General features: G+C 60.5%; 45 protein-coding genes (2 of these 45 running past the window's edge). 21 read left to right on the top strand and 24 right to left on the bottom strand.

Annotation, left to right across the window (positions count from 1 at the left end):
- The 4 genes from A0251_RS12200 to A0251_RS12215 all read left to right on the top strand — a co-directional run.
- Nucleotides 1-2,301, top strand: the 3' portion of a protein-coding gene (locus A0251_RS12200; RefSeq protein ID WP_062817127.1) for an acyl-CoA dehydrogenase. It extends 3 nt beyond the left edge of the window; only the last 2,301 of its 2,304 coding nucleotides appear in the window; the start codon falls outside the window, past its left edge; the stop codon is at nt 2,299-2,301.
- Between the two features lie 119 nt (nt 2,302-2,420).
- Complete coding sequence (locus A0251_RS12205; protein WP_062817128.1) at nt 2,421-3,623, top strand: CaiB/BaiF CoA-transferase family protein; 1,203 nt, start codon at nt 2,421-2,423, stop codon at nt 3,621-3,623.
- 82 nt (nt 3,624-3,705) lie between these two features.
- The gene (locus A0251_RS12210) at nt 3,706-4,596 is read left to right on the top strand and encodes an alpha/beta hydrolase (protein WP_062817129.1); all 891 of its coding nucleotides are present in this window, start codon (nt 3,706-3,708) and stop codon (nt 4,594-4,596) included.
- 67 nt (nt 4,597-4,663) lie between these two features.
- Entirely contained in the window at nt 4,664-5,893 is a 1,230-nt protein-coding gene (locus tag A0251_RS12215; RefSeq protein ID WP_062817130.1) for a S9 family peptidase, read from the top strand.
- A 496-nt stretch (nt 5,894-6,389) separates the two neighbouring features.
- Here the strand turns inward: A0251_RS12215 and A0251_RS12220 are convergent, their stop codons facing one another.
- The 3 genes from A0251_RS12220 to A0251_RS12230 are packed head-to-tail and all read right to left on the bottom strand — an operon-like array spanning nt 6,390 to nt 7,995.
- Nucleotides 6,390-7,016: a DUF502 domain-containing protein gene (locus A0251_RS12220; RefSeq protein WP_062817131.1), complete on the bottom strand. Its 627-nt coding sequence runs from the start codon at nt 7,014-7,016 to the stop codon at nt 6,390-6,392.
- 36 nt (nt 7,017-7,052) lie between these two features.
- Complete coding sequence (gene greB, locus A0251_RS12225; RefSeq protein ID WP_062817132.1) at nt 7,053-7,568, bottom strand: transcription elongation factor GreB; 516 nt, start codon at nt 7,566-7,568, stop codon at nt 7,053-7,055.
- Between the two features lie 4 nt (nt 7,569-7,572).
- Nucleotides 7,573-7,995, bottom strand: coding sequence for a VOC family protein (locus A0251_RS12230; RefSeq protein WP_062817133.1), 423 nt, complete (start codon nt 7,993-7,995; stop codon nt 7,573-7,575).
- Nucleotides 7,996-8,091: 96 nt separating this feature from the next.
- Here A0251_RS12230 and hemB point away from each other — a divergent pair, with 96 nt between their 5' ends.
- Complete coding sequence (gene hemB / locus A0251_RS12235) at nt 8,092-9,102, top strand: porphobilinogen synthase (RefSeq protein ID WP_062817134.1); 1,011 nt, start codon at nt 8,092-8,094, stop codon at nt 9,100-9,102.
- Nucleotides 9,103-9,238: 136 nt separating this feature from the next.
- Nucleotides 9,239-9,367: a hypothetical protein gene (locus tag A0251_RS17690; protein ID WP_255357634.1), complete on the top strand. Its 129-nt coding sequence runs from the start codon at nt 9,239-9,241 to the stop codon at nt 9,365-9,367.
- 61 nt (nt 9,368-9,428) lie between these two features.
- Here the strand turns inward: A0251_RS17690 and A0251_RS12240 are convergent, their stop codons facing one another.
- Nucleotides 9,429-11,555: a TonB-dependent siderophore receptor gene (locus A0251_RS12240; protein WP_062817135.1), complete on the bottom strand. Its 2,127-nt coding sequence runs from the start codon at nt 11,553-11,555 to the stop codon at nt 9,429-9,431.
- A 364-nt stretch (nt 11,556-11,919) separates the two neighbouring features.
- Between A0251_RS12240 and ppk1 the strand changes: the two genes are divergently transcribed.
- Nucleotides 11,920-14,007: a polyphosphate kinase 1 gene (gene ppk1, locus A0251_RS12245; protein WP_062817136.1), complete on the top strand. Its 2,088-nt coding sequence runs from the start codon at nt 11,920-11,922 to the stop codon at nt 14,005-14,007.
- A 142-nt stretch (nt 14,008-14,149) separates the two neighbouring features.
- On the opposite strand, the gene ppx is transcribed toward ppk1, so the two are convergent.
- On the bottom strand, nt 14,150-15,646 hold the full coding sequence (gene ppx, locus A0251_RS12250) for an exopolyphosphatase (RefSeq protein WP_062817137.1): 1,497 nt from the start codon (nt 15,644-15,646) through the stop codon (nt 14,150-14,152).
- Nucleotides 15,647-15,889: 243 nt separating this feature from the next.
- Between ppx and trxA the strand changes: the two genes are divergently transcribed.
- From trxA to A0251_RS12285, 7 genes are all read left to right on the top strand, one after another.
- Complete coding sequence (gene trxA / locus A0251_RS12255) at nt 15,890-16,216, top strand: thioredoxin TrxA (RefSeq protein ID WP_062817138.1); 327 nt, start codon at nt 15,890-15,892, stop codon at nt 16,214-16,216.
- A 302-nt stretch (nt 16,217-16,518) separates the two neighbouring features.
- A complete protein-coding gene (gene rho / locus A0251_RS12260; protein ID WP_062817139.1) occupies nt 16,519-17,778 on the top strand; it encodes a transcription termination factor Rho in 1,260 nt (419 codons plus the stop codon).
- A 290-nt stretch (nt 17,779-18,068) separates the two neighbouring features.
- Nucleotides 18,069-19,541, top strand: a complete 1,473-nt coding sequence (gene ubiD, locus A0251_RS12265) for a 4-hydroxy-3-polyprenylbenzoate decarboxylase (protein WP_062817140.1) — start codon at nt 18,069-18,071, stop codon at nt 19,539-19,541.
- 246 nt (nt 19,542-19,787) lie between these two features.
- On the top strand, nt 19,788-21,155 hold the full coding sequence (locus A0251_RS12270; RefSeq protein ID WP_062817141.1) for a D-arabinono-1,4-lactone oxidase: 1,368 nt from the start codon (nt 19,788-19,790) through the stop codon (nt 21,153-21,155).
- The gene (locus A0251_RS12275; RefSeq protein WP_062817142.1) at nt 21,152-22,426 is read left to right on the top strand and encodes a DSD1 family PLP-dependent enzyme; all 1,275 of its coding nucleotides are present in this window, start codon (nt 21,152-21,154) and stop codon (nt 22,424-22,426) included. Before A0251_RS12270 ends, A0251_RS12275 begins: the two co-directional genes overlap by 4 nt.
- Nucleotides 22,427-22,600: 174 nt before the next feature.
- The gene (locus A0251_RS12280) at nt 22,601-24,352 is read left to right on the top strand and encodes an SDR family oxidoreductase (protein ID WP_062817143.1); all 1,752 of its coding nucleotides are present in this window, start codon (nt 22,601-22,603) and stop codon (nt 24,350-24,352) included.
- 40 nt (nt 24,353-24,392) lie between these two features.
- Nucleotides 24,393-25,310: a metal-dependent hydrolase gene (locus A0251_RS12285; protein ID WP_062817144.1), complete on the top strand. Its 918-nt coding sequence runs from the start codon at nt 24,393-24,395 to the stop codon at nt 25,308-25,310.
- A 144-nt stretch (nt 25,311-25,454) separates the two neighbouring features.
- Here A0251_RS12285 and A0251_RS12290 read toward each other — a convergent pair whose 3' ends face one another.
- The gene (locus tag A0251_RS12290; RefSeq protein WP_062817145.1) at nt 25,455-26,951 is read right to left on the bottom strand and encodes an amidase; all 1,497 of its coding nucleotides are present in this window, start codon (nt 26,949-26,951) and stop codon (nt 25,455-25,457) included.
- 126 nt (nt 26,952-27,077) lie between these two features.
- Here A0251_RS12290 and A0251_RS12295 point away from each other — a divergent pair, with 126 nt between their 5' ends.
- A complete protein-coding gene (locus tag A0251_RS12295) occupies nt 27,078-28,094 on the top strand; it encodes a zinc-binding alcohol dehydrogenase family protein (RefSeq protein ID WP_062817146.1) in 1,017 nt (338 codons plus the stop codon).
- A gap of 136 nt (nt 28,095-28,230) precedes the next feature.
- Here A0251_RS12295 and A0251_RS12300 read toward each other — a convergent pair whose 3' ends face one another.
- The 3 genes from A0251_RS12300 to A0251_RS12310 form a co-directional block, all read right to left on the bottom strand.
- Nucleotides 28,231-30,195, bottom strand: a complete 1,965-nt coding sequence (locus A0251_RS12300; protein WP_062817147.1) for a PhoX family phosphatase — start codon at nt 30,193-30,195, stop codon at nt 28,231-28,233.
- A 6-nt stretch (nt 30,196-30,201) separates the two neighbouring features.
- Nucleotides 30,202-32,076, bottom strand: a complete 1,875-nt coding sequence (locus A0251_RS12305) for a phytase (RefSeq protein WP_062817148.1) — start codon at nt 32,074-32,076, stop codon at nt 30,202-30,204.
- 78 nt (nt 32,077-32,154) lie between these two features.
- Nucleotides 32,155-34,644: a TonB-dependent receptor gene (locus A0251_RS12310; protein WP_062817149.1), complete on the bottom strand. Its 2,490-nt coding sequence runs from the start codon at nt 34,642-34,644 to the stop codon at nt 32,155-32,157.
- 315 nt (nt 34,645-34,959) lie between these two features.
- On the opposite strand from A0251_RS12310, the gene A0251_RS12315 reads away from it, so the two are divergent.
- On the top strand, nt 34,960-35,862 hold the full coding sequence (locus A0251_RS12315; protein WP_231874231.1) for a diguanylate cyclase domain-containing protein: 903 nt from the start codon (nt 34,960-34,962) through the stop codon (nt 35,860-35,862).
- A gap of 2 nt (nt 35,863-35,864) precedes the next feature.
- Nucleotides 35,865-36,911, top strand: a complete 1,047-nt coding sequence (locus A0251_RS12320) for an AraC family transcriptional regulator (RefSeq protein ID WP_062817151.1) — start codon at nt 35,865-35,867, stop codon at nt 36,909-36,911.
- Nucleotides 36,912-36,921: 10 nt separating this feature from the next.
- On the opposite strand, the gene A0251_RS12325 is transcribed toward A0251_RS12320, so the two are convergent.
- The 6 genes from A0251_RS12325 to A0251_RS12350 all read right to left on the bottom strand — a co-directional run bounded on the left by A0251_RS12325 (nt 36,922) and on the right by A0251_RS12350 (nt 41,797).
- Nucleotides 36,922-37,965 (bottom strand): metal-dependent hydrolase, encoded by a 1,044-nt coding sequence (locus A0251_RS12325; protein WP_062817152.1) that lies wholly within the window; start codon nt 37,963-37,965, stop codon nt 36,922-36,924.
- Between the two features lie 70 nt (nt 37,966-38,035).
- The gene (locus tag A0251_RS12330; RefSeq protein WP_062817153.1) at nt 38,036-38,641 is read right to left on the bottom strand and encodes a DUF2780 domain-containing protein; all 606 of its coding nucleotides are present in this window, start codon (nt 38,639-38,641) and stop codon (nt 38,036-38,038) included.
- A gap of 149 nt (nt 38,642-38,790) precedes the next feature.
- Nucleotides 38,791-39,405: a trimeric intracellular cation channel family protein gene (locus tag A0251_RS12335; RefSeq protein ID WP_062817154.1), complete on the bottom strand. Its 615-nt coding sequence runs from the start codon at nt 39,403-39,405 to the stop codon at nt 38,791-38,793.
- 114 nt (nt 39,406-39,519) lie between these two features.
- Nucleotides 39,520-40,368 carry a S1 RNA-binding domain-containing protein gene (locus A0251_RS12340; RefSeq protein ID WP_062817155.1) on the bottom strand — a complete coding sequence of 283 codons (849 nt, stop codon included), beginning with the start codon at nt 40,366-40,368 and terminating at the stop codon, nt 39,520-39,522.
- Nucleotides 40,369-40,712: 344 nt separating this feature from the next.
- Nucleotides 40,713-41,252: a DUF2058 domain-containing protein gene (locus A0251_RS12345; protein WP_062817156.1), complete on the bottom strand. Its 540-nt coding sequence runs from the start codon at nt 41,250-41,252 to the stop codon at nt 40,713-40,715.
- 14 nt (nt 41,253-41,266) lie between these two features.
- Entirely contained in the window at nt 41,267-41,797 is a 531-nt protein-coding gene (locus A0251_RS12350; protein ID WP_062817157.1) for a DUF4262 domain-containing protein, read from the bottom strand.
- A 150-nt stretch (nt 41,798-41,947) separates the two neighbouring features.
- Here A0251_RS12350 and A0251_RS12355 point away from each other — a divergent pair, with 150 nt between their 5' ends.
- The gene (locus tag A0251_RS12355) at nt 41,948-42,688 is read left to right on the top strand and encodes a TIGR04219 family outer membrane beta-barrel protein (RefSeq protein WP_062817158.1); all 741 of its coding nucleotides are present in this window, start codon (nt 41,948-41,950) and stop codon (nt 42,686-42,688) included.
- 83 nt (nt 42,689-42,771) lie between these two features.
- Here A0251_RS12355 and A0251_RS12360 read toward each other — a convergent pair whose 3' ends face one another.
- The 8 genes from A0251_RS12360 to thiC form a co-directional block, all read right to left on the bottom strand.
- Nucleotides 42,772-43,698, bottom strand: coding sequence for an acyltransferase (locus A0251_RS12360; RefSeq protein ID WP_062817159.1), 927 nt, complete (start codon nt 43,696-43,698; stop codon nt 42,772-42,774).
- A gap of 177 nt (nt 43,699-43,875) precedes the next feature.
- Entirely contained in the window at nt 43,876-46,116 is a 2,241-nt protein-coding gene (parC, locus tag A0251_RS12365) for a DNA topoisomerase IV subunit A (protein ID WP_062817160.1), read from the bottom strand.
- A 114-nt stretch (nt 46,117-46,230) separates the two neighbouring features.
- Entirely contained in the window at nt 46,231-48,117 is a 1,887-nt protein-coding gene (gene parE / locus A0251_RS12370; protein WP_062817161.1) for a DNA topoisomerase IV subunit B, read from the bottom strand.
- A 62-nt stretch (nt 48,118-48,179) separates the two neighbouring features.
- On the bottom strand, nt 48,180-48,773 hold the full coding sequence (locus A0251_RS12375) for a YqiA/YcfP family alpha/beta fold hydrolase (RefSeq protein WP_062817162.1): 594 nt from the start codon (nt 48,771-48,773) through the stop codon (nt 48,180-48,182).
- Between the two features lie 274 nt (nt 48,774-49,047).
- Nucleotides 49,048-49,854: a 3',5'-cyclic-AMP phosphodiesterase gene (cpdA, locus tag A0251_RS12380; protein WP_062817163.1), complete on the bottom strand. Its 807-nt coding sequence runs from the start codon at nt 49,852-49,854 to the stop codon at nt 49,048-49,050.
- A gap of 180 nt (nt 49,855-50,034) precedes the next feature.
- Entirely contained in the window at nt 50,035-50,496 is a 462-nt protein-coding gene (locus A0251_RS12385; protein ID WP_062817164.1) for a DUF1249 domain-containing protein, read from the bottom strand.
- Nucleotides 50,493-51,122 (bottom strand): NUDIX domain-containing protein, encoded by a 630-nt coding sequence (locus A0251_RS12390; protein ID WP_062817165.1) that lies wholly within the window; start codon nt 51,120-51,122, stop codon nt 50,493-50,495. The genes A0251_RS12385 and A0251_RS12390 overlap by 4 nt, the downstream gene beginning before the upstream one ends.
- On the bottom strand, nt 51,115-52,992 hold the full coding sequence (gene thiC / locus A0251_RS12395; protein ID WP_062817166.1) for a phosphomethylpyrimidine synthase ThiC: 1,878 nt from the start codon (nt 52,990-52,992) through the stop codon (nt 51,115-51,117). Before thiC ends, A0251_RS12390 begins: the two co-directional genes overlap by 8 nt.
- Before the next feature lie 162 nt (nt 52,993-53,154).
- Between thiC and A0251_RS12400 the strand changes: the two genes are divergently transcribed.
- Nucleotides 53,155-54,561, top strand: a complete 1,407-nt coding sequence (locus A0251_RS12400) for a TolC family outer membrane protein (RefSeq protein ID WP_062817167.1) — start codon at nt 53,155-53,157, stop codon at nt 54,559-54,561.
- A gap of 145 nt (nt 54,562-54,706) precedes the next feature.
- Here A0251_RS12400 and waaA read toward each other — a convergent pair whose 3' ends face one another.
- Nucleotides 54,707-55,978, bottom strand: coding sequence for a lipid IV(A) 3-deoxy-D-manno-octulosonic acid transferase (waaA, locus tag A0251_RS12405; RefSeq protein WP_062817168.1), 1,272 nt, complete (start codon nt 55,976-55,978; stop codon nt 54,707-54,709).
- A gap of 90 nt (nt 55,979-56,068) precedes the next feature.
- Here waaA and A0251_RS12410 point away from each other — a divergent pair, with 90 nt between their 5' ends.
- A complete protein-coding gene (locus A0251_RS12410; RefSeq protein ID WP_062817169.1) occupies nt 56,069-57,262 on the top strand; it encodes an FAD-dependent oxidoreductase in 1,194 nt (397 codons plus the stop codon).
- Nucleotides 57,263-57,363: 101 nt separating this feature from the next.
- Nucleotides 57,364-57,671, top strand: the beginning of a protein-coding gene (locus tag A0251_RS12415) for an aldo/keto reductase (RefSeq protein ID WP_062817170.1). The gene runs 478 nt beyond the window's last position; only the first 308 of its 786 coding nucleotides appear in the window; it begins with the start codon at nt 57,364-57,366; the stop codon falls past the right edge of the window.

The following is a 57,671-nucleotide window of genomic DNA, read 5'->3' on the forward strand; positions in this document are numbered from 1 at the left end:
TTTCAACAAGTGATGAACTGGATGCGGGACAACAAGATTCTCCCGCAGATTTCCGACACCGAACGCCAGGCCCTGGAAGCCGGCGATGTATGGATTGATGGTCAATTCTTCGGCGGCAAGGTGGACTTTGAAAAAATCCTCGCCGAAAACTATGACCAGCTCCCCGCCCACGAACAGGCATTCCTGGACGGCCCGGTGGAAGAGCTGCTGAAGATGGCCGACAGCTATGAGCTGTCCCGTACCCGCAAGCTGCCGGACGATATCTTCAAGTTCATGGCCGACAATGGCTTCTTTGCCATGCAGATCGCCAAGGAATACGGCGGCATGCCCATGTCCACCCAGGCGAAATCCTGCATCATGGCCAAGGTCAGCTCCTACTCCGGCCTGCTCAGCGCCATGGTGGTGATTCCCAATTCCCTGGGCGCCGCAGAGCTGCTCGGTCACTACGGCACCGATGAGCAGAAGAACTACTATCTGCCCAAGCTGGCCAAGGGTGATTTCATTCCTTGCTTCGGCCTCACCGAACCCACTGCGGGTTCCGACGCGGCCTCCCTGAAAGCGGAAGGGGTAGTGTTCAAGGACGATGACGGCGAAGTGAAATTCAAGCTGAATTTCCGCAAGCGCTATATCACTCTGGCGCCGGTGGCCAACCTGATTTCCCTGGCCGTGCGCCTGCACGATCCGGAGAACCTGCTTGGCAAGGGTGAAGAGCCGGGCATCACTGTGGTATTGATTGAAAAAGGCGCCAAGGGCACTGAAGGCCTGCACATCGGCGACCACCACCAACCCATCGGTGAACACTTCCCCAACGGCCCCATTGTCGGCCGTGATGTGATCGTGCCGGCCGGCAATGTGCTGGGTGGCGTGGAATACACCGGCATGGGCTGGAAGATGCTCATGGAAGCCCTGGCGGGTGGACGCATGGTGTCCCTGCCGGCCACCGGTGTCTGCGGTGTACGCCACGGCGCCATGATTGCCGGCGCCTACTCCATGGTGCGCCAGCAGTTCGGGATTCCCGTGGGTCGCATGGAAGGGGTGGAACACAAGATCGGCAAGGCCGCGGGTATGACCTACGCCTTTGACGCTGCCCGGGTATTCGGTTGCTCCGCCGTCGACAACGGTATCCAGCCGCCGGTGATGTCCGCGGTGATGAAAGCCTACTCCACGGAAATGGGCCGCGAGATCGGCACCGATGCCATGGACGTGACTGCTGGCTACGGCGTCATGCAGGGCCCCAACAACACCATGGGTCGCCTGTACAACTCCGCCCCGGTGAGTGTCACCGTGGAAGGTGCCAATATCATGACCCGCACCCTGATGATCTTCGGTCAGGGCGCCACCCGCTGCCACCCCTACGCCTACAAGGTTGTCCAGGCCGTGGAAAACGAGGACGTGGCCAGCTTCCGCAAGAATCTCACTGGCTGGATGGTGCAGTTCCTGCTCGGCATGGTAATGACCCTGGTACGCGGCGTTACCCGCGGCTGGTTCACCGTGAAGGTGCCGAATGTGGAGCCGAAGACCAAGAGTATCTACCGTCGTCTGGGCTGGGCCGCCACCCGCTTTGGCCTGCTCACCAACCTGGCCATGTTCTTCGTGGGCGGCAAACTGAAAGCCCGTGGCAACCTGACCGGTCGTTATGCGGATGCGGTTGCCTGGTTGTACATCACCACCTCTGCCCTGCGTCGTTTTGAAGCCGAAGGCCGCAAGGCGGAAGACCTGGCGCTGGTGCAGTATGCCGGTGAATACGGTTTGACCCAGATCCAGAAAGCCTTCGAAGGCATCTATGAAAACTTCGGCGGCCCGGTGGGTGTGATCCTGAAAACCGTGGGCCGTATCTGGCTGGGTCTGAACCCGCTGGCCAAGCTGCCCGATGATCAGCTCAGCCACAAGGCCGCGCTGGCTCTGCAAAGCTACGGCGATCAGTACAAGCGCCTTGTCGGCGGTAACTACATGCCGGAAGAAAGCGATGAGGGTCTGGGTCGCCTGCTCAAGGCCTTCCGTCTGACCACCGAAGCCGAGCCGGTTCGCAACAAGATCCGCGCTGCCCAGAAAGCCCGCAAACTGGGCCGTGGCAAGGTGGAGGAGATCGCTGCCGAGGCGGCCCAGCAAGGTGTGATCAGCGATGCGGAACTGGCTCTGCTGAATGACGCCACCGCCGCCTGCATGCTGGCCATTGAGGTGGATGTGTTCACCAAGGATGAGTACTACGGCGCCGGCGGCATCCCCGCCATGAGCGCCACCGGTGACGGTGGTGTGGAACAGCCGCCGGAGTACGAGCTGGCCAAAGCCGTAGGCCAGTAACGTCCCCGATACCGAACGCCCGCTCCGGGCGTTCGGTTTTCTTTTGCCCGGTTCCATTCCTTTGCACTGCCACCCGGCAATGCAAAGGAATGCTGCCGCCACAACCCACAGGATAATCCATGAACCCACTACTGGACGGCCTGACGGTCCTTGACCTGTCCCGGCTGCTGCCCGGCCCCTTCTGCTCCCTGACCCTGGCCCAGCTGGGTGCCGAGGTAATCAAGATCGAGGAGCCGGATGGCGGCGATTATGCCCGGGAACTGTCCCCGGAATTGTTCGATATCGTCAACCGGGGCAAACAGTCCCTGACCCTGGATCTGCGCCAGCTCGACGACGTGGAACGATTCAAGGCACTGGTAAAAGACGCTGACGTGGTCCTGGAATCCTTTCGCCCTGGCGTCATGGATAAGCTGGGTTGTGGTTACGACACTCTCAAGGCCATCAACCCGCAACTGGTCTATGCCTCTCTCACCGGTTACGGCCAGACCGGCCCCTATGCAGACCGCCCCGGCCATGATCTGAATTACCTGGGCTATGCCGGCGTGCTGGACCAGACCGGCCTGCCCGGCAAACGCCCGGCCATGTCCAACGTGCAGATCGCCGACCTGGCCGGCGGCGCCCAGAACTGCGCCATCGGCATTCTTGCGGCGGTGATGGGCGCCCGTCAGAGTGGCGAAGGCTGCTGGGTGGATGTGGCCATGCTGGACGGTGCCCTGGCGCTGCAGAGCATGGCCCTGGCCACCCACCACCAGCACGGCAACAGCCAGCCCCGTGGCAAGGACATGCTCACTGGCGCCCTGGCCAACTACAACGTGTACCGCTGCCGGGACGGCAAGTACCTGGCGGTGGGCTCCCTGGAGCCCAAGTTCTTCATGGCATTCCTGAAGGAAATTACGCCGGGATTTCTCTGGAAGAAAAAAACCGGAAAGAAGAGAAAGACATCGGGGCATTCCAGTGAAAAACCACAATCTTCCAGCGGCGGCAACGATGCCCTGACCAAACTGGCCGCCGACCCGAAGAAACTGCGCCGCCTGATGGTGCCGGTGCGCTGGGCCATTCAACTGATTCTGCTTACCCGCACCCGGGATCAGTGGGATGCGCGCCTCGCCCACAAGGACACCTGCGTGTCCGGCATTCTCACGCTGGAAGAGGCCCTGGCCAATGAACAGGTGCAGGCCCGCGGTCTGGTCACTAACAACCACAAGGGCCCGGTATTGCGCTCACCCATCCGCTTTGTAGGCGCCCAGACCCGGGATGGCGACAGTCCCGCCCTGGGCGAGCATAACCCGCTGTTTGCGAATCAGGAAAAACGCCGGGCCTGAGCCCGGTTCTGACCCGATCAACCCTGCTACTGTCTGGCAAAACGTCATACCGTAGTGAAAAAAGAACAAATACGGAAAACCCATGAGCATTCAGGCCAAAATCATCAAGGCGGTGACCCGCCGCACCATCAAGCGCCACGGACTCAACCAGGAGCAATTGGTTCGTCACCTGCGCAAGGCATTTAACAACACGCCAACGATTACCCTGCTGCCCCGCAAGGTGACACTCAAGCAGATCCGCGAGCCCCAGTTCGAGGGTGACCACCTGGGTGTCAGCAATCCGTCCACCACCGTGCTTTACCTGCATGGTGGCGCCTATATCGGCGGGGTAACCCGGACTTATCACAACCTGGCCGGGCGCCTGGCCAAGCAGCTGCATGGCGAAGTCTATCTGCCGGTATACCCGTTTGCGCCGGAGCACCCGTTCCCGGAAGCCGTAAACCGGGTCATGGAGGCCTACGAATACCTGCTGGCCCTGGGCAAGAACCCCAGCGACATCGTCATCGCCGGGGATTCTGCCGGTGGCGGCCTGACCCTGGCCACCCTGCTGCACATCCGTGACAAGGGCCTGCCCCAGCCTCGCTGTGCGGTGCTGTTTTCTCCGGCCAGTAATGCGTCACCGGATGACAAGGTCATGGACGCCCTGGACCCCAGCGATGCCATGTTGTCCGCGGATATCATTCGCACCGTGATTGATATCTACATCCCCAACAAAGAGGACCGCACACACCCCTATGCCTCTCCTTGCCTGGGCGACTACCAGGGCGTCTGCCCCATGCTGATTACCGCCAGCACCGACGAGGTGCTCTATGCCGACGGCAAACAGGTTCGAAAGGCTGCGGAAAAAGCCGGGGTGCGGGTGAAATGGATCGAACGGTCGGGGCTGTTTCATGTCTGGCCGATCATGGTTCCCTTCCTGCCGGAGGCCAACCGGGACCTGAAACGCGTGGTCGAGTTTATCCGCACCGCCTGATTTTTTTGGTCATTGCCGCCACCTGAACACTGGCGTTAACTGATTATTCCAACAACAGGGAGGCGGCATGACCGAACTGCCCCGCATTCATCAGGACGATTATTGCGACGAGGACCTGCCCCGGCTTACCCAGCCCTGGTGGCAGACTTTGCCCACGGGTTTTCATGCCCTGCCGGATCACTTTCTGGCAGACAACGATACCCGCTGGCGGATCGACTACACCGCCGGCATCGACACAGTGGCGCGGACCGGGCTGGCCAGCATGGCCGGCGCCGCAGCCCTGCCCGCCACACTGAATCTCTCCCGGCAAAAGGAAGAACGGGCGCTGGTGGATTTTTACCGCCCCTTTCTCCAGGAAGACGATCCCAATACGTTCTTTAGCCGGCCCACACAGACGGCAAACATTGAACGTATTCCGGTGGCCCCCTATCACTTTCAGCCGGAGGATGGTGAGGCCCATACCCTGCGCTTTCGCTCACCCTTCGAGCCCAGAAACCCGGCGCTGCGTGACCGTTACCTGAGCCACCGTCGCAACCGCACCGCCTGGGCCCAGCACTGGCGTCACCATGGCGAACCGCGCCCGACACTGATCATGATCCACGGCTTTGTGGCCGACCCCTACTGGCTCAATACCCGCTGGCTGGCGCTACCCTGGTTTTACAAGCAGGGCTTCGATGTCTTGCTCTACACCCTGCCGTTCCATGGACGCCGCAAGGGCCGTCTTGCCCCGTTCAGCGGCGCCCAGTTTTTCAGCCAGGGCATGGCCCTACTCAACGAAACGTTCGCCCATGCCATCCATGACCTGCGTCTGTTCATGGATTATTTGCGTGCCCAGGGCACGCCGGCCATGGGCGCCACGGGGATCTCTCTCGGCGGTTACACCACCGGACTCCTGGCCGCACTGGAAGACGACCTGGCCTTTGCCATTCCCAATGTGCCACTGGTCAGCATCATGGACCTGATGCAGAGCTGGTTCCCGATCAACCTGCAGGTGGGCCTGATGAAAAAAGTCTACGGCACGGACCTGCAGGGCCTGCGCGAGATTACCGCCTTGCATTCCCCCCTGACCTGGCCATGCAAGGTGCCGTCCAAGGGGCGTATGGTCATCGGCGGTGCCGGCGATCGCTTCGCCCCGCCCAAACACAGTCACCTGCTGCACCAGCACTGGGGACATTGCGACCTGCACTGGTTCCCGGGCAACCATCTGCTGCATCTGGATCAGGGGCTTTATCTGAAAGCCATGCGGGATTTCATGAAGGCGGCGCTGGGGGAGACGTCAGCGGCGGTGAATGCCTGAATCCCCCTTCCCCGTTGTAGCCATGCTTGCCCCCAAGGGGATCTGCAACATGCGAATGGGGTTGGGGTAGCATCCTGGCGGAGTGCTTTAGGTAGACCTGTCGAGTTTTGAAATGCCTGATCACCCTGCGGGCGATTTCCGCGCAAGCACGGTTCGCCATGCAAGCATAGGTTATTCGCTTCGCTCACCCTTCGGGCCGCACGGAACTACGTGCGTTACTCCGCTGCGCTCCGTTCCTACAGCGGCTTCGTAGATATCTCGGAACCTGAGGAACTTTTGGCCTTGCCCCATCCAACCAGCGTAGCTTGTAGCTTGTAGCTTGTAGCTTGTAGCTTGTAGCTTGTAGCTTGTAGCTTGTAGCTTGTAGCTTGTAGCTTGTAGCTTGTAGCTTGTAGCTTGTAGCTTGTAGCTTGTAGCTTGTAGCTTGTAGCTTGTAGCTTGTAGCTTGTAGCTTGTAGCTTGTAGCTTGTAGCTTGTAGCTTGTAGCTTGTAGCTCCTACGACTTGTCGGTCTTGAACAACGCCGCCGTGCCCGCACCGCAGGACACCACGGTTTTCATCATGCTTTCCACGCCGATTTCCGGGTGCAGTTCCACCAGGCTCTCATGTACGTGGTAGATAAACCCGCTGGTGGGGTTGGGCCCCGTGGGCACGAACACCGTCACATGACCATCCCCATGTCGCGACGTGACCAGGGCCGTCACCGACACATCCGTGTCCCGGCCATACAGCCACACCCGCGCCACTTCTCCGCGACTGAACGGGCTGTCACTGCTGCTACCCATCAACTGGCCGATCACTTCCTTGACCGTCTTGTAACCCGGCAGCCGGGTCATCACATTCTCTTCCCACTGCTGCCACAGCCAGCTTCCCAGACGGGTGGCCACCAGGGTCCCCACCAAAAAGCACAGCACCAGCACCGCCAGCACTGACAACCAGTCGGCCACAAACTTGGGCAGATCGAAGGCGCGGATAAAGACCGTGGTAAAGGGAGCGATCATTTCCGTCACCGTCTGGTAAATCCAGCGGAAGAAAAACACGATGATGGAAATCGGCAGCAGGATGGTCAGACCACCCAACAGGGACTTGCGAATAAAAAACCAGATGCGGCGATTGGCGCTCATGGATTATGCCTTCCTTACCGGTTGTATGGGCGACGCTCAATCGCGGCTGCCAGGGGGCTCGTACCAGATGCGATTGATAAACAGACAACGCTCACCGGTGGGGGTTCGCACTTCCACCTCGTCATCCACCTGTTTCTTCAGCAAGGCCCGTGCCAGTGGCGCATCGATGCTGATGTAATGCTTCTTGGCATCCGTCTCGTCCGGGCCCACCAGGCGATAGGTTTCGGTCTCGCCCTCATCGTTTTCCAGTTCCACCCAGGCCCCGAAAAACACCCGGCTCTGGTCTTCCGGCAAGCGGTCCACCACGGTCATGTCATCCAGGCGCTTGCTGAGAAAGCGTACCCGCCGATCGATCTCACGCAGCTGCTTCTTGCCGTAGATGTATTCGGCATTCTCCGACCGGTCTCCCTGGGCAGCGGCTTCCTGCACCGCCTGGGTCACCGCCGGGCGCTTTTCCTTCCACAGATACTGCAACTCGTCGTTAAGCGTTTTATAACCTTCGGCGGTGATGTACTTGGAAGCCGGAATCCCTTTTGGTCGCCAGCGGCCCATGGGGTTATACCTCGAAAATTCGATCAATCTCGCGCAGCCCCTTGAACTCCAGCGTATTGCCGGTGGGGTCCTGCACGAAAAACGTGCCCTGCTCGGCGGGCTGGCCCACAAAACGTTCACGGGGCTTGAGCAGGAATGGCCAGTCATTGTCGTAAATGCGTTCCACCAGGGTTTCCCAGCGGGGGAAATCCAGCACCACGCCAAAATGAGGCATGGGCACCGGGTGGCCATCCACCTCACTGTAGCCCTGGATCGGAGTCAGGTCTTTGCCCTTGTGCAGAGACAATTGATGGCCATGCAGATCGATATCCACCCAATTGGGGGCATCCCGACCCCGTCGGCCACCCAACACACGGCAGTAAAAGTCTGCCGATTCTTCCAGGTCATTCACCATAAAGGCCAGATGAAAGGCCGGCTGTTTTTCCATCGTCTACCGCTCTTGCTAAACTCTCGTCATTCCGCCCGATACGGAACCTTTGTTCGCCTGCGTCGGGCGCCCCATGTTACTAGAGGACTCCGCCCCATGTCTGTCACCCGCGCTCCCTGGCCCGCCACCCGTCTGCGCCGCATGCGTCGCGACGACTTCTCCCGTCGGCTGATGCGCGAAAACACCCTCACGGTGGACGACCTGATCTATCCGGTGTTTGTGCTGGAGGGAAAAAACCAGACCGAGACAGTGGCGTCCATGCCCGGCGTGGAGCGCATGAGTGTGGATCTGCTGGTCCGGGAAGCCGAGGAACTGGCCAGGCTTGGCGTACCGGCCATGGCCCTGTTTCCAGTCACCCCGGCAGAGGTCAAAACCCTGGACGGTCAGGAGGCCTGGAATCCGGATGGCCTGGCCCAGCGGGCGGTGCGCGCCATCAAGGCGGCGGTACCGGAAATGGGGGTGATCACCGACGGCGCCCTGGACCCGTTCACCACCCACGGCCAGGACGGCATCATCGACGACAGCGGTTACGTGCTCAACGATGTCACTGTGGAAGCCCTGGTCAAACAGGCCCTGTCCCAGGCGGAAGCGGGTGCTGACGTGATAGCGCCCTCGGACATGATGGACGGCCGCATCGGCGCCATCCGCGACGCACTGGAAGCCAACGGACACATCCACACTCGCATCATGGCCTACTCCGCCAAGTACGCCAGCGCCTACTACGGCCCTTTCCGTGACGCCGTGGGCTCCGCCGGCAACCTGGGCAAGGCCGACAAGACCACCTACCAGATGGACCCGGCCAATAGTGACGAGGCCCTCCATGAAATCGCCCTGGACCTGGCCGAGGGCGCCGACATGGTGATGGTGAAACCGGGCATGCCCTACCTGGACGTGGTGCGCCGGGTGAAAGACGAGTTCAAGGTGCCGGTGTACGCCTATCAAGTGAGCGGCGAGTACGCCATGCACATGGCCGCCTTCCAGAATGGCTGGCTGGACCAGGACAAGGTAATGATGGAATCCCTGCTGGCCTTCAAACGGGCCGGCGCCGATGGCATTCTCACCTACTTCGCCAAGGCGGCGGCGCAAAAACTGGCCGGGGCTGGCTAGTCTCTGTTCACAAACTGACCAGCCGGGCAGGCACAGCAGCCAGCCCGGCCAATGTCTTCTTGCTGCCCTGGCATACACTTCCCGGGTTTTCTGCCGATTCTTTCTTTGTGTCGGGTCTCTGACCCCGGGAGTTGTTATGCGTACTCTGATCCTGATCGCCACCCTGAGCCTGTCGAGCCTGGCCAGCGCGGAAGGCCGCGCTCCCACTGACCAGGAGATGCAGGAGCTGGACATCATCCAGCAATCCTGGATTTTCCAGGGCTAGAAAATAGCCAGACACAAAAAAGCCGGCGCATGCGCCGGCTTTTTTATTGCCCTGAAATCGTTCAGAAACGATAACGGGCATTGGCGGTGACGGTACGGGTCTCACCGTAGCCACAGTCATAAACGGTTGTCGCGAACTGACCGCGACACCAGGACACGTATTCCTTGTCGGTCAGGTTCTGCACGTTGACGCTGAAGTCCCAGTCGTTGACAGCATAACCCAGCATGGCGTCGTAAAGGGTGACAGAAGGTACCTTGGGAGCAGCCCCGACACCATCCGCAGAACCGGCATAATCAAAGCCCACGTTGTCGCCCACGTAACGCACACCGGCACCAAAGCGCAGACCGTTTTCCAGTTCGTACTTGCCCCAGGCAGAGGCCAGTCGGTCTGCGATATAGGGCAGGCGCTCACCGGACTGGTCATCCACCACACGCAGGTCGGTATAGTTGGCCAGCAGCTCCAGGTTGCCCAGCTGCTTCTTCACTTCCACTTCCCAGCCTTCGGACTTGGCGCCCACCTGTTCAACGCTGTCTTGACCGGGAGAAGGCACCACACGATTGGTTTCTTCGATATAGAAATAGGCCGCCGAGGCAGACAGATCACCCGCGTCGTTCAGATACTTGAACCCGGCCTCCTGCTGCTCACCGGTGGTGGCCGCAAGGCTGCTGCCATCGTTCGTCCCCAGATTCGGCACAAACGCTTCGGAATAACTCACATAGGGAGACAGACCGAAATCGAACTGGTACATCAGGCCCAGGCGACCGGTGGTTTCGCTGTCATCACTTTCCCTATTGGCATTATCCACAACGAAAACCTTGTTGGTGGATTCGTCGTGGCGCAAGGCACCGGACACCACCACATTGCCGATTTCCATATGGTCAATCAGGTAAACCCCGGTCTGGCGAATGGCATTATCGTTACGATCTTCCGGGTCCAGGGCGCTGTAGACCACATTGCCATACTGGGGGTTGTAGAGGTTGATCGTGGATGTTGCCACAACATCAGAGAAATAGTTGCCCTCTTCCCACAGGGCATCCTGGTAATCAACACCCAGCGCCAGGGTATGGCGGGTCACCCCCAGGTCCATCTTGCCTTCCAGGCGCACATCGAAGTTGCTGACATCGGTGGCACGATCCGCCATGTGCATGGTGCGCTCAATCGTTCCATCGGCACTTATGGTGCCGCCAATGGCCGCCCAGTGCTCCCGGGTTTCCGTCTCGGAACTGGTGTGGCGGGCGGTAGCCGCCAGGTTCCAGTTGTCAGTCAGACGCTGGTCCACGAACAGGGTGACTTCGTTCTGGGTACGGTCATAACGGTCCCAGCTCGGCTCACCGACAAAGGTCTCCACCGGAATGTCGCCCTTGACGCCCGGCAGCAAGGTGCCTTCCGCCGGCAGGAACTGGGCGGAGATGCCGCCATTGTTTTCCTGGGCATTGAACAACAGGGTGACGGTGGTGCTGTCCGTGGGCAGCCAGGTAAAGGACGGAGCAAACACAAAGCCATTGTCGTCCACATGATCCACCTGGGTACCGCTTTCACGCTTGAGCGCAACCAGGCGGTACAGCAGCTTGCCATCTTCGGACATGGGGCCGGTCACATCGGCGGCCAGCTGTTTGCGGTCGTAGGAGCCCACCTGCGCCCAGATTTCGCCCTGCTTCTCCGGTTTGGGCAGCTTGGACACCGTATTCACGATCCCGCCCAATTCCGCCTGACCGTAGAGCACGGAAGACGGCCCCTTGAGCACTTCGATGCTTTCCAGGGCATAAACGTTGGGCCGGGCACTGTTGTAGGAACCATAAACAGAGCGCAGGCCATCCTTATAGACGGAGGCATCCAGGCCACGCACCTTCACCCAGTCACCGCGAGTATCGAAACCGAAAGCACCGGAATAGACGCCGGAGGAATACACCAGCGCGTCCTGAACATTCTTGGCGCCGGTATCCTTGATGAACTCTTCATTTACCACGGTAATGGCATAGGGGGTCTTTTCCACCGGCACATCCAGCTTGCCCGACTGGGCAGCCCGGTCCTCGGTGATATAGCCCTCACCCTCAGGGACGTCGGCATTTACCTGAACGGCAGGAATAACATGGCTGTCGGCCTCATCGGCCTGAACAGGAATGGTGGCAACCAGCAATAGGGTGCCGAGCATCGGCGTGCCCCAAAACACGCGATTTCGGTAATTCATCAGAAACTCCCAGAATAAGGCAAGCAATAACAAGAATGATTCGCATTATATTTCATTGCTTAACCCGCTGAAAAGCCCCGGACAACGCCAAAATCAACGCTTACGAACCTAATTCAACTCTGCAGCACCGGGTAACCCGGCAAAAAGGGGCGTCTGCAGGACGCACAGACTGGATGTGAACAGCCCCCGGGGGAGCCTTTGCATGAAGCCCTGCATGATCAGCGTGGACTGAAGTATGCTGGGCATAATTCAGGGGTCCCTTTCCCGGCCAGGTAACATAAAATCTTTTTTCGGCTGTCATTGCCGTGTCACATTAATGTCATGCAATAGGGAACCCCGAAAACGGTCCCGTCAGGACGACGCCATGAATGACATTGCCAGCGAACACAGCGCCATCGACCTCAATAACCCGGATTACTATTTCAACCGGGAGTTGAGCCTGCTGCAGTTCAACCTGCGGGTACTGGAGCAGGCCATGGATGACAGCCATCCGTTAATGGAACGGCTGAATTTTCTGCTGATTTTTTCCAGCAACATGGACGAATTTTTTGAAATTCGTGTGGCCGGGCTGAAGAACAAGCTGGAAACCCAGACCGGCCAACCGGGCCCCGACGGCATGCTGGCCGAGGAAGTGCTGAGGGAAATCAGCCGCATTACTCACGAGGCGGTGGACCGTCAGTACCACATTCTCAACAACATCCTGCTGCCTGCCCTGCGCGAAGAAGGGGTGGACTTTCTGCGCCGGGAAGACTGGACCGAGGCCCAGGCCGAGTGGGTGAAAAAATATTTTCGCGAACAGATCTACCCGGTATTGACGCCCATCGCGCTGGATCCGTCCCACCCGTTCCCGCGGCTGGTGAATAAAAGCCTGAACTTTATCGTGCCGCTGGACGGCAAGGATGCCTTTGGCCGCTCCACCGGCCTGGCCATCGTGCCTGCGCCCCGTTCCCTGCCCCGCCTGATCCGCATCCCTGACGAGATCAGCGAAGGGGGCGACGACAACTTTGTGTTCCTGTCATCCATGATCCACGCCCACGTGTCGGATCTCTTCCCCGGCATGAAAGCCACCGGCTGCTACCAGTTCCGGGTCACCCGCAATGCGGACATGGAAGTGGACGAGGAAGTGGAAGATCTGGCCAGCGCCCTGAAAGGGCAATTGCTGTCGCGCCGTTATGGCGACGAAGTGCGCCTGGAAGTGGCGGACAATTGCCCTCGCCACCTGATCGACTATTTGCTGGAACAGTTCGAGCTTGCCGAGATTGATTTGTACGAGGTGAATGGCCCGGTGAATCTGGCGCGCATGTTTACCAGCGTCAATCGCCCGCGCCTGCACTACCCGCCTTTTTCGCCGAAGCTGGCACCGGCGGTGAAAAAAACAGACACCATTTTCGACGCCATGGACCAGGGGGATATTCTGCTGCATCACCCCTTTGAATCCTTCCAGCCGGTGGTCAACCTGCTGGCAGAAGCGGCCCGGGATCCCAAGGTGCTGGCCATCAAACAGACCCTCTACCGCACCGGTACCAAGTCAGAAATCCTTGATCATCTGGAAACCGCCGCCCGTAACGGCAAGGAAGTCACCGCCATCGTGGAACTGCGGGCGCGCTTTGACGAAGAATCCAATATCGAAGGGGCCCGGCGCTTGCAGGAAGCCGGCGCCATCGTGGTGTACGGGGTGGTGGGCTACAAGACCCACGCCAAGATGTTGCTGGTGGTGCGCCGCGAAGGCGATGGCATCAAACGCTATGTGCACCTGGGCACCGGTAATTACCACACCAAGACCACCAAGCTGTACACCGACTACGGCCTGATGACCTGCGAGAAAGGCATCTGCCAGGACGTGCACAAGATCTTCCAGGAGCTCACCGGCATGGGCAAGGCGGCGCGGCTCAAGCAGCTGAAGCATTCGCCTTTTACCCTGCACCCGTCACTGATCGAATGGATCGACTTTGAAACGCAGCAAGCCACCGCCGGGAAACCGGCGCGGATCATTGCCAAATTCAATTCCCTCACCGAAGAGAAGATCATCCAGGCCCTGTACCGGGCCAGTCAGGCGGGGGTGGAGATTGATCTGATCGTGCGCGGTATCTGTTGTCTGAAACCCGGAATCCCGGGGCTCTCCGAAAATATCCGGGTGCGCTCGGTGATCGGACGTTTCCTGGAACATACGCGGATTTATCACTTCCACCATGGCGGCGAGGATCTGGTGTATGGCTCCAGTGCCGACTGGATGGATCGCAACCTGTTCAACCGGGTGGAAACCTGCTTCCCGATCAACGACCCGGTGCTCAAGGCCCAGGTAATTGAACAGGGCCTGCACTATTACCTGCGCGACAACAGCCGCGCCTGGCTACTGCAACCCGATGGCAGCTACCTGCGCGCCCAGCCCGAGAATGGCGAGCCAGTGTTCATCGCTCAACAGACCTTGCTGGAAACCCTGGGCGGAAGCTGAGTTTTTCCTGGATATGTGAGAATGGACAGTCGATAACGGCGCGGATTGGCGTCGCGGCTGTTTTTGCAGGCAAGAGGCCGCGTCCAAGCGTTTGGGCGCGGCCTCTTGTGTTTCAGAACGGGATGCCCTTTCCCGCGAGTGATCAATTATCCATTAACTTCAACTCATAGCCGCCAGCACGGAAATAGTCCTGTTCCTGCTCCAGATCCGCCAGCGTCAGCGGATGCTCTTCCAGCCAGTGACGAGGGAAACGCAGGCTGAGCGTCGTGTCCTCGGCGTTGAGAATCATCTCGGGTATGACTTCGTCGCAGCGGGCATGGTGCAAGCGGGCAGACAGTCGCAGCACCAGGCAAAGCCGCAACAGGCCCTGCTGCTCATCGTCGGGCAGTTCCGAGAGCGCAGAAAGAGGAAGTTTGCGGCGGTGGCCGCGCACCAGCACTGCCACGGCCTGCTGCTCCTGGCGGGAAAACCCGGGCAGGTCTGAATTGGTTACCAGATAGGCACCATGTTTGTGGAACTGGCTATGGGAGACCGCCAGGCCCACCTCGTGGAGCAACGCCCCCCAACGCAGGGTGTCCGCCAGCTCGTCATCCTCCAGTTGCCAGCTCTTGGCCACCTGACGGTACAGCCCCATGGCCGTGTCGCAGACGCGCTCCGCCTGGGTGCGCTCCACATGATGGCGGCTCATCAGCGACTGGATGCTGCGTTCGCGCACATCCTCGTGGGCGAATCGACCCAGCAGGTCATACAAGAGACCTTCGCGCAGCGCGCCACCGGACACTTCCATCTGATCAATGCTCAACTGCTCGAAGATGCCATAGAGAATCGCCAGCCCGGAGGGAAAGATCGCCCGGCGATCCTCGCGCAGCCCCTTCAGATCCAGCTGCTCCACCTTGCCGGCCTTGATCACCTTCTTGCGGGCCTTTTTCAGGCCCTCCATGGTGATGCCGGTCTCTGACCAGCCGTTGTCCACACACACCTGGCTGATGGCCTTGATGGTGCCAGACGCCCCCACGGCCTGCTGCCAGCCCAGACGGCGATAGTTGGCGTGGATGGACAGCACCTCCTGCCGGGCGGCGGTGACGGCGCGGTCGAAAGCCTTTTCGCTGATACTGCCGTCGGCAAAGAAGCGCTGGGCAAAACTGACACAGCCCATGTGCAGGGATTCTGTCTCGGTGGATTCAAAACGCTCACCGATAATCAGCTCCGTGGAGCCGCCACCGATATCCACTACCAGCCGCTGACCGGCATCATCCGCCAGACTGTGCGCCACCCCCAGGTAAATCAGACGGGCCTCTTCGCGGCCGGCCACGATCTCGATGTCGTGGCCCAGCACCGCTTCCGCCCGGTCGATGAATTCCCGGGCATTGCGGGCCTGACGCAGGGTATTGGTGCCCACCACCCTTACGCTGCCGCGGGGAATCCCGGCAATGCGCTGGGCAAACCGGCCCAGGCAATCCAGCGCCCGTTCCTGGGTCTCCCCGTCCAGCCGGTTATCCCGGTCCAGACCGGCGCCCAGCTGCACTTTCTCGGACAAACCGTCCAGAATCTGGACCTCACCGTGGACCTGTCGGGCCACGACCATGTGAAAGCTGTTCGATCCCAGGTCAATGGCCGCCAGATGCTCGCCATGTTCCATATGCACTCCTTTCCCGAAAGGCCACTGCCCTTTCCCTGCCCAGCCTAGCAGGCTGCCGGTAGACGCAGAATTGAAAAACGTCCCGAATTCTAACCGAATATCATGGCGTTACGGTGTCATAGGCAAACTCTACCGCGATAATTCACTCACTCGCTTGAAATTCAGCACCCACGACCTGATATTATCCACCATCGCAACAGCCCGCCCGTCGGGCCAGCTAACCCCCTATTTCAGGAGAATTCAATGAGCGGCGAGATTATCAACGTGACCGACGCGGACTTCGAAGCCCAGGTCATCAATGCAGACGGCCCGGTGCTGGTGGATTACTGGGCACCCTGGTGCGGCCCCTGCAAAATGGTCGCGCCGATCCTGGAGCAACTGGCCGGCGAGTACGGTGACAAGCTGACCATTGCCAAGATCAACATCGACGACAACCCGGAAACGCCCAAGAAGTATGGCGTTCGCGGCATTCCCACCCTGACCGTATTCAAGAACGGCAACGTGGAAGCCACCAAGGTTGGCGCCCTGTCCAAGAGCCAGCTGACCGCATTCCTGGACAGCACCCTCTAAGCAGATCGCACCCTCTGTCCGTTCCCCCGCCACCAGGCGGGGGAACGGCGTTTTATTTACCACGCGCAAATACTAGACAGCCTGTTGTTCGGGTGGTAGATTCCAGAACCAGCTTACAACAAGCACCCCCTTAGCAAGTCCTTCGGAACCTCTGGTTACCTTTATATTCCTGATGGCCCCCTTTAAGGCTTGCCGGGCCAGATTCCGAATAAACCGGATGCTCAACTCGAATAGTCAAAACAATCGCTGCACTCCCGTAGTGCACCCTCTCAATTCATTCAAAGACACCAAACTAGACGCCAATGAATCTTTCTGAACTGAAGCAGAAGCCGATTGGAGAACTTCTGAACATTGCCAAGGAACTCGGTCTCGAGAACCTGGCAAGAACCCGCAAACAGGACGTGATCTTTTCCATCCTCAAGCGCGCTGCCAAGAACGGCTCCGACATCTACGGAGACGGTGTGCTGGAAATCCTGCAGGATGGTTTCGGTTTCCTTCGTTCCGCCGAGGGCTCTTACCTGGCAGGCCCGGACGACATCTATGTCTCCCCCAGCCAGATCCGTCGCTTCAATCTGCGCACCGGCGATACCATTTCCGGCAAGATCCGGCCTCCCAAGGATGGCGAACGTTACTTCGCCATGCTCAAAGTCAACGAGATCAACTTCGACAAACCGGAAAACGCCAAGAACAAGATTCTGTTCGAAAACCTGACCCCCCTGTTCCCCACGGAACGGCTGGTGATGGAAATCGGCAACGGCTCCACCGAGGACATCACCACCCGGGTCATCGATCTGGTGGCCCCCATCGGCAAAGGGCAACGCGGCCTGATCGTGGCCCCGCCCAAAGCCGGTAAGACCATGCTCCTCCAGAACATCGCCCAGTCCATCGCCCGCAACAACCCCGAAACCCACATGATCGTGCTGCTCATCGACGAGCGTCCGGAAGAAGTGACGGAAATGTCACGGACCGTGCGCGGTGAAGTGGTGGCATCCACCTTTGATGAGCCACCGGCCCGTCACGTCCAGGTGGCCGAGATGGTGATCGAGAAGGCCAAGCGACTGGTAGAACACAAACAGGACGTGGTCATCCTGCTGGACTCCATCACCCGTCTGGCCCGTGCCTACAACACCGTGCAGCCCAGCTCCGGCAAGGTACTCACCGGTGGTGTGGACGCCCACGCCCTGGAAAAGCCCAAGCGCTTCTTCGGTGCCGCCCGTAATATCGAGGAAGGTGGCAGCCTGACTATCCTGGCCACCGCCCTGGTGGACACCGGTTCCAAGATGGACGAGGTGATCTACGAAGAATTCAAGGGCACCGGCAACATGGAACTGCACCTGGATCGCAAGGTGGCTGAGAAACGTGTGTTCCCGGCCATGAATATCAAGAAGTCCGGCACCCGTCGCGAAGAGCGTCTGGTGGGCGAGGACGAACTGCAGAAGATGTGGATCCTGCGCAAGGTTCTGCATCCCATGGACGAGATCGGCGCCATGGAATTCCTCATCGATCGCATGAAGCAGACCAAGACCAATCTGGAATTCTTCGAGTCCATGAAGCGCAAATAAGAGGCGCTTCCCGCAACACACAACCCCCCGCCCCGGCGGGGGTTTGTTTTTTGGGGCCCACTAATAGCCGCTGTTGGAGCTATGCTTGCATGGCTCCAACAAAGTGCTCAGGTTATTTATTGGCGCCGAACTCAACGACCTGAGAGTCTTTTCCGTTCTTCGGAAAAGCGCGGGGACTTTCCAGGTTCTCCCAATCCAGGCGTAGCGTGTAGCTCACGACTCGCCGCTCACCCCCAGCCTGCTATACTCGCAGCACAACCTTTCTGGTTATCCAAACAACAAGGAACGTCATGAAATACCGCGACCTGCGTGACTTTCTGCAACAGCTAGAACAACTTGGCGAGCTCAAACGCATTACCGCACCGGTGAACCCGAACCTGGAAATGACCGAGATCTGCGACCGCACCCTGCGTGCCGGCGGTCCGGCACTGCTGTTTGAAAACCCGGTGGGCTTCGGCACCCCGGTGCTGGGCAACCTGTTCGGCACGGAACGTCGGGTGGCGCTGGGCATGGGCCGCGAGTCCGTTGAGGAGCTGCGCGAACTGGGTGAACTGCTGGCCTTTCTCAAGGAACCGGAACCGCCCAAGGGCATGCGTGATGCCTGGGAAAAACTGCCGATATTCCGCAAGGTGCTGAGCATGAGTCCCAAGCTGCGCGGCTCCGGGCCCTGCCAGGAAAAGGTGCTGGAAGGCAACGACGTGGATCTGTACCAGTTACCGATCCAGACCTGCTGGCCCGGCGATGCAGGCCCGCTGGTGACCTGGCCGCTGGTGATCACCCGGGGTCCCAACAAGGAACGCCAGAACCTGGGCATCTACCGCCAACAATTGATCGGCCGCAACAAGCTGATCATGCGCTGGCTCAGCCATCGCGGTGGCGCCCTGGATTTTCAGGAGTGGCAGCAGCAACATCCCGGTGAGCCCTTCCCGGTGGCAGTGGCCCTGGGCGCTGACCCGGCCACCATCCTCGGCGCGGTCACCCCGGTGCCGGATACCCTTAGCGAGTACGCCTTTGCCGGACTGCTGCGCGGCTCGAAAACCGAGCTGGTGGAATGTATCGGTAATGACCTGCAGGTCCCCGCCAGTGCCGAGTTCGTCCTGGAAGGCCATATCTATCCGGACGAGATGGCCGAAGAAGGGCCGTTCGGTGATCACACCGGTTATTACAACGAGGTGGAGCGCTTCCCGGTCTTTACCGTGGAGCGCATCACCCACCGCCGTGATCCGATCTATCACAGCACCTACACCGGCCGGCCACCGGATGAACCGGCGGTGCTGGGCGTGGCCATGAACGAGATCTTCGTACCGATCCTGAAAAAGCAGTTCCCGGAAATCGTGGATTTTTACCTGCCCCCGGAAGGTTGCTCCTATCGCATGGCCGTAGTGACCATGAAGAAACAGTACCCGGGCCACGCCAAGCGGGTAATGATGGGCGTGTGGTCATTCCTGCGCCAGTTCATGTACACCAAGTTCGTGATTGTCTGCGACGACGACGTCAACGCCCGCGACTGGAAGGACGTGATCTGGGCCATGACCACCCGCATGGACCCGGCCCGGGATACCCTGCTGGTGGAAAACACCCCCATCGACTATCTGGATTTCGCTTCTCCGGTATCCGGCCTTGGCTCCAAGATGGGCATGGACGCCACCAGCAAATGGCCCGGCGAAACCGACCGGGAGTGGGGCCGCGCCATCAGCATGAGCCCGGCAGTGAAGCAGCGGGTGGATGAGATGTGGGAAAGCCTTGGGATCAGTGAACAGTGAACAGTGAACAGTGAACAGTGAACAGTGAACAGTGAACAGTGAACAGTGAACAGTGAAGGCTGCCCGGCCCGCATCCCTAGTCAAGATTTTGTTGCGCTTTTAACCTGCGAGGCCGCGCTCAGAGTCTGGGCGCGGCGGCGGAGCTGGCAGAACCTTCTCACGCCGTCCGCGCAGCTGTTAACTATTCACTATTAACTATTCATCGCCTTTCTTGTACGATGGTGCCAAATAACAAAAGGACGCACCATGGCCTTGTTAGATTCCATTGACCGACGCAGTTTCCTGAAAGCCCTGGCCTCGGCCGGGGCCACGGGGGCATTGGCCCCCCAGGCCCTGCTGGCTGAGACCGGGAAGGCGCCAGCCTGGCAGAACTGGTCCGGTAACCAGAGCGCCAACCCGGCCAACCTGGTATTTGCCACCAGCGAATCCCAACTGCGTCAGACCCTGCGCGACAGCAGCGGCACCATTCGCCCCTTCGGCGGCAGCCATTCATTCAGTGCCGTGGTGCCCAGCGATGACACCCTGGTATCCCTGGAAGCCTTGGCCGGACTGCGGGGTCAGGACGGTGACATCTTCACCTACGGTGGAGGCACCCGACTGGCCATGGCCAGTGCCCAGGCCAACGGCCTGGGCTACAGCTTCAGCAACGAGCCGGATATCAACCTGCAATCCCTGGCCGGCGCCATTGCCACCAGCACCCACGGCACCGGCAGCAACCTGCAGAGCCTGTCCGGCCAGGTGGAAAGCCTGCGGCTGATCCTCCCCGACGGCGAGGCCCTGAGCCTGACCCGGGAAGACGGCGACACCTTTCTGGCCGCCTGCTGCAGTGTCGGGGCCCTGGGCGTGGTCAGCGAAATCGGTTTTCGACTGGAACCTGCCTACCGGCTGAAGGAGCGCACCTGGACCCTGCCCCTGCAGGAAGCCATGGATTTCGTGGAGAGGGAAAAAGACAACTTTCGCCACATCGAATTCTTTGCCTTCCCCCTGGGCGAACAGGCCATCGTCAAGACCATGGAAATCACTGATGACCCCACCGACAGCAGCGAACGGGAAGACAGCAACGACCTGCTGGAGCTGGTCTGCAAAGTGGCCATGCGCGCTGGCTGGCTGACCCCTAACCTGCAGAAGCTGGTCACCCTGTTTGTGGAAGACAGCACCTATACCGGCCCCGCCCACAAGGTGTTCGCCAACCGCCGCACGGTGCGATTCAACGAGATGGAATACACCGTGCCGGCGGAAGACGGCATCGCCTGCCTGCAGGAAGTCTGCGAGACCATTCGCAAGCAGGATATCAATGTGTTCTTCCCCATCGAGTTCCGTTATGTGGCCGCCGATGATCGCCTGCTGTCCATGTACCACGACCGCCCCGGCGCCAGCCTGTCCATCCATCAATATTTCGCCCAGGACTATCAGCCCCTGTTCACGGCCGTGGAGCCGATCCTGCGTCGCTATGCGGGCCGCCCCCACTGGGGCAAGCTGCATACTCTGGGCCAGCGGCAACTGCGCGAGCTGTATCCCGCCTTTGATCGCTTTCAGGCCGTGCGCCGGGAACTGGACCCACAGGGAAGGATGCTCAACCAACACCTGCAAACCCTGTTTGGAGCAACCGGATGAAACGCCGTGGTTTTCTCATCGGGCTGGGCGCTCTCGCCGCCGGCGGCTGGCTGCTGCGCCCGGAAAATCAGGGGGCGCCGCATACCCCCTACTTCCAGGCCATCAACGACAGGCTGAAAAAAGACGGGCCCGGTCGGCCATTGATGCTGGTGGACCAGCAACGGCTGGTGCGTAATTGCCGCACCCTGAAAGCCATGCTGCCGCCCCGCTGCGCGCTGCGTATCGTGGCCAAGTCCCTGCCCAGTGTGCCGATGGTCCAGACCGTGATGCGCGAAACCGGCAGCAACCGTGTCATGGTGTTCCATCAACCGTTCATGAATGCCCTGGCCGACGCAGAGCCCGGCGTGGACATGCTGCTGGGCAAGCCCATGCCGGTCCAGGCCGCCCGACAGTTCTACAGCGAAACAGGTAGCGCCTTCGATGCGGAGCGGCAACTCCAATGGCTGATCGATTCCCGCCCGCGGCTGGAGCAATATCTGCAACTGGCCACCGATCTGGACCGGCGCCTGAACATCAATCTCGAAATCGACGTGGGCCTGCACCGGGGCGGCCTCACCGACCCGAACCAGCTCGATGCAATGATCGCCCTGATCCAGGCCCACCCAGACCGACTTCGCTTCAGCGGTTTCATGGGCTATGACGCCCACGTGGGCAAGCTGCCCGCCTTTATTCAAAGCGCCGAGGAAGGCCACCGGGAAACCGAGGCCATCTACCAACGCTTTATCGAACGCCTCTACCAACTGGCACCCGCCTACCGGAATGAGACCCTGTGTTTCAACGGCGGCGGCAGCCCCACCGTCGGCCTCTACGACGACAGCACCGTGGTCAACGAACTGGCCGCCGGCTCCTGTCTGGTCAAGGCCAGCGATTTTGATCTGCCCCTGCTGGCGGATTTCGAACCGGCGGTGTTTATCGCCGCACCAGTGCTCAAGCAATGGGACGGCCTGAACCTGCCCGGACCGTTACCGCTGGGTGAGCTATGGCAACGCTGGGACCCGAACCGCCGCCAGACCTATTTCATCTACGGCGGTTACTGGAAGGCCACCCCGGTGTCACCGGCGGGCATTCGCGAGAATGGTGTCTATGGCCACAGCACCAACCAGATGATGTTCAACGGCAGCCCGGATACCGCCCTGCAGGTGGACGACCAGCTGTTCCTGCGCCCCACCCAAAGCGAATTCGTGCTGCTGCAATTCGGCGACCTGGCCGTGTGGCAAGACGGCGCCATCCAGGACTGGTGGTCACCGTTGCCCCAGGGCCAGGGCGCCTGAGCCGCCCCGACACCAGCCTCCCACTGACTCCCTTCTCCTCTTGACCACCGGCACCGAATTGACGGTCCCGGTGGTCACTGCCTGCACGTTGACCGTTACATTAGGCACTGATACATTCGACAAAACTTGACGTCGTCTAGATTTAACGTCGCCATTGCCCGGCAGGAGTACTACATGACAACCACAACAACAGTGGCAAGCCAGGGTATAAACCTGCAGGTTTATACCTTCGGAGAGAGCAGCAAGCCCCCCGTGGTCCTGGTTCACGGTTACCCGGACAACCACAGTGTCTGGCAGCCCGTAGCCGAGCGACTGGCCAGGAAGTACTTCGTGATCAGTTATGACGTGCGCGGCGCCGGTGCCTCCGACGCGCCCCGCAAGCAGGCGGATTACCGCATGGAGCTGCTGTCGGCAGACCTGAAGGCCGTCGTCGACGCCACCCTTCCCGGGCGGGATTTTCATTTGGTGGGCCATGATTGGGGCTCTATTCAGAGCTGGGAATCGGTCACCGCCGAGGGGCCGCTCAAGGCCCGCATCAAATCCTACACCACCATCTCCGGCCCCTGCCTGGATCATATGGGCCACTGGATGCGTCGGCGCACGCTGAATCTGTCTCCCTCCGCCAAGGCCAAGGTGTTCAAACAGGCACTCAGCTCCTGGTATATCGGTTTCTTTCACCTGCCGGTACTGGCTCCAAGTGCCTGGCAGGGTGGCCTGGACAAGCTCTGGCCCCGCTACCTGAAACACCGCGAGAACGTGCAGGAGCCGGACGCCAATCCCACCCAGGGAAAGGATGGCAAACACGGGGTGCAGCTGTATCGCGCCAACTTCCGCAACAAGCTGATCAACCCGCAAGACCGCCACGCGGCCTGTCCAGTCCAGCTGATCGTGCCCACCCGTGACAACTACGTGGGGACCCAGCTGTTTGAGGACCTGCACGAGTGGGTGGACGAGCTGTACCGCCGGGATATCAACGCCAACCACTGGGTACCGCTGAGCCATCCGGACACCATCGCCGCCTGGATTGGCGATTTCGTGGCCGGAGTGGAAAGCGGCAAGATGCCTGGCGCCCTGCAGCATGCCCGCGTTCGTCCGGAAAGACAGGGCCTGCCCCTGTATGGCAAGACGGCGGTTATCACCGGTGCCGGTTCCGGCATTGGCCGGGCCACCGCCCTGCGCTTTGCCGCAGAGGGCGCCGATCTGGTGTGCGTGGATATCAATGAAGACAGTGCCGACGCCACCGCGGAACAGGCCCGGCAACGGGGTGCCACCGCCTGGCCCCGCAAGGTGGATGTGGGCTCGGCCCAGGCCATGCAGCGGCTGGCCAACTGGGTGGAGAAAGAACTGGGTGGTGCGGACATTGTGGTCAACAACGCCGGCATCGGCATGGCCGGCGGTATGCTGGAAACATCCACCAAGGACTGGGACCGCCTGCTCAAGGTCAACCTGTGGGGCGTGATCCATGGCTCACGATTGTTTGCCCGGCAAATGATTGACGGCCACCGCAAGGGGCACATCGTCAACGTGGCCTCCGCCGCCGCCTTCGCCCCCAACCGCAAGCTGACCGCCTACTCCACCAGCAAGGCCGCCGTGCATATGCTCAGCGAATGCCTGCGCGCGGAGCTGGCCGAACACCATATCGGCGTCAGCTCCATTTGCCCCGGCTTTGTGGCCACTGGCATTGCCAACAGCACCGTCTACGCCGGCCTCAGCGACGAGCAACAGGCCGAAAAACGCGCCAAAGCCGACGCCTTGTACAAGCGCCGCAATTTTTCCCCGGACCAGGTGGCCGCCGCCATTTTCGATGCGGTGCAAAGCAATCCGGCCCTGTCCCTGGTGGGAGCCGAAGCCTGGACCACCCGACTACTCAGCCGCTTTGCCCCGGTACTGTCCCGGCAGGTAGCGCGTCTGGATATTACCGCCTGATTTGATGACGTGTTGACCAAACAACGGGAGAACAATAGCCATGAATAGCCCTGTGCGCCATCAACTGAAAGCCCGCCGTGTGCAATTCGATTTCGACAATACGCCTCTGCACTGGCTAAAGGATGATCCGTTTTCCACCCATATCATCAACGGCATCCACCTGCTGCTGCCCGCCGGAGAGCTGTGGTTCTGCCGGGTCTACAACCAGGCCCTGCCGCTGGTCAGTGATGATCAGTTGCGCGCCGACGTGGAAGGGTTTATCCGCCAGGAGGCCGTGCATTCCCGGGCCCACAGCAAGGCCCAGCTTTATCTGGAGCGCCATGGATTGAGCGTGGATGAGTACGTGCAGCGGGTGGAATGGCTGTTTGGCACTTTTCTGGGGGAGGCACCTTTCGGACTCACATTCCTGCAGCGCAAGGCGATTCAGAAGCAATGGCTGGTACTGCGTGTGGGGCTGATCGCGGCCATCGAACACTTCACTGGCGTGCTGGGTCAGTGGGCCATGGACAACGACACCTGGGAGCAGAACGGCGACCCGGCTATGGTAGACCTGTTCAAATGGCATCTGGCCGAGGAAGTGGAACACCGCACCGTTGCCTTCGATCTGTTCGAGCACCTGTGCCAATCCCAGCTCGGCTTCTACGTGAGCCGACAGGCGCTGATGGCCATCGTCTTTCCGCTGTTCATCTACTTTATTTCCGAGGGCGGCCGCAGCCTGGCACGCCAGGACCCGGATCCCCAGGTGCGCAAGCTGGGGCGCACCCTGATCCCGAAATTACTGCTGCAACTGGAACAGACCGGCAAGCAAACCCGGAACGTGCCCACTTTCACCTTCCTGATCAACGCTACCCTGCGCTGGTTGTCTCCCCGTTTCCACCCGATCCACGAAGGGGACACGGAGCAGGCCCTGGCCTACCTGGCACGCTCGCCGGCGGCACAGGCAGCAGCCATGCACTGACACCATCGCTGGCAGCGCGATATCCCCAACCTACGCCACCTGATCTGTGCAGGTCCGCGGCGATAACCAAAAAACAGAAGCGAGTGACGAGGTTCGAGTTACGAAAAGCCCTTCGCTCTTCGTAACTCGCTTCTCGCCGTCCGCCTACATCGGCACCTTGTCGAACCAGGGCGCCGCCTCTTCCAGCTGGGCCGCCAACGCCAGCAGCTTGCCTTCATCCCCGTGACCACCGACGAACTGGGACCCCAGCGGCAGACCGGTGTTTCCTGACGAAGTGTCGCACCAGTGCAATGGCACCGACATGGCCGGCACCCCGGTGACATTGGCGAACTGGGTGTAAGGCATGTACTTGAAATTTTCCAGCGCCATCTGCTCGATCATGCCGGTCTTCATCAGCAGTTTTTCACCGCCCACCTTGAGCAGCATTTTCAGAGCGCTCTGCTGCCAACCCGGGGTGGCCATTTCCCCGATTCGTGCCGGGGGCATGGCCAGCGTTGGCGTCAGCCAGAAATCGTACTGCTCCAGGAAGGTATCCAGCGCGATCATGTACTGTTGCCAACGGGTCTGACACTTCACGTATTCATGGGCAGGCGTCGCGCGGCCAAAGGCGGCAATGGCCAGGGTATCCAGCTCGAACCCGTCATCACCGCAGCCGGTCAGTGCCTTCACTTCATCCACTTCGGCGGCGCACTGGCCAAACCAGACGGAGAGCCAGTCCATGCACATCTGTTTGGCATCCATTTGCGGTTCGGCCTCGACCACCTCATGGCCCAGTTCCCGTAGCAGGGCCACGGTTTTCTCTACCGCTTTGACTGCTTCTGCGTCCACCGGCGTCCCCAGGGGCGACGCCGTGGAATAACCGATCCGCAATGTGCCGGGGCGGGATGCAGCCGCCGCCTGATAGGACTGTTGCGGGGGCGCGATATGGAACAGGCTGCCGCGCTCATCGCCATGGGTGAGGTCCAGCAACAGGGCACTGTCGCGCACTGAACGGGTCAGCACATGGTTCACCGCTATGCCGTGCATGGCTTCGGTGAAGGTGGGCCCCCAGGGGGTACGCCCGCGGCCGGGCTTGAGTCCGAACAGACCACAGCAGGCCGCCGGGATACGAATGCTGCCACCGCCGTCATTGGCACCGGCCACCGGCACGACACCCGCCGCCACCAGGGCCGCAGACCCCCCGGAGGAACCACCGGGGGTATGATCCAGATTCCAGGGGTTACGGGCCGGGCCATAGGAGTCCGGCTCGGTAATCCCCTTGGCGCCAAACTCGGGAGTGTTGGTGCGCCCGAACGGCACCAGCCCGGCGGCTTTCCAGCGCGCCACCAGGGTGGAATCCCGGTCCGCGCGGATGTCGTGCTTCTTGCGCGCCTTGTTGCCCTGATAGCAGGGTGCACCGGCCATTTCCTGGAACAGGTCTTTCACCAACATGGGCACCCCGGCCAGCGGACCTTGCAGCGGTGCGGCGGCCCGTTCCCGGGCCTGTTCATAGAGGGGAATAATCAGCGCATTCAGGGAAGGGTTCACCTGCTCCGCCCTGGCGATGGCCGTGTCCAGCAGCTCAGCGGCGCTCACCTCTCCCCTGGCCACCAGCTCCGCCAGCCCCATGGCATCAAATTGACGATATTCCTCAAACTTCATGCGTGTGCTCTCCCGAAAGCGTTCGATTTTTTTGCGACGGTCGCAAGGCGACAATTCACTTACTGTGGCATAGTCTGCCCTGCCAAGTGGGCCAAAGCTTGTGTGTTTACGTTGTAGGGGCAAAGCATGAAAGCGATCGGTTTCAACCAACCCAGAACCATTGATGATGTGCACGCGCTGGAGGATATCCAGCTGGATCTGCCATCTCCCGGCCCCCGGGACCTGCTGGTGTCGGTGCAGGCGGTGTCAGTGAATCCCATTGATACCAAACTGCGCCAGCGCCCGGTGGACCAGGGTGGCTATCGGGTACTGGGGTTTGATGCCGCAGGCGTGGTGGAAGCGGTGGGCGCCGAGGTAAAGAACTTTCAACGTGGTGACCGGGTCTGGTACGCCGGGGCCCTGCAGCGTCAGGGCAGCAATGCCCAGTACCAATGTGTGGACGAGCGGCTGGTGGCGAAGAAACCGGACAGTCTGGGCATGCAGGAAGCCGCGGCCCTGCCACTCACCGCCCTGACCGCCTGGGAAGCCCTGGAAGACCAGCTCGGTTTTCGTCCCGGCGCCTGCGAGGGAAAAAGCCTGCTGGTGATCGGCGGCGCCGGAGGGGTGGGATCCATCGCTATCCAGCTGGCCGCCCGCCATTTCGGCCTGACCGTGATTGCCACTGCCGGACGTGAGACCTCCAACAACTGGTGCCAGGCCATGGGGGCGGATCACATCGTCGATTACCGCAAGGATCTACTCCCACAACTGGAACTGCTTGGCCACCCTCAGGTAGACGGCATTCTGGTCACACAGAGTCTGGATGACTACTGGCACACGGCCTGTCAGGCCGTGGCCCCCTTCGGCGGCATCTGCGCCATCGTCGATGCCCGTGCGCCCCTGGACCTGAACCCGCTGAAACCGAAAAGTGCCCGCTTCTGCTGGGAGTTCATGTTCACCCGCGCCATGTTCGCCGCCGAGATGCCCCGCCAGGGCCAGATACTCGACCAGCTGCGCACCCTGGTGGATGCCGGCACCATTCAAAGCACCGTCAGCGAAGGACTGGGGCCGATCAATGCCAACAATCTGAAGACCGCTCACCGCAAACTGGAAAGCGGGCAGACGATCGGCAAGCTGGTGTTGGCGGGGTGGGAAAATAATTAACAGTTAACAGTTAACAGTTACGCGTGAAAAGATGGGTTTGATCTGTAAGGCAAGAGGCCGCGCCCATAGTTTGAGCGCGGCCTCTTGCGTTGAAAAAACAACCCACACAAATCGCGTCGCTGTTAACTATTCACTGTTAACTCCCAACCACTCCCCCATCATCCTTGGTAATCACCACTGTGGCCGACCTTGGCCGTGTCTTGCCGTCGCTGGCGGGAAAGCTGAGGGTGGGATGCTGGACGTTGATCCACAGGGTGGTGCCGTCGGGGGTGCCGGTGATGCCGGTGATCTCGCAGCCCTTGGGGCCGACCAGAAACCGTTTCACCTCGCCGCTGTAAGGGTTGGCGCAGAGCAGCTGGTTGGTGCCCATGCCCTGATGGTTCGGGCTGTCCTCGTCGTAGTCGGTTTCAATCCAGAGTCGTCCGGCCGGATCGAACCATAGCCCGTCCGGTGACGAGAAGATGTCCCCCTGGATGGTGCCGATCTGATTGGCAGGCACGTCGCTGCCTTGCGGGTAGCCAGCGAGCAGAAAGATTTCCCACTGGAACGTGGTCGCTGCCGGGTCATCGCCTTTCTCACGCCAGCGCAGGATATGGCCATGCTCGTTCTCCCAGCGCGGGTTGGCGCTGTTGATGGGCTGGCCCTCCTCCCGGCCACGTTTGTCATTGTTGGTGAGCGTGACATACACCTCGCGGTTATCCGGTTTCACCGCTACCCATTCCGGTCGGTCCATGGTGGTAGCACCCAGCAGGTCGGCGGCGCGGCGCGCCTCGATCATCACCTGGGCCTGGCTGTGAAAATCATTGTCGGGTGTCAGCGGCCCCTCACCAAACACCAGCGGTTTCCACTGGCCCTTTCCCCTGTCGCCGAATACGCCCACGTACAACGTGCCGTCATCCAGCAGGTGCCGGTTGGCTTCCCGGTCATCCGGTTGGTAACGGCCAGCGGGGACAAACTTGTAGATGTATTCGCCCCGGGTATCGTCGCCGAAATAGAACGCCATGCTGCCATCCGGTGCCACCGATGGGGTGGCACACTCACGGACCAATCGGCCCATGGCGGTGCGTTTCACCGGCGTGCTGTCCGGGTCGAAGGGATCAATCTCCACCACCCAGCCGAAACGGTTGGGCTCATTGACGTGCCCCCCGTGTGACTGGTCCGCATAGGGCGTGGCATCAAAACGCGGGTCCACGGACTCCCAGGCGAAGTATTTGCTGTTCTGCCCCTGGCTGAGCCGGTAGCGCTGATGAGCCACGCGGGTGGCGTAGTCTTCCCGGTCGCGATTGACGAAATAGTTGGGCCAGTTTTCCTCGCAGGCCAGATAGGTGCCCCAGGGGGTAAATCCCAGGGCACAATTGGCGAGGGTCCCCAACACCGTCCGGCCATCCGGGTCACTGGCGGTTTTCAAGGCCGCCGTGCCCGCCGCTGGCCCACGCAGGCTCATGGGCGTCATACCGGTAATGCGGCGGTTGTAGGGAGAGTCCATGACCCTGTCCCAAACACCGTCCGGCTGGCGGCGGATCTCGATCACGCTGACCCCATGGGCCGCCTGTTCCTTCTTCACTTCCCCTTCAGGACGGAAACGCCGCCCATCCGCACCGTCCCGAAAGGTGGACCCGGCCGGGTGGAGAAAATTCAACGACACTTTTTCATGATTCATGACCAGCAGGCCACGTTGATTGGGCGCCTCCGGGAAGGGAAAGAAATGCATGCCATCGTGATTATCCCCCGCCTGCTGCATCTGGTCGCGCCAGTCATTGGAGGCATCCGGTTGCCAGGCGGGAGCCCCGTCACCGACCGGGTCGCCCCAGGCATACAGCACCCGGGCGGAGTACCCCTCCGGGACCGCCACCCGATCGAACGTCATGTCAGTCTGCGGCGGCAATGGCGTAAAGCCGATAGCCGGCATGGCCGGCGATACCCCCTTGGGCGACGAGGCATCGCAACCGGACACCGGAACGGTAAAGAAGCCGGCCACCGCAGCCCCCAGCCCCCCTTTCAACAGTTGGCGACGGCGAGGTAGCTCGGGGCCCCGGCAGTCCCGTGCCACTGGCTGATCATCCTGGGCTTCCAGGGCATCCACACGTTGCTGTTCATTCATGACCGTTCACCGTGATTCCGACAAGCCAAGCGTAGCGTCGATGGCATGCCAGGGAACCAGTTTGAAATTCTGCGGGGCATCGGGCAGGCGATTGCGGCCATCCTGTACCACCAGCAGACCGTCAGAAAAGCCACCGCCCAGATCCGCCGAGGTGACCGCCAGGCCGTCGGTTTCCGACGCACCGTCAATGCCCGCTTCCGGGTCCATGCCGATCCGGAAACGTCCCCGGTAGGCATAGGGAGGCTGCGCATCCACCAACACATAGCTGTTGTTGCCCTGGCTGGAAATCACCAGGTATTCCTGGTCGCCGCGGCGGTAAAGCGACAGGCCTTCGATATCCGCTTCCAGGTTTTCTCCCTTGGCAATGACCTGCTCTGCCGCCACGCCCTGGTCTGCCCCGGCATGAAAAACCCACACGGCGTGATCTTCTTCCCCGACAAACAATCGCTGGTGTTCATCATCGGCCACACAGCCTTCCGGCTGGCTGTCCACTGTCAGGGTGCGCACCCGCTCACCGGTGATGGTCATGTCCGTGGGGGTGAGCAGCCACTGCTCGATAATGCCGCTCTTGCCATTGGCAAAGGCGTAAACGCCCTGCGCATCGCGGTACAGACAGAGGCCATAGATTTCTTCCAGGCCGCTGGCAATTTCGCCCGCGTCGCTCAACTCACCGCTATCCCGGTCGATCAGAAACAGGTGCAGGGAGTTATGGTCCCGATTGCTGGCCACCGCCAAGTCCACCAGTCGCTCGTTGACACGCAAGCCGTAACGCACGTCCACGTTATTCAGGCGCCCCACGGGCAGAAACTGGGTGGTGTGGCCGGCCAGGTCATACACATACAGCCCCGCTTTCTTGTCGGTACCAAGAATCCGGCTGGCCCCCGGGTTGGAGGGGTGCACCCAAATAGCCGGGTCATCCGCCGCATCGCCGAAACGGGCCACGGCATCGGTTTCCACGGTCGGCAGCACAGTGGGAATGACCGGCGGAACGTCATCCGCGGCATCCCACGGCAGGGTGATTCTGCGCACGCCTTGCTGACCATCGTCCAGTACCCAGGCCGTCAGTTGGCCGTTGGCCACCCGTGCTGCCAGCCGCTCCGGCTCTTCCAGATCCGGCACCGCAAACTGCTGCGCCGTGCCGTCAGTGCGATACACAGAAAGTTGCCGGGCCTGCGCATCCAGCAACAGCACGCCACCGGGAATGGCTGCCACGCCGCTGGCACTGGCCACGATATCGCCCCGTGGTGCCAGCACATCCACCAGTTCCCGTTCCGGGTCCTGCTCCGGGTCGGCCCGGTAACGCCACAGCCCCACCCCTTCTTCACTGACATAGAGATGTGCGGTCACATCATTCACGCTGCAGTGCTCCGCCTCCGGTGGCATCACCAAATGACGTAGCCGTTGCGGCGCCTTGCCCGACAATAGCCATTGGTCGGCGCTGCCCCTTTCATCCAGCAGGAAAACCGACAACAGGGACTGGGTATCCCGGTACAGGCAGAAACCGTTGACGGCATACTCCGGCGCCGGCAAACGCTGCTGCTCCTGCAGCTCGCCCTGTCGCCACTGGAACAGCACCAGCTGATTGCTGCCCGTATGCAGGGTCACAAGCTGCAAGGTACCGTCCGGGCCGCTGCGCACATCCAGGCCCTCAAATTCACCGCGGGCCTGCTGGTGGCCATCAATCGTCAGGTTGCCCTGTTCCGTAATGATCAGGACATGGCCTTTTGCCATCGCCATGGCCCGGGGCTGCCCCATGCCGGTTTCGGTTTCCCACACCGGCGGTGTCAAGGTTGCCTCCGTAACGGCAGGCTCAGTGCCGGTTTCACCGCTACAGGCCGTCACCAGCAGTGCAGCAGCCAGCAATCCAATGCGGTTCATCATGCTTTTTCCTTTTTTCCAGATTTCGCAAAAAAACGCGCAGGCCATACCGGCCTGCGCAGAGCGCCTGATAACCGTTGATCAGAAGTGTTTGAGTGCCAGGCCCAGTTTGTAGGTGGGGCCGTATTCCTCGTATTGGGCGTTGAATTGCTCACGACCGGTATAGGCATAAAAGGGCTCATCGTTGATATTGATCGCCTCGAAGGTCAGCTGCAGTTCCTCAGTGAGGAAGTAGTGACCGGTGAAGTCCAGCTGGATATGGTCATCGGTGTAAATGTCGTAACGCTTGTCCAGCGGATCGCTCACCTCCTGCAGGAACTTGCCGGTGTAGTTGGCGGCCAGGCGCAGGCTGAGCCGCTTGTCTTCGTACCCCAGCACCAGGTTGCCGGTCACATCGGACTGGCTGGGCAGGGCGATATCGCGGGAGACCGACCTGCCGGCATCCTCATCATAGGCCTCGATTTCCGCCGTGGAATCCACAAAGGTGGCATTGGCGCCGATCAGCATGCCATTGAAGGGGGCCGGCAGTTCCGTCAGTTGTTTGGAGTAGGCCAGTTCCAGGCCATAGAGGCTGGCGTCGTTGCCGTTTTCAAAGGTCTCCGCGTCCGAGAAAGCCTCGAATCCCGGCGACCCACCCTTGTCGGTCAGGTAAGCAAAGTTGTCGATATCCTTGTAGAACGCGAAGGCGGAGACGACGCCGGCCCGGCCCATGTAATGCTCGATGCCCAGGTCCAGATTATTGGACGTCAGCGAATCCAGATCCGGGTTGCCGAAACTCGCCTCGTCGCCGTCGATTTCAAAACCCGGCGACAACTGTTCAAAGGTCGGGCGCACCACGCTGCGGGTGAAGGCGGAGCGGACGATGGTATCGTTGCTGAGCTGGTAGCGAAGATGCAGTGCTGGCAGCCAGTGATCCTCGTCATTCTCGTGCTGCTCGGCGGTAATCACTTCATCGGTGGAACCAAAACCGTCCGCTTCGAAATCAGCGCGCTCGTAGCGCACACCCGTGAGGATGCGTAGCTGCTGGATATCAACGGTACCCATCAAATAGGCCGCCTGACGGTCTTCGCGGATTTCATAATCCTCGATGGCGGAGGCGATGACATCAAACTCACCGGGACCGGCGGTCAGGGAGTCGGCCTTGTCCGGATCCACACCACTGCCGAAGTTACCCAGAGCATAGTCCACATCGGTGCTGAAATCCGAGAGCACCGCATCGGGCTCGTAGATCCAGACATTCACGTCACTGTCTTTTTCCCGCTGGCTGATCTTGGTGCCGAACTTGATGGATGCCGGGTTATTGTTCCAGTAAAGCTGGCGGGTGAAATCCAGCGCCAGGTCACCCTGCTTGTCCGTGGTCTTGCCTTCGGTCTCTTCCACTTCATCCAGCTCGTAGTTGGCATCGTCATAGAAACCGGTGGGATAAAGCGCCGACGGTTTACGGGTTCCAGTGAAACCCCCGTCCGGAAATTCTGCGGCAAAGACCGTGCTGTCCGCATGCCGGGGTTCATCTTCCTCGGCGGTGCTGTAGCCCACCCGAAAATCGGTGATCCAGTCCCCGGCATAGTGCTGGCCACCCAACACCACGGAGTTGATTTCCTGGGTTTCTTCCCGGTCCTTCAATTCCTTTTCCACTTCTACCAGACCGGTCTGGCCCGGTTGCTGGGCACTGTCGAAGGAGAAAATATTGGCCTGACGCACTTCATCGTCACGGAAACGGCTGTGCAGCGTGCGCAGGTATAAACTGGTATCGTCGTTGAGCAGGTAATCCATGTTCAGCGCCACCCCGAGTCGCTCGCGGGTGATGGTGTAGTCACGCTGTTCCAATTCCTCCAGCGCATTGCCGCCATCGAAATCCCAGGCGCCGCCGGTCTCCACATTATCGGAGCCGAAATCCCGCTCGCCCCAGCTTACCGCCCCGGCAATGCCGAAATTCTTTTCCCCGTCCCCCACGGAGAACTGGTTGCTGGCCGCCACCGCCAGCTCCGGACTGGTCTCTTCCGTGTTGTCGTCATAACTGCCGGCACCACTGAGCGAGTAGAAAAGGCCGTCGCGGTCGAAGGCCGACAGGGTATTCACTTCCACGGTCCCGCCCAGGGAATTGCCGTCCATGTCCGGGGTCAGGGTCTTGACCACGGTGAGAGACTCCAGCAGGTCAGCGGGAATCACATCCAGCGCCACTGCCCGGCGACCGGCTTCCGGCGCGGGAACCTGAATACCATTGACCTTCACCGCGTTGAGATCCGGCGCCACGCCACGGACACGAACGAAACGCCCCTCCCCCTGGTCACGTTCGATGGACACACCCGGCAGACGTTGCAGGGATTCCGATACGTTGGAATCCGGGAAGTCACCGATATCATCCGCCTGCGTGGTGCTCTCAATATTGTCAGCCGCCCGCTGCCGGGATAACGCCTTGTCCACACTGGCTGCCTGACCGATCACCTGGATGGTCTGTAGTTCGTTGGTGGAGTCAGCTTCCTCCGCCAGCAGCGGTGAGACAGCAAGGCCGATGGCAGAAGCCAGAACGGCACGACGAAAAATTCGATTCAGCGTTTTTTGACAGGACATCATTTCCCCCGGGCCAGGCCCTTGCGAATTGGCAATGACCGGCACGGTAGGTCTGCCCCGTGTCACTTTGGTTACAGGTGTCGCGCAGAACCTTGCCAAAACCGGCAATCCGGGCTGCCCGGAGCCACTCTTGAGCTGATCGCACCCCTTCCCCCTCCTGTTTGACGGGCAATCTTTGGCGTTTTGTCGTTTTTCTGGCGAACCGGACACACTTGTGTGAGCTGATCTGACCGGTCAGGACCGCCAGCTCCTTTTCATCAAAATGACATGCACAGCGCGTAGGAGTGCCAGCATCAACTGCAAAGGATGCCCCCCGTGAGACACCTTCTGACATTGCACTATCGCTCCCTGCTGGCGGTGCTGGTCATGACCAACCTGGTGCTGCTGATGAACCTTGGCGCCGGGGACATCAAGCGCTGGGACGCGATTGTCTGGCTGGATATCGCCGGCGAGGGCGGGGCCGCCCTGCTCGCCCTGATCTGGATCGGCCTGATTCTCAACAGCCGCCCCACCGGGCGGGTCACCCGTTTGCTGGTAGCCGGGCTTGCCGCCATTTTTCTCAGCTATTGGCAGGATGTACTGGATGAGTTTGTTCAGTTATCTCCTTCCATTACCTGGGATCACTGGCTGGAATCCGGTGCCATGCCGATGGGCATGATATTGCTGACACTGGGCATCTATCACTGGCACCGGGAGCAACAGGCCATCAATCGGCAACTGCGCAAGCGCGAGCGAATTTTCCGGGAGCATCGCAATTTTGATGCACTGACCTCGCTGAGCGACGCCCGCTACCTGCGTGAGCAACTCTCGCTGGAACTTCAGCATCGAGAGCGCACGGTCTCGCTGATCATGATTGATCTGCACTGTTTCGATCACAGTCGTCGCCTGCTGGGTGGCGCGGACAGTGATCGGCTGCTGCGCGAACTGGGAGAATTGTTGCTGCTGAACCTCAGACGGCAGGATCTGCTTTGCCGATATGCCGGTGACCGCTTTGCCGTGGTGCTGCCCGCGACGGAACGCACTGTCGCGGAAAAACTGCGTGGGGAACTGGAGCAGGCGACTCACAGCTTTGCCTTCAAGACACGACGCGGCGAAACCCACGCCGTGACCGTCCACTCAGGGTTGGCGGTTTCCCACGACGACGACGCGGACAGTCTGATCGAGCGAGCTAACTGCAGCCTGTCGCAGGCTATCCGCCGCACACACCGGGCTGCCTGACCATGACAGGTTATCTGTGCGACCAGCGCTTTATCACGGCCCATCACTTGCCGGCAGTGCTGATTGATCTGGCTCAGGACCAGGGGGAAGACCTGCATCGGCTGCTTCGCCATACCGGCTTATTCCCGGAACAACTGGTCCGTGGCGAGGGCCGGGTCAGCGCACACGAATACCTGCAGCTGATCCATAACACCCGGCAGCGCTTGACCGATCCCGAGCTGGCGTTTCGTTATGGGCAACGGCTTTTCCCCGGCCATTACGGTGCCGTCAGCGCCTTGCTAGGCAATGCGGAATCACTGGCTGAGGCACTGTCGGTTTTCACGGACTTTCCGGCACTGATTTCCCCGCTCCTGGCATGCCGACTCACCGTTACCGATGAGTACCTTTGCCTGCAGTGGCTGGACAGTTGCGGCGCCAAGACACAATGGCGCTTTCTGGTGGAAGCTGCCATGAGTGGAGTGGCTTCGCTGACCCGCTGGTTGAGCGGCACCCCCCTACCCTGGCGCTTTCAATTCAGTTACCCCTGCCCTGCATGGCCAGAGCAGTATCAAGTGCATCTGGGCGAACCGCTGCATTTTGCCGCGCATATGGATGCCATGATTCTGCCGCGACATTACCTGAAAGAACCTTGGCCGCAGGGCTCACCCACCGCCTGGCTGGCCGCCCGACAGCAATGCGAGCAGCTGATGGATCTGGTCGGCAGCCGATACAGCTTTCGCCATACCCTGTACCAATTTCTGCAGACTCGACTGGACCAGCCGCCCTCCCTTCAGGAAAGCGCCGCGCATATGGCATGTAGCCCGGCTACCCTGAAACGCAGACTCAGCCAGCAGGGGTGCCACTATCAGCAGTTACTTGACGAAGTCAGACTGCACCAGGCAATCCACTGGCTACAGTTCCATGGCGACAGCCCCGAGCAAATCTGTCGGCGACTGAACTTTTCTGATCCCACCAATTTCCGCCGGTCCTTCAAACGCTGGTGTGGGTTGACGCCCTCGGCCTGCCGTCAATCCCTCCTCGCCACCATGGGGATGAAACCGGGAGGGTGACAGGCTGTCGCTATGGCATCCTGGAGGGGCAGACACTGCCAGCCGGCAAGGTTTCCAGCGTTGTCAGGCAAAGAATGGGCTGGCGGGACAGAGTGCGATCCAGCAGAGCCGGCCAGGCCTGGGGGTTGGCCATGGGGCGAGGCAGTTTATAACTGGGTAGAGCCTGCCAGACGCCCTCTTGCTGTTCCGCCAGCACAAACTGGAAGGGGTGCAGACCCGGTACGCCCAGGCGAATATCCGTGGCCAGCAACTGGTCCGGTCCGGCTTCCACATCCATAAAGCCCCGGGTAAACCAGGCCAGCTTGCGCCCCGCCGGGACCTGCATGGCCTGGGCGTAATCCTGCGGTGAACGGGGAAAGGTTTCCACCGTCAGGGCATCGCCGTTATCCAGCACGCCGGTGACGATCTCCAGCCGCTGCTGTTCGCCCAGCACCGTCACCCGCCACAGCAGGGTGGAGAAAGGCATGGGCTGCACCAGACGCGGCGCCTCACTCAAGCCCCGTTCCGCCAGCGCCGGCATCACCCGCTGCGTCATCCATTGCTGGGCCACCAGGCTCCAGCACAGATACAGGGAGGACAACGCCAGCCCCGCCGCCAGGGCCTGCCTGGCGGGTGGGCGCCAAAGCGCCACAATGACACCAATCAACAGGGGGAGGGTATATAGCGGGTCAATAATGAAAATACTGCTGATTGCCACCGGATCCCCCAGCGGCCAGAACAGGCGGGTCCCGTAGGTGGTAAAGGCATCCAGTAACGGGTGCGTCAGCAGACACAAACCCGTGAAGGCCCACCAGCGCCACACACTTATCGCCGGGCGCCAGCGCTGCAGCCCCCAGGCCAGTAGCAGGGAGGCGGGCAGCAACACCAGCAGGGAATGACTGAAACCGCGATGCTCGGTGAAGTTGGCCACCGCATCGCCGTAATCGATCAGCACATCCAGGTCGGGCAAGGTGCCCAGCAGGGCGCCACCCAACAACGCCGAGCGCCCCAGTGTGCGGCCCATGACCGCACCGCCCACCGAAGCACCCAGAACCACCTGTGACAAGGAATCCATCAAACCGCCTCTGGCAAAATCAGCATGCTAGCTGCGCCATCGCCAGCAGGCCGTCAAGGCTGCGGACCGATCAAACGCCCCACAAGCCTTTCAGGCTGTTCAGCACCTGCCCGGTGACACCTTTATCACCAAGAAAGCCCAGGATTTTCGGTGCAAACTGGCTGACCATCTCCGGGCTCATGCCCAGGGCACTGAACGCCTTGGTGACACCCTGCATGCTGGAAATATTGCCCAGCATGGATGACGCCAGACCGCCGCCTTCCCCGCCGCCAAGCAGAGAGCCCAGCCCCGGCACCTTGTTCAGCACACCGCTGAACTGGTCCGCGGACAGATTACTTTGCGCCATGGCCAGCAAGGCACCGGCCCCGCCTGCGGCCTGCTGACCGGAAACCCCCAGCTCCGAGGAAAGGGAATCGACCAGTGCCCTGGCTTCACCGGATACCGCCATGCCGCCATTCACGCCGTCCAGCGTGCTGTTGGCTGAATCGCTGGCCTTGTTGATCCCTTCATTGGCAGTGTTGGATGCCTTGTTGATACCCGCATCGGCACTTTCGGAGGCCTTGTTCACCGCCGCATTGGCAGAGTCCGTCATCTTCTTCAGATCAAACGCCTGCACCGGGGATGCCAGCACCAGACAGAAGGACGCACCCAGGATCCCGACTCGCAACATCTTCATACCTTGCTCCTTAATCATTGATTGCACTTCCTGTTGTGGCCATAAACCTTACCGGCTCCGCATACCCGAAACCAACGGTTTATGGCCTCCTCATGACTCCGTCGACAAACATTTTTCCAGCAGGTGCAGCAGGCACGAGACAAACGCCCTCAGTCTTCCGGCACGTTGTAGTGGAAGCGCGGCAAATGCCACTGATAACGAATGGCCAGCAGGCGCACCATAAAGCCCGCCGTTACCGTCACTGCCGTGGCCAGCCAGGCCGCCACCTGCCACTGCAGTAACAGCAGATACAGGCAGGCCGCGCCCAGCGAGACCACCGCATACAATTCTTTCTGAAAAACCAGTGGCACCCGGTTGCAGAGCAAATCGCGAATCACCCCGCCAAAGATACCGGTAATCAGCCCGGACAGAATCGCCACCGGTGCCGCCAGCCCCATATCCAGCGCCACCTTCACGCCAATCACCGTGAACACCATCAGCCCCATGGCATCCAGGATCAGAAACAGCATCCGCAAACGGCGCATCAACGGCGCCACCCAGGTGGTAATCAGCGCGGCCATGGCGGTCAGTGCCAGATACTCCGGATGCGCCACCCACACCAGCGGATAATGGCCGAGCAGCACATCGCGCATGGAGCCACCGCCCATGGCGGTGACACAGGCCACCATCACCACCCCGAACAGGTCCATGCGCAACCGCCCCGCCGCCAGGGCACCGGTCATGGCTTCGGCGGTGATGCCGATCAGATAGAGGCTTAATAACATGCTCAGAGACTCCGACTACTCAGGCCATGATGCCTGAATCCAGGCCGCGGTGAATTCGACCTTGGTGGCTGACGTTACTCAGGGAAGCCCATGACTGCCGGGGAGTGGGTCGGCTCAGGCCTGGGGTGTCAGGCGGATGGATTGCTTGTCGATCACGATACGACGCTCCTTATAGAGCCCACCGATGGCCTGCTTGAAGGCGTTCTTGCTGCAGCGGAAAGTCGCAAAGATATCCTCCGGGCTGCTCTTGTCTCCCAGCGGCAGTTCGCCGCCAGCCTTTTCCAGAGCGGCCAGGATCTGTTCGCTGAGCCCTTCGCTTTTCAATGCCCCGGGAGGATTCAGTGACAGGCTGAGCTTGCCATCATCGCGCAGGCGCTGCACATAGCCGGTGACCCGTTGACCGGGCCGCAGGGGAGCACGCAGCTCCTGTTTGGCAATCATGCCCCAGCAACGGTTATCCACCACCACCTTGTACCCCAGATCCGTGCCATGGGCTGCCACCAGGGACACTTCATCACCCTGCTGGTAGTCATCGCTGGTATCGTCGAGAAACCGGTCCAGCTGGGCGCTGGCCAGCAAACGGCCTTCGCGGTCGGTGGTCACCATTACCAGCACCCAGTCGCCTTCACGAATCGGTCCTTTCTGTTCCGCAAAGGGCAACAGCAGGTCCTTGGGCATGCCCCAGTCGAGGAAGGCCCCCACCTTGCTGGTAGAGACCACTTTCAGCGACGCCACCTGACCGTGCTGGACGCGAGGGGTACGCAGACTGGCCATGGGGCGGCCCTGTCCATCGCTGTACAGAGTGACCAGCACACTATCACCGGGGCCGAGATTCTGGCCTTCGACTTCCCGGGACGGCAACAGCACCTCGCCCAGCGAACCGCCGTCCAGCAGCAACCCGTTATGGATCGGCTTGATGACTTCCAGGGAGTGGCGAGCGCCAAGTTTGGTGGATGCGGTCATGGTTCTAGCCTGTTTGGTAAGGGGGCAGGCTTGGCGCCTGAACGGAATAGAAACGAAGGTGGATTACGCCTGCGGCTAATCCACCCTACGATGTTACCCCAACCGCCTGTTGGAGCCATGCTTGCATGGCGAATGGGGTTGGCGGTGGCACGAAACCGGTATTATCTGGATAAGCCTGTCGAACGCTGAGATTCCTGATCGCCCGTTGGGCGATTTCCGCGCAAGCGCGGTTCGCGCTCTGGAAGGGCGCTCCTACAGCAGCCTTGTAGAAAGCACCGGGGCCAGGGAACTTCCCATACCTTTCCCATCCAACCGAGCGTAGCTTGTAGCTCGCGCTATGCGCCCTACCACATCAGATCGTCGGGAATCGGGAAGTCCTTGTAGGGATCATCCTCATCCACGGCATTTTTGCCACGCTCGTTGAGCAGTAGTACGGCATTCTCGTCGCGCTGGCGAATCTTCTCCGCCACCACGGTGGGCACCAGCTCATAGCCATCGCCCAGTGCCACAATGGCAATCTGACCCCGCTCCAGCTGGGCCTGCTGTTTGGCGGTGACCCAGGCCTTCTTGATCTTCTTGTCCTGCACGAACTGGTAGGCCACATCACCGTGCTGACGGTCCAGACGGCTTTGTTCAATCATCTGCTTGATCTGGGCGGCGATCTCTTTCTTCTCGCGCTCGGCCTTGCGGGCGGCTTCGCGCTGACGGTCCGCCTCGGCTTTTTCTTCCCGCTGGCGGCGGGCCCGTTCCGCCGGGTCTTCCAGTTCAATCTCGCCACGCTTGGCCTGGTTGGCCTCCTGGCGCTTCTGCTGCTTGGCACGGCGGGCCTTCTTCTGGTCCGCCAGACCGGCTTTCATCAATTGTTCTTGCAGGGAGTTGGCCATGTTGCGCTCCAAACTCAACGACGATTCTGGGTTAACGGGGAGGCTGGCGCCGCCCCCAGCAGGGGCTGGGCCCGGTGGAACCGGGTATCGTACCCGGGCTGCCACGGGAATACGCCCTTGGGGTCGGGCCAGACCATCTGCAGGGCCGGATACGGGGCCGGCAGGCTCTGGTAAAACCAGTTGGCGAAGCCCAGGTATTCCTTGTAATGCGGAAAGGCCACCGGCAGGAACATGACCTCCAGACCGTCGGCAATGTCGTTATAGAGCCGGTAGGGCTGGTAGGGCTTGTTGAGTCCGCGAATCCGCACCGCGGCGCTGTCCAGCAAGCGGCTGGCCAGGGAATCCTTGAGCCCCAGCACGATCAGTTCCGGGTGATTCAGGTTGAGAAAATGTCCCACACTGAAGGTGTACCCGGGCTGCCCGTCACCGCCAGGCACCGCAAAGTGGTGCCATCCCTTACGCTGGATATCCGCCAGCAGGTCCTTGTCTTGTGCATCTTCCGGAGCCGGATAGCGGAACTTCCCGGGCATTTCATCTAGAAACATAGGTAACTGTCAGCAGGCGCCGGGGCGAACCTGCCTGGCCCCGGCCAATAAATCGTAATTGTTGTGGGCATGGTACCAGAATCCCTGTGGATTTGGTGACACCCTTGCAGACCTGCAATACTGACTTTTCACCCACAAGCAGGAGTTTCCATGAAACGTATCAGTCTGCTGGCTGCCGGCCTGTTGGCCGCGCCCCTGGCTTGGTCGGCACCGGGCATTGCCGTTTATGGCGGGGGTTACAGCTGGGACACCGAGTTTGAAGGCACGGTGGCGTCCGGTGGCGAAGATATCGATATGCAGGACGACCTGGGCTTTGAGGAAGCCAACCAGCAAGTGCTCTATCTGGGCGTGGAGCATGCCGTGCCACTGATCCCCAATGTGCGGGTGCGCAGCCTGGATCTCTCTGATGATGCCAGTAACCGCCTGCAACGGACCTTTGTGTTCAATGGCCAGCTGTTTGTGGCCAACACCAAGGTGGAAACCGACATTGATCTGGATATCCTCGACGGCACCCTTTACTACACGCCGCTGGATAATGCCCTGAAAGTGAATCTGGGGCTGACCGTCCGCAAGATCGAGGGCAGCATCAGCCTGGACAACCTGCTGGTCAGCACCACCAAGAACTTCGATGAAACCCTGCCCATGCTGCATGCCTCAGGCCGACTCAACCTGCCGGTCCCAGGCGTCTACGTCGGTGGCGAGATCGATACGATCAGCTACGACGGCAATACGCTACGGGACCTGACCGCCCGCATCGGCTGGCGTTCGGATTTCCTGCTTGGCGTGGAGCTGGGCTACAAGCATATGGATCTGGAGCTGGACGACGTCAGCGATCTGGACGCGGATCTGGATATGGGTGGCCCCTATCTGGCGGCGTCACTCAGCTTCTAGGTCACTGATAGCCGAGATAGTCCCTCGCTTTGGCATTGCCCCTTTGCCGCCGCGCAAACGGGCGCAATGCCTTTCGCTCCTCGTCACTCGTTACTCGCTTCTCCCGTCTGTGCCACGGCACAATTGTCCGCCCCCGCCATTTCCACCAGACGCGCATCCTTTTGCGCCCAAAGCTCACTGACCCACTGCTGTATTTCCGCCCGGAACACCGGGTCTTCCTGATAGTCACTGCGCCACAGGGCCGCATCCAGGTCCCGGGTCTGCACATCGATAACCACCCGTGATACCCGCCCGCACAGCAGGTCCCAAAACCCGGGCGGTGTGCCTTCGGGATACAGGATGGTCACGTCCAACAGGGCATCCAGATTGTCCCCCAGGGCGGCCAGCACAAAAGCCACACCGCCGGCCTTTGGCTTGAGCAAATGCCGATAGGGAGACTGCTGATTGCGGTGTTTGTCGACGGTAAAGCGAGTGCCTTCCAGGAAGTTCACCACCGTCACAGGTATCCCCTGGAATTTTTCACAGGCCTGACGGGTAATCTCCAGATCCTTGCCCTTCAGATGCGGATTCCTGTCCAGGAACGCCTTGCTGTAACGCTTCATGAAAGGGTAATCCAGCGCCCAGAACGCAAGCCCCAGAAACGGTACCCAGATCAGTTCCTTCTTGAGGAAAAACTTGAAGTAAGGCGTCTTGCGATTGAACGCCTGAATCAGCGCAGGGATATCCACCCAGGACTGATGGTTACTGATCACCAGATAGGAGGTGTCACCGCGCAAATCCTCCACGCCGCGCATCTCCCACTGGGTGGGGGTCATCAACGCAAAGATGCCCTTGCAGATTTCGGCCCAGGTTTCCGCAATGGCCATGACCACCGAGGAGCAAACCTGGCGGGCTCGTGAACCTGGCAGGATCACCTTGAGTAGCGCCACCAGCATCATGGGGCCAATCAGTATCAGGGTATTGAGCAGCAACAATAGTGCGGTAATAACGCCCGTGATCGTGGCAGCCATGGTGACACTCCAACTCGTTTCCCTGTTATAGAGGGTATTAAACCCGGTTCTCGCCATCACGCAAGTCTGCTGACCCGTCCCGGGAAGCGGCAGCGCGATCCATTGACCTGCCGAAAACCGGCGCACAAAAAAAACGGCACGCTGTCGGGCGTGCCGTTTTTTTCACCGGGAAACGCGCTACTCGCCTTTTCGCTCCACGGCCATATGGTCCACATTCTGGAACCCCCGCGGCAGCTTGGCACCACGGCGACCCCGCTCTCCGTAGTAGTGCTCCAGATCGCCGGCCTTGAGGGTCAGGTGACGCTTGCCCGCATGGATGGTGAGCGCATCCTGCGGCCCCAGCACCTGCATGTCCTGCACGAACTCCACCCGATCCGCCACCCGGGCACCGGGAATGGACATCATCTTGTTGCCCTTGCCCCGTGCCATTTCCGGCAATTCCTTCACCGGGAACACCAGCAGACGTCCCTCGTTGGAGACCAGCGCAATCAGGTCATCGTCCGTGGAGGCAATCGGCTTCGGCGGCAGCACCCTGGCCCCCTTGGGCACCGACAGCACCGTCTTGCCGGCCTTCTTGTTGGCCAGCAAATCCCCATAACGCACCACGAAACCGTAACCGGCATCGGTGCTCATCAGATAGGCATCCTTTTCCTTGCCCATCACCGCCGCCATAAAGCTGGCGCCGGACGGGGGATTGACGCGACCGGACAGGGGCTCGCCCTGGCCCCGGGCGCTGGGCAGGGTATGCGCTGGCAGGGAGTAACTGCGCCCGGTGCTGTCGATAAAGCACACCGGCTGATTGGATTTACCCTGGGCCGAAGCCTTGTACTTGTCGCCGGCCTTGTAGCTGAGGCCCACCACATCCACGTCATGGCCCTTGGCGGAACGGACCCAGCCCTTTTCGGACAACACCACAGTGACCGGATCGGCACTGACCAGGTCGGTTTCGTCCAGGGCAGACGCCGCATCACGCTCCACCAGTGGCGAGCGACGGTCGTCGCCATACTTGTCCGCGTCTTCCTGCAGTTCCTTGGCCACCAGTTTCTTCATCTTGGCCATGGAGCCCAGCGTGGCTTCCAGGGATTCGCGCTCTTCATTGAGCTCGTCCTGTTCGCCACGAATCTTCATTTCCTCCAGCTTGGCCAGGTGGCGCAGTTTCAGCTCGAGGATGGCTTCCGCCTGACGGTCGGTAATACCGAAGCGCTCCATCAGTACCGGCTTGGGTGCATCCTCGGTACGGATGATATGAATCACTTCATCGATATTGAGGAAGGCTACCAGCAGGCCTTCGAGGATGTGCAGGCGCTCCAGCACCTTGTCGAGACGGTGCTGCAAACGACGGCGCACGGTGACCATGCGGAACTGCAGCCACTCGTTGAGAATCATGTCCAGGCTTTTCACCTGTGGCCGGCCATCGATGCCGATCATGTTCAGGTTGACCCGGTAATTCTTTTCCAGATCCGTGGTGGCGAACAGGTGGCTCATCAACTGGGGAATATCCACCCGGTTGGAGCGCGGCGTGATCACCAGACGCGTGGGATTCTCATGATCCGATTCGTCGCGCAGATCGCTGACCATGGGCAGCTTTTTCTTCTGCATCTGATCCGCAATCTGTTCCAGCACCTTGGCGCCGGACACCTGGTAGGGCAAGGCGGTGATAACGATATCCCCTTCCTCGCGCTCATACACAGCACGCTGCTTGAGTGAGCCCTTGCCTTCCGCATACATGCGGATGATGTCGTTCTGGGGAGTAATCACCTCCGCCTCGGTGGGGAAGTCCGGCCCCTGGATGTACTGCATCAGGTCATCCAGGGACGCGCCCGGATCCTTGAGCAGATGAATACAGGCGTTGGCCACTTCGCGCAGGTTGTGCGGCGGAATATCGGTACTCATACCCACCGCGATACCGGTGGTGCCATTGAGCAACACATTGGGCAGACGAGCGGGCAGCAACTTGGGCTCGTCCATGGTGCCATCAAAGTTGGGCACCCATTCCACCGTGCCCTGCCCCAGCTCGGCAAGCAGCACTTCCGCATAGGGGGCCAGTTTGGATTCGGTATAACGCATGGCGGCGAACGACTTCGGGTCGTCCGCACTGCCCCAGTTGCCCTGACCATCCACCAGCGGATAGCGGTAACTGAACGGCTGGGCCATCAACACCATGGCTTCGTAACAGGCGGAATCGCCATGGGGGTGGTACTTACCCAGCACGTCGCCCACGGTACGGGCGGACTTCTTGTACTTGGCAGTGGCTTTCAGGCCCAGCTCGCTCATGGCGTAAACAATACGCCGCTGAACCGGTTTGAGGCCGTCACCGATATTGGGCAACGCCCGGTCGAGAATCACGTACATGGAATAATCCAGGTACGCTTTTTCTGTGTATTCCCTTAAGGGAAAACTTTCAAATTCGTCTGCCATTTTTGCTCGCTATATTCGCTCAGGTCTGACGTCGGACGTCTGAAGTCGAACGCCAGGACCGGTTATTCTTTTGCGCCAGACGTCCGACCTCAGACGTCCGACCTGCCGCAGGCATCACACTTCGGCCAGATTGCCCTTCTCTTCCAGCCAGCTTTTGCGATCGGATGCGCGCTTCTTGCTCAGCAGCATATCCATCAACTGGTGGGTATCGTCACCGCCGGCCACTTCCAGGCGCACCAGCCGACGGGTGTCACGGGCCATGGTGGTTTCACGCAGTTGCAGCGGGTTCATTTCGCCCAGGCCCTTGAAGCGTGTCACGTTGACCTTGCCACGTTTCTTTTCCGCCTTGATGCGATCCAGCACCCCTTCGCGCTCTTCCTTGTCCAGGGCGTAGTAGACGTCCTTGCCCACATCGATGCGGTAGAGCGGCGGCATGGCCACGAAGACATGGCCGTTCTTCACCAGCGCCGGGAAGTGGCGCAGGAACAGGGCACAGATCAGGGTGGCGATGTGCAGGCCGTCGGAATCCGCATCGGCGAGGATGCACACTTTGCCGTAACGCAGACCGCCCAGGTCATCGCTGCCCGGCTCGATACCCAGCGCCACGGCAATATCGTGAATTTCCTGGCTGCCCAATACTTCCGCAGAATCCACTTCCCAGGTGTTCATGATCTTGCCGCGCAGGGGCATGATGGCCTGGTATACCCGATCCCGGGCCTGCTTGGCGGAGCCCCCCGCCGAGTCCCCTTCCACCAGGAAGATTTCACTCTGGGAAGGGTCATCGCTGGTACAGTCGGCCAGCTTGCCGGGCAGTGCCGGGCCACTGGTGACTTTCTTGCGGGTCACTTTCTTGGCAGCACGCAGACGCTTCTGGGCATTGTTGATGCACAGGTCCGCCAGCTTCTCGGCCTCATCCGTGTGCTGGTTCAGCCACAGGGAGAAGGCGTCCTTGACCACGCCGGACACAAACGCAGCGGTCTGCCGGGAGCTGAGCCGCTCCTTGGTCTGGCCGGCAAATTGTGGGTCCTGCATCTTCACGCTGAGCACGTAGGCAACCCGGTCCCAGATATCTTCCGGAGTCAGTTTGACGCCGCGGGGTAACAGGTTGCGGAATTCGCAGAACTCGCGCATGGCCTCCAGCAGCCCGGAACGCAGCCCGTTTACGTGGGTGCCGCCCTGGGGAGTGGGGATCAGGTTCACATAGGATTCCTGCACCAGCTCACCGCCTTCCGGCAACCACATCACCGCCCAGTCCACCGCTTCGGTTTCGGCACTCATGGCGCCGTTGAACGGCTCATCCGGCACCCGCTCCCAGCCGCGGCCGGATTCCAGCAGGTATTCGATCAGGCCATCGGCAAACTGCCAGCTGTCCGTCTCACCACTGATCTGGTTGTCCAGGGTCACCAGCAACCCGGGGCACAGCACCGCCTTGGCCCGCAACAAATGCTTGAGCCGGGACACGGAAATTTTCGGCGAGTCGAAATACTTGGCATCCGGCCAGAAACGCAGGGTGGTCCCCGTGTTGCGTTTGCCGACGGTGTCGATCACTTCCAGATCGCTGCGCTTTTCGCCGTCCCCGAATTCCATCCGGTGCAACTGGCCATCGCGTTTGACCAGGATTTCCAGCTTGGTGGACAGGGCATTCACTACGGACACGCCCACCCCGTGCAGACCGCCACTGAACTGGTAATTGTTGTTGGAGAACTTGCCGCCGGAATGCAGCGTGGAAAGAATCACTTCCACACCCGGTTTCTTCTGCACCGGATGCATATCCACCGGCATGCCGCGGCCATCGTCTTCCACTTCCACACCGCCATCCTTCAGCAGGGTGACCTTGATGGATTTGGCATGGCCGGCCAGGGCTTCATCCACCGAGTTATCAATGACTTCCTGGGCCAGGTGGTTGGGGCGGGAGGTATCGGTGTACATCCCCGGACGCTTGCGCACCGGGTCGAGGCCCGACAACACTTCAATATTTTCGGACGTATAGGTATTGGACATAGAGTATCTTGCTTTCAGGGTCAGACGTCGGGCGACTGACAAACAGTTTGTAGCGTCAGACTTCAGGCATCCGACGTCAGACTTACACCGCAAAACCGCAGTATCAGCGGAATGAAGGCGTCAAAGTTATCAAAGCCGTGGCTGCCACCCAAGCCGCAATAGCGGTGACAGTCCCCGTAATAGTCCCAGCCGTCTTCCCAGTCGAGGGTTTCGTCACCGGTTTGGGTGAGCAGAAGCAGGTTTTCCGGCTGGCTGATGGCCGGCACTTCATACCGCTTCAGCTCGTCCAGCCAGGCCGGGTTGAATTCCCAGGCCTCGCCGGTGTGATAGTTATGCTGGATACCTGTGTATTTGTCCAGTAGTCGCCAGGGTCGAACCGCAGGATTTACGATTGCCGCCCGCAAATCATGGTGCTCGGCCAGCCAGGTGGCATAGAAGCCCCCCAGGGACGAGCCCAGCAAGGCCACCGGCCCGGCACCGGCAATCACCGCATCCAGCTCCGCCATGGCCGCCTTGGGTTCCACCGGGAGCGCAGGCACATGCAGGCGCTCAGGACAGCCGGCCCGTTCGAACACCTCCCGCAGCAAGGAGGCCTTGTGAGAGGCGGGAGAGCTATTGAAGCCGTGAATGTAGATGAGGGAGGTTTCTGGAGCCATAGGAATTCAACAGGTCGAAGAATGAAGCAGTGAACAGTGAACAGTGAACAGTGAACAGTGAACAGTGAACAGTGAACAGTGAACAGTGAACAGTGAACAGTGAACAGTGAACAGTGAACAGTGAACAAGGCTGCCCGCCCAGTCAGCGCAGTCAAGTCTTTTCTCTTTAAACGCAGGAGGCCGCATCCATCATCTGCACGCGGCCTCCAACATACCAGCCCGGAACACCGCCGTCCGCGCGCTGTTAACTGTTAACTGTTCACTGTTAACTGAATCAGTAGCCCTTCACCGAGAAGTCCACCTCAAAGGTAATCCCCTCCACCCGGCTGACGGCGGTATCAATGCGGCCATCCGGGTACAGGTCCAGCCAGCGGTAACCGGGATTGCTCTCGTCCACGGCGAAGTCTTCGCTTTTCGGTTTGAACTGCACACAGGTGCTGGGCACGGCCAGCAGGCGGACGCCATTGCGCTGGTCATCGTATTCCTGGTGCACGTGACCCCAGATAATGGCGCGCACACGGGGGTGGCGGTCTATGACGGCAAAAAACTGCTCGGCGCTGCCCACCACCTGAGTGTCCAGCCAGGCGCAGTCCATGGGCACCGGATGGTGATGCAGGCAGACCATCAGGTGTTCACCACGGGCGTTGGCCAGGACCTCATCGAGAAATTTCAGGTCTTCGTCAAACAGGTCACCAGGGACTTCGCCAGGAATGGTGGAGTCGAGCATGACAATGGTCCAGTTGCCGATCTCCAGCACACAGGGACTCATACGCTCGCGGTCACAATCCAGGGCCTGCAGCATGGGGGCCGGTTTGTCGTGGTTGCCTTCCAACCAGTAAACCGGCGCGCTGAACGATGACAGGGCCTGACCGAGTCGCTGGTAGGATTCAAAGGAGGCATCCTGGGAGAGATCCCCGGTGGCCAGAATCAGGTCCGGGCTGGGCTGCTCGCGACGGATCAGTTCCAGCACTTTTTCCAGACTGAACTGGGTATTCAGACCCAACAGCTTGCCTTGCGTATCGGCAAACAGATGGCAGTCCGATAACTGCACCACTCGAAGGGGCTGCAACTGCTGCGTCAAGATCCCCGCTCCCGTCCTCGATTTATTATTCCCGTTTGGGGGGCCAAACACCGCCTCCCGAGCATTCCCTCAATACTCTTCAATCACTTATAACCAAGATGATGGCACTTTTCTAGGAAAGACGTTCCAGATCAGGAAGTGGTTAGCAATTCTTTACAGCCGCACGCATTCCGGCAGCATTCAGGAATTCCCGGTCACTCGCTGGCGCCAGTCCTGACCGCCATCGCGCCCATGATCATGGACATGACGCAGCCACTCGGCCAGAAAGCGGTTCCATTGCACTTTTTCATCACGCTGGTGCATATGGCGGTTGGGGTAGGCATAGCGGGCATTCACCCGCCGGAAGGGACGCGCCTCGGTGACTTCCGCCAGCCGGGCATCGTGATAAAGCCGCACCGTCAGCCGTGATGCCGGTAGCACATCCAGTAATTCCTGGTCTTCCAGGCGCACGGTGGTGGTGTAGGGAGAGCGCTCCAGCACTCGCATCTGCAAAGTGTGGGTGTGGTGGCTGTGGCCCAGCTCCACATTCATGCTGTCGCGCTCTCCCATGGCATTCATCAGCGGCAACATGCGGGCATAGTTTTCCTCGCACTGACTCATCAGCGCGCGGAAATCCAGCCGGTAGCGGTCGCGTCGCTTCATGCGCTTTCCCAGGCCGCATCCAGCCGGTCGCGGTGCAAAAGCAACCACTGCAAGGCAATCAGGGATGCCGCGTTATCCACCAGGCCAGATTCCAGCAAGGTGGGAATTTCGGCCACCGGCACGGTCACCGCACGAATATCTTCCCCCTCGTCCGGGCAACCAAAGATGCCGCCTGCATCAGCAAGATCCGCATGCCCCACAAACACCTGCAGACGTTCGTTGGTGCCACCCGGGCTGGGCATGTAGGCGGCAATGGACTCCATTTCCCCCAGGGTAATACCGGCTTCCTCCACGGCTTCGCGGCGGATCAGGTCGGCGGCGCTTTCCCCGTCCTTGTCGGCGATGCCGGCGATCAACTCCAGACACCAGGGAGACTGCCGCCACTCCAGTGCCCCCACCCGGAACTGCTCCACCAGCAGGATTTCACCCCGACGGGGGTCATAGGGCAGCACCGCCGACGCCCGGGGACGCACGAACAATTCCCGGCGCACCGGCTTGCCCCAGCCACCGTTATATTGCTTGTGGCGCAGGGTCAGGGTGTCGACCCGGAAGAAGCCCTGGAACGGGGTATCGCGCTCCAGGATTTCCACGTCATCGGGGCCAAACGGCGGCGTCAAATCACTCATTGGCTTCATGGTAAAGGGCACTGCCCTTTTCACGGAATTCCCGGGATTTTTCTTCCATGCCCGCTTCTGCCTGCGCGACCTGGGCACGGCCATCACCATAGGTATCGCGCACTTCCTGGCTGATCTTCATGGAGCAGAACTTGGGCCCGCACATGGAGCAGAAATGCGCCACCTTGTGAGCCTGCTTGGGCAGGGTCTCGTCGTGGAACTGGCGCGCCCGGTCCGGGTCCAGTCCCAGATTGAACTGGTCTTCCCAGCGGAACTCGAAACGGGCCTTGGACAAGGCATTGTCACGCAACTGGGCCCCCGGGTGGCCCTTGGCCAGGTCCGCCGCATGGGCAGCAATCTTGTAGGCAATGATGCCCTCTTTCACATCTTCCCGGTTGGGCAGCCCCAGATGCTCTTTGGGCGTCACATAGCAGAGCATGGCCGTGCCATACCAGCCGATCATGGCGGCGCCAATGGCGCTGGAGATATGATCGTAGCCAGGGGAGATATCAATCGTCAGCGGGCCCAGGGTATAGAACGGCGCTTCGCCACAGTGCTTCAGTTGCTCGTCCATATTGGCCTTGATCATGTGCATGGGCACGTGACCGGGGCCCTCGATCATCACCTGCACATCGTGCTGCCAGGCAATCTTGGTCAGCTCACCCAGAGTACGCAGCTCGCTGAACTGGGCCTCGTCGTTGGCATCGGCAATGGAACCGGGCCGCAAGCCATCGCCAAGACTGAAGGTCACGTCATAGGCCTTCATGATCTCGCAGATGTCTTCGAAGTGGGTGTAAAGGAAGTTTTCCTTGTGATGCGCCAGACACCACTTGGCCATGATCGAGCCACCACGGGAAACGATGCCGGTAACCCGGTTGGCGGTCATCGGCACATAACGCAGCAGTACACCGGCGTGGATGGTGAAGTAGCTCACCCCCTGCTCGGCCTGCTCGATCAGGGTGTCACGGAAGATTTCCCAGGTCAGGTCCTCGGCAATGCCGTTGACCTTCTCCAGTGCCTGATAGATCGGCACGGTGCCGATGGGCACCGGCGAGTTGCGCAGGATCCATTCACGGGTTTCATGAATATTGTCGCCGGTGGACAGGTCCATCACCGTGTCGCCGCCCCAGCGGGTGGCCCAGGTCATCTTGGACACCTCTTCCTCGATGGAGGAGGTCACCGCCGAGTTACCGATATTGGCGTTGATCTTGGTGAGGAAATTGCGGCCGATGATCATCGGCTCGATTTCCGGGTGATTGATATTCACCGGAATCACTGCCCGGCCCCGGGCCACTTCGTCGCGGACAAATTCCGGGGTGATTTCTGCCGGAATGCTGGCACCGAAATCCTGCCCGGGATGCTGTTCGGTGGGCAGCCCCGCTTCCCGATGTTCACGCAACCGCTGGTTCTCGCGGATGGCAATAAACTCCATTTCCGGGGTAATGATGCCCTGGCGGGCATAGTGCATCTGGCTCACATTCTTGCCGGCTTTGGCCCGGCGCGGGGTGCGGGTGTGCTCGAAGCGCAGGCCCGCCGTTTTCAGGTCGTTGGCGCGTTTGCGGCCGTAAACACTGGTCAAACCGTCCAGTTGCTCGGTATCATCGCGCTCCTGAATCCAGTTCAGGCGAATCGGCGCCAGCCCCTTCCGAACATCAATGGTCACGTTCGGGTCGGTGTAAGGGCCTGAGGTATCGTAAACGGTGACAGGCGGGTTATCCTCGAACTTTCCGTCTGCCAGCGGGGTCTGACTCTGGCGAATTTCGCGCATCGGGACACGAATGTCCGGACGCGAGCCGGTGACATAAATTTTTTGCGAACCGGCGATAGGCTGGCAGGATTCATCAATGGTACTAGCGGTGACGGGGCGCTGATCGTCTGGCACGTCGGCCTCCAGAATACTTGGGAAAAGACAGGAATGGCGGACACTATACGCCAGCGCCTATCGGCCAAACAACCGCGGTGCCGGTGTGACAGAAGCCGTATCAATTTTCTGTACCAGCCAGTACTATAATGACCAAACTCACCCAGGAAAGAGTGCACCAGAATGAAGCGCAGCCCAACCAAGATTCTCGTTCTCATGCTGACCTCGCTGGCCAGTTCCGTTCACGCCGCCGATCTGGTCCAGATCGCCAACGCCGCCTGGAGCTATGACGGCACCTGGCGTGCCGCCCGCATGAGCTGGGACGCGGATCAACAACTGCTGGTACAGGGCCGCGCGGCATTGTTCCCCACTGTCTCCGCCACTTATGGCCGCTATGACACAGAGCGGGATTTGAAGGATCTGGGCGTCACCCAGGAATTCGGCACCGAGACCACCACGGTACAACTGACGCAGCCATTGTTCCGCGTGGATGCCTGGTACGGCTACAAAGAAGCCAAGTCGAGCACCGATATTGCTCAGGCCAATTTCCAGCAGGCCCGGCAGGATTTTGTCCTGCGCGTGGCCCAGGGCTACTTCGGCGTGCTGCGCGCCTGGGACACCCTGGTGTCAGCCAAGGCTGAAGAAAAAGCCATCGGTCGCCAGCTGGAACAAACCCAGGAACGCTTTGACGTGGGACTGGTGCCGGCCACGGATGTGGAGGAGGCCCAGGCCACCTATGACCTGACCCGGGTCAATCTGATCGTGGCCCAGCAACAATATGATATCGCCCGTGACCAGCTGGAAACCCTGACCGGCCAACGCTGGGAAACGCTCTCGGAGCTTAAAGAGGATCTGCCCGTTGAGGGCCCGCAACCGGCGGACATGAATGACTGGATCGACAAGGCCCGCGCCCAAAATCCCCAGGTTCTGGCCGCCCGGTTTAATTCCGAATTGACCGAAAAAACAGCCAAACGCCAGTTGGGCGCCCAGCTTCCCCAGGTTCAATTCGTCGCCCAGTACCAGAATGCCAACTCCATCCCTGAAGATAATAGCGCCACAGGCTTCTCTACCGGCATCAACCCGGACAGCGACACCAAACAGATCGGGGTGGAAGTCACCATGCCCCTGTTTCAGGGTGGCGGCCTGAACAGCCGTCGCAAGGAAGCCTCCCTGCGCGCGGATGCGGCCGTCTATGAGTACCAGCAGGCCCTGCGTGACATCATCCAGCAGGCTCGCAGCGCCTACCGCACGGTGGAATCCGATGCCCTGCGCGTGAGCGCTCGCAAACAGGCGATCCGCTCCGCCCGCTCGGCCCTGGAAGCCACCCAGTCAGGCTATGAGGTCGGCACCCGTAACGTGGTGGATGTGCTCAACGCCCAGCAAGCCCTGTTCGCTGCCGAGCGCGACTACGCCAACGCCCGTTACGACTACATCATCAATTCACTGACCCTGAAATCCACCACCGGCGATCTGCAACAGGGCGACCTGGCGGCCATCAACCAGTGGCTGTCAGAGACCGACACCCTGAACATCTACCAGCCGGATCTGGAAGGCCGCAGCGACGCCCTGGTACCGGACGCGCGATACTGAAAGAGCAATTAATAGTTAATAATGAATAATTAATAACGACGCGCTTACAGCGCATGCCCTGCTGAAAGCAAAGAGGCCGCGCCCAACTCTGGGCGCGGCCTCTTTGCTTTCAGGATAAAAAAACGTTGTCTCACGAAACTATTAATTATTCATTATTAACTATTAATTTCCCGACCAACCCCAGCCCTTTCTCCAGTGCCCCACGATTGGCTTCGACAACCGCCGCCGCTGCCTGCCCCTGATGCTGGCGTTGCGCCGGGTTACGGAACAGGCCCTGCAGGGTAATGGCCAGGGCATCCGCATCCTCCACCAGGGTCAGGGCGCCAGCGTCATCCAGCAGCCCCGAGATGGCGGTGAAGTTGTGCAGGTGTGGGCCAGTCACAACCGGCTTTCCCCAGCCTGCGGGTTCCAGCAAATTGTGCCCCCCCACCGGCACCAGGGAACCGCCCACAAAGGCCACGTCCGCCACCCCAAACAGCATCAACAGCTCCCCCATGGTATCGGCCAGGTACACCTGGGTGTCCGCGGTGACGGTGTCCTGTTTGCTTCGCCGGGCCAGCCCCAACCCTTGCTGACGGATCAACTGGGCGACGCCGTCGAAACGCTCCGGGTGCCGCGGCACCAGCACCAGCAAGGTCTGCGGCGCCGTTTCCAGCAACGCCTTGTGCGCCGCCAGTACCGGCTCATCTTCCCCGGGGTGGGTACTGGCGGCGATCCATACCGGGCGTTCACCAATCATCGCGCGCAAGGCGTCCGCCCCCTGACGCACGGTGTCGTCCAGTGTCATGTCGAATTTCACGCTGCCGATGGCATGCACCCGTTCCGGCCAGGCCCCCAGGGCCACATAGCGCTCCCGTTCCACCGGGGTCTGCACGGCCAGGGCATCAAAGCGGGCCATCATCGGCCGCACCAGGCGGGGAAACTTGCTGTAGCCCCGGTAGCTTTTCTCCGACAGGCGCCCGTTCATCAGCATCAATCTGGCACCGTGACGTTTCGCCGCTGCACACAGGTTGGGCCACAGTTCGGTTTCCAGCACGATCACCATTTTCGGATCAAAAGCGCGCAGAAAACGGTTCAATGCCGTGGGCAGCTCCCAGGGGCAATACACATGGGTCACCCGATCGCCGAACAGGGCTTTCACCCGCTCCGAACCGGTGGGTGTGGTGGTGGTCACCAGCAGCGGCATCTGCGGATAATCCGCCAGCAACCGCTCGATCATCGGCACCGCCGCCAGGGTTTCCCCCACCGACACCGCGTGCACCCAGAGACTGTTTTTCAGGGTCCCGGGGCGATACCCCCAGGCCATGCGCTCCTTCCAGCGCTGACGGTAGGCCGGCGCCTGCCGCCCCCGCAGCCACAGCCGCAGGAACAGAAAAGGAAGCAGTAAATACCAGATGACAGAGTAAAAGGTTCGCATAGGGTTTCTTGTGTCGGACGTCGGACGCCGGACGTCTGAGGTCCGGCCCGTCTATGCTAGCATAGCGGCAACTTTCTCCGATGGTGAGCCATGAGCAACTCCCCTCTGAAACCCGACATTCTGATCTTCGGCGGCGGCATCGCCGGCCTGTGGCTGATCAACCGGCTCAACGCGGCCGGTTACCAGTGCCTGCTGCTGGAAACCGACACCCTGGGCGGCGACCAGACCCTGGCCAGCCAGGGCATTATTCACGGCGGCCTCAAGTATGCCCTGGGCGGCAACCTGTCCAGCGAGTCGGAATCCATCGCCGCCATGCCGGACCGCTGGCGCGCGGCCATGGCCGGCAACGATCCGGTGGACCTGCGCCAGCTGCAGGTACTCAGCGACACCCAGCACATGTGGTCCAGTGGCTCAGTGGCCTCGCGCATGACCAACTTCTTCGCCAGCAAGATGCTGCGCGGGCGCATCGAAAAGCTGAAGCGGGACCATTTCCCCTCCGCGCTGGCGGACAAGGCCTTCAAGGGCAATGTCTACAAGCTGGATGATCTGGTCATCAACACCGAATCACTGATCGACACCCTGGCCGCGCCGGTGCGTGAACGCCTGCTGGCCTTCGACAGGGAACGCGATTCTCTGGAATGGGGAGAGCAGGGATTGAAGGCGGTGACTGTCAATGGCCAGCGTATCGAGCCGACGTTGACCATCCTGTCCGCCGGCAATGGCAACCCGGCACTGCTGGACGGCGCCCACCAGGCCCGCCTGCTGCCAGAGGAACACAGCCAGCTGCGGCCACTGAAAATGTTGCTGGTGAAACACGATCTGGGGCACCGCCTCTATGCGCACTGTGTCGGCACCAGCAACAAACCGGTGCTCACCGTCACCACCCATGACTGCCCGGACGGCAAGGTGGTCTGGTATCTGGGTGGCGACCTGGCGGAACGGGGCGTGGAACGCAGCGATGAGGAACAACTGGCCGCTGGCCGCGACGAACTGAAACACCTGTTCCCCTGGCTCGATTTCAGCCAGGCCCAGTTCGCCGTTCTCAACGTAACCCGGGCCGAACCGAAACAGCAGGCCCTGGTAAAACCGGATAACGCCTACGCCCACCGCGACCACAACCTGATCGTGGCCTGGCCCACCAAGCTCACCCTGGCCCCGGACCTGGGCGACAGAGTGATGGCATTGGTGGAAGAGAGCGGGCTGAAACCAGGGGCACCGTTAACGATGCCGGAAACGCTGGAAAAAGCCCCCATGGGCGTGCCCTATTGGCACCGCTGTTTTTGATTTCCCTCCGTAGGAGCGAGCGTCGTTGGCGGCGCGATTCCGTGCGTGGTTAATCGCGCCGCCAGCGACGCTCCTACGGCAAGACGAACAAGGAAGCTTTCATGGCCTTCATGCGCCCGCTGGGCAACACAGGATTGACCGTCAGCGCCCTCGGTCTGGGCACAGTGAAAATCGGCCGCGACAAGGGCGTGAAATACCCCGGTGCCTTTACCATTCCCGATGACGCGGCAGTGATCGATTTGATCGCCCAGGCCCGGGACCTGGGCCTGAACCTGATCGACACCGCACCGGCCTACGGCCGCAGTGAAGAACGGCTGGGGCAACTGCTCCGGGACCGCCAGCACTGGGTTATCGTCACCAAGGTGGGCGAGGAATTCGATAATGACAGCGGCGACAGCCACTTCGATTT

The sequence above is a fragment of the Alcanivorax sp. NBRC 102024 genome (assembly GCF_001602235.1).
In the GTDB taxonomy this organism is placed as follows: Bacteria; Pseudomonadota; Gammaproteobacteria; order Pseudomonadales; family Alcanivoracaceae; genus Alcanivorax.

What these genes read in the sequence shown, in the direction of transcription:
- A0251_RS12210 (WP_062817129.1), top strand. Translation starts at nt 3,706, where the DNA reads ATGAGCATTCAGGCCAAAATCATCAAGGCGGTGACCCGCCGCACCATC.
- ubiD (WP_062817140.1), top strand. Translation starts at nt 18,069, where the DNA reads ATGAAATACCGCGACCTGCGTGACTTTCTGCAACAGCTAGAACAACTT.
- A0251_RS12300 (WP_062817147.1), bottom strand. Translation starts at nt 30,195, where the DNA reads ATGAATGAACAGCAACGTGTGGATGCCCTGGAAGCCCAGGATGATCAG.
- A0251_RS12205 (WP_062817128.1), top strand. Translation starts at nt 2,421, where the DNA reads ATGAACCCACTACTGGACGGCCTGACGGTCCTTGACCTGTCCCGGCTG.
- A0251_RS12360 (WP_062817159.1), bottom strand. Translation starts at nt 43,698, where the DNA reads ATGGCTGCCACGATCACGGGCGTTATTACCGCACTATTGTTGCTGCTC.
- ppk1 (WP_062817136.1), top strand. Translation starts at nt 11,920, where the DNA reads ATGAATGACATTGCCAGCGAACACAGCGCCATCGACCTCAATAACCCG.
- ppx (WP_062817137.1), bottom strand. Translation starts at nt 15,646, where the DNA reads ATGGAACATGGCGAGCATCTGGCGGCCATTGACCTGGGATCGAACAGC.
- A0251_RS12410 (WP_062817169.1), top strand. Translation starts at nt 56,069, where the DNA reads ATGAGCAACTCCCCTCTGAAACCCGACATTCTGATCTTCGGCGGCGGC.
- A0251_RS17690 (WP_255357634.1), top strand. Translation starts at nt 9,239, where the DNA reads ATGCGTACTCTGATCCTGATCGCCACCCTGAGCCTGTCGAGCCTGGCC.
- A0251_RS12305 (WP_062817148.1), bottom strand. Translation starts at nt 32,076, where the DNA reads ATGATGAACCGCATTGGATTGCTGGCTGCTGCACTGCTGGTGACGGCC.
- parC (WP_062817160.1), bottom strand. Translation starts at nt 46,116, where the DNA reads ATGGCAGACGAATTTGAAAGTTTTCCCTTAAGGGAATACACAGAAAAA.
- greB (WP_062817132.1), bottom strand. Translation starts at nt 7,568, where the DNA reads ATGGGCCGCTGGCGACCAAAAGGGATTCCGGCTTCCAAGTACATCACC.
- A0251_RS12280 (WP_062817143.1), top strand. Translation starts at nt 22,601, where the DNA reads ATGACAACCACAACAACAGTGGCAAGCCAGGGTATAAACCTGCAGGTT.
- A0251_RS12285 (WP_062817144.1), top strand. Translation starts at nt 24,393, where the DNA reads ATGAATAGCCCTGTGCGCCATCAACTGAAAGCCCGCCGTGTGCAATTC.
- hemB (WP_062817134.1), top strand. Translation starts at nt 8,092, where the DNA reads ATGTCTGTCACCCGCGCTCCCTGGCCCGCCACCCGTCTGCGCCGCATG.
- A0251_RS12240 (WP_062817135.1), bottom strand. Translation starts at nt 11,555, where the DNA reads ATGAATTACCGAAATCGCGTGTTTTGGGGCACGCCGATGCTCGGCACC.
- A0251_RS12290 (WP_062817145.1), bottom strand. Translation starts at nt 26,951, where the DNA reads ATGAAGTTTGAGGAATATCGTCAATTTGATGCCATGGGGCTGGCGGAG.
- A0251_RS12350 (WP_062817157.1), bottom strand. Translation starts at nt 41,797, where the DNA reads ATGTTTCTAGATGAAATGCCCGGGAAGTTCCGCTATCCGGCTCCGGAA.
- A0251_RS12345 (WP_062817156.1), bottom strand. Translation starts at nt 41,252, where the DNA reads ATGGCCAACTCCCTGCAAGAACAATTGATGAAAGCCGGTCTGGCGGAC.
- A0251_RS12295 (WP_062817146.1), top strand. Translation starts at nt 27,078, where the DNA reads ATGAAAGCGATCGGTTTCAACCAACCCAGAACCATTGATGATGTGCAC.
- A0251_RS12385 (WP_062817164.1), bottom strand. Translation starts at nt 50,496, where the DNA reads ATGAAGCGACGCGACCGCTACCGGCTGGATTTCCGCGCGCTGATGAGT.
- A0251_RS12310 (WP_062817149.1), bottom strand. Translation starts at nt 34,644, where the DNA reads ATGTCCTGTCAAAAAACGCTGAATCGAATTTTTCGTCGTGCCGTTCTG.
- A0251_RS12320 (WP_062817151.1), top strand. Translation starts at nt 35,865, where the DNA reads ATGACAGGTTATCTGTGCGACCAGCGCTTTATCACGGCCCATCACTTG.
- A0251_RS12325 (WP_062817152.1), bottom strand. Translation starts at nt 37,965, where the DNA reads ATGGATTCCTTGTCACAGGTGGTTCTGGGTGCTTCGGTGGGCGGTGCG.
- A0251_RS12375 (WP_062817162.1), bottom strand. Translation starts at nt 48,773, where the DNA reads ATGGCTCCAGAAACCTCCCTCATCTACATTCACGGCTTCAATAGCTCT.
- A0251_RS12215 (WP_062817130.1), top strand. Translation starts at nt 4,664, where the DNA reads ATGACCGAACTGCCCCGCATTCATCAGGACGATTATTGCGACGAGGAC.
- A0251_RS12275 (WP_062817142.1), top strand. Translation starts at nt 21,152, where the DNA reads ATGAAACGCCGTGGTTTTCTCATCGGGCTGGGCGCTCTCGCCGCCGGC.
- A0251_RS12270 (WP_062817141.1), top strand. Translation starts at nt 19,788, where the DNA reads ATGGCCTTGTTAGATTCCATTGACCGACGCAGTTTCCTGAAAGCCCTG.
- A0251_RS12340 (WP_062817155.1), bottom strand. Translation starts at nt 40,368, where the DNA reads ATGACCGCATCCACCAAACTTGGCGCTCGCCACTCCCTGGAAGTCATC.
- A0251_RS12220 (WP_062817131.1), bottom strand. Translation starts at nt 7,016, where the DNA reads ATGAGCGCCAATCGCCGCATCTGGTTTTTTATTCGCAAGTCCCTGTTG.
- A0251_RS12355 (WP_062817158.1), top strand. Translation starts at nt 41,948, where the DNA reads ATGAAACGTATCAGTCTGCTGGCTGCCGGCCTGTTGGCCGCGCCCCTG.
- A0251_RS12335 (WP_062817154.1), bottom strand. Translation starts at nt 39,405, where the DNA reads ATGTTATTAAGCCTCTATCTGATCGGCATCACCGCCGAAGCCATGACC.
- parE (WP_062817161.1), bottom strand. Translation starts at nt 48,117, where the DNA reads ATGTCCAATACCTATACGTCCGAAAATATTGAAGTGTTGTCGGGCCTC.
- A0251_RS12390 (WP_062817165.1), bottom strand. Translation starts at nt 51,122, where the DNA reads ATGAGTGATTTGACGCCGCCGTTTGGCCCCGATGACGTGGAAATCCTG.
- A0251_RS12400 (WP_062817167.1), top strand. Translation starts at nt 53,155, where the DNA reads ATGAAGCGCAGCCCAACCAAGATTCTCGTTCTCATGCTGACCTCGCTG.
- trxA (WP_062817138.1), top strand. Translation starts at nt 15,890, where the DNA reads ATGAGCGGCGAGATTATCAACGTGACCGACGCGGACTTCGAAGCCCAG.
- waaA (WP_062817168.1), bottom strand. Translation starts at nt 55,978, where the DNA reads ATGCGAACCTTTTACTCTGTCATCTGGTATTTACTGCTTCCTTTTCTG.
- rho (WP_062817139.1), top strand. Translation starts at nt 16,519, where the DNA reads ATGAATCTTTCTGAACTGAAGCAGAAGCCGATTGGAGAACTTCTGAAC.
- A0251_RS12330 (WP_062817153.1), bottom strand. Translation starts at nt 38,641, where the DNA reads ATGAAGATGTTGCGAGTCGGGATCCTGGGTGCGTCCTTCTGTCTGGTG.
- A0251_RS12230 (WP_062817133.1), bottom strand. Translation starts at nt 7,995, where the DNA reads ATGGAAAAACAGCCGGCCTTTCATCTGGCCTTTATGGTGAATGACCTG.